Source organism: Sphingomonas sp. RS6 (genome assembly GCF_054489705.1).
This window is the reverse complement of the sequence record NZ_JBTMWM010000001.1, coordinates 727349-781345: the sequence shown is the minus strand read 5'-3', so window position 1 is coordinate 781345 and position 53997 is coordinate 727349. Positions and strand designations below refer to the sequence as shown.

Annotated in this window: 61 protein-coding genes (2 of these 61 only partly in view); 31 read left to right on the top strand and 30 right to left on the bottom strand. The window is 66.9% G+C overall.

All coding sequences use genetic code 11. From position 1 onward, the window contains the following. On the bottom strand, nucleotides 1-1204 hold the 5' portion of the coding sequence (nadB, locus tag ACX40Y_RS03760; protein ID WP_459118188.1) for an L-aspartate oxidase. The gene continues 401 nt to the left of window position 1, outside the view; 1204 of the gene's 1605 nt are visible here — the first part of the coding sequence; it begins with the start codon at nucleotides 1202-1204; its stop codon lies beyond the left edge, outside the window. A 114-nt stretch (nucleotides 1205-1318) separates the two neighbouring features. On the opposite strand from nadB, the gene ACX40Y_RS03755 reads away from it, so the two are divergent. Further along, entirely contained in the window at nucleotides 1319-2212 is an 894-nt protein-coding gene (locus tag ACX40Y_RS03755; RefSeq protein ID WP_459118187.1) for a CE1 family esterase, read from the top strand. Nucleotides 2213-2965: 753 nt separating this feature from the next. Here the strand turns inward: ACX40Y_RS03755 and ACX40Y_RS03750 are convergent. Next, nucleotides 2966-3883 carry an ABC transporter ATP-binding protein gene (locus ACX40Y_RS03750; protein WP_459118186.1) on the bottom strand — a complete coding sequence of 306 codons (918 nt, stop codon included), beginning with the start codon at nucleotides 3881-3883 and terminating at the stop codon, nucleotides 2966-2968. 66 nt (nucleotides 3884-3949) lie between these two features. Here ACX40Y_RS03750 and ACX40Y_RS03745 point away from each other — a divergent pair, with 66 nt between their 5' ends. Then, the gene (locus ACX40Y_RS03745; RefSeq protein WP_459118185.1) at nucleotides 3950-4180 is read left to right on the top strand and encodes a zinc-finger domain-containing protein; all 231 of its coding nucleotides are present in this window, start codon (nucleotides 3950-3952) and stop codon (nucleotides 4178-4180) included. A 32-nt stretch (nucleotides 4181-4212) separates the two neighbouring features. Here the strand turns inward: ACX40Y_RS03745 and ACX40Y_RS03740 are convergent, their stop codons facing one another. Both ACX40Y_RS03740 and ACX40Y_RS03735 read right to left on the bottom strand, forming a co-directional pair. Next, nucleotides 4213-4455 carry a 2TM domain-containing protein gene (locus tag ACX40Y_RS03740; RefSeq protein WP_459118184.1) on the bottom strand — a complete coding sequence of 81 codons (243 nt, stop codon included), beginning with the start codon at nucleotides 4453-4455 and terminating at the stop codon, nucleotides 4213-4215. Next, nucleotides 4404-4691 carry a helix-turn-helix transcriptional regulator gene (locus ACX40Y_RS03735; protein ID WP_459118183.1) on the bottom strand — a complete coding sequence of 96 codons (288 nt, stop codon included), beginning with the start codon at nucleotides 4689-4691 and terminating at the stop codon, nucleotides 4404-4406. Before ACX40Y_RS03735 ends, ACX40Y_RS03740 begins: the two co-directional genes overlap by 52 nt. 145 nt (nucleotides 4692-4836) lie before the next feature. Between ACX40Y_RS03735 and tldD the strand changes: the two genes are divergently transcribed. The 3 genes from tldD (at nucleotide 4837) to ACX40Y_RS03720 (ending at nucleotide 9750) form a co-directional block, all read left to right on the top strand. Beyond that, complete coding sequence (gene tldD / locus ACX40Y_RS03730) at nucleotides 4837-6264, top strand: metalloprotease TldD (RefSeq protein WP_459118182.1); 1428 nt, start codon at nucleotides 4837-4839, stop codon at nucleotides 6262-6264. Then, nucleotides 6261-6977 (top strand): DUF6250 domain-containing protein, encoded by a 717-nt coding sequence (locus ACX40Y_RS03725; protein ID WP_459118181.1) that lies wholly within the window; start codon nucleotides 6261-6263, stop codon nucleotides 6975-6977. Before tldD ends, ACX40Y_RS03725 begins: the two co-directional genes overlap by 4 nt. A gap of 76 nt (nucleotides 6978-7053) precedes the next feature. Next, nucleotides 7054-9750 carry an exo-rhamnogalacturonan lyase family protein gene (locus ACX40Y_RS03720; protein WP_459118180.1) on the top strand — a complete coding sequence of 899 codons (2697 nt, stop codon included), beginning with the start codon at nucleotides 7054-7056 and terminating at the stop codon, nucleotides 9748-9750. Nucleotides 9751-9767: 17 nt separating this feature from the next. Here ACX40Y_RS03720 and ACX40Y_RS03715 read toward each other — a convergent pair whose 3' ends face one another. Beyond that, on the bottom strand, nucleotides 9768-10466 hold the full coding sequence (locus tag ACX40Y_RS03715) for an HAD family hydrolase (RefSeq protein WP_459118179.1): 699 nt from the start codon (nucleotides 10464-10466) through the stop codon (nucleotides 9768-9770). After that, the gene (locus ACX40Y_RS03710; protein ID WP_459118178.1) at nucleotides 10463-11131 is read right to left on the bottom strand and encodes a YggS family pyridoxal phosphate-dependent enzyme; all 669 of its coding nucleotides are present in this window, start codon (nucleotides 11129-11131) and stop codon (nucleotides 10463-10465) included. Before ACX40Y_RS03710 ends, ACX40Y_RS03715 begins: the two co-directional genes overlap by 4 nt. Nucleotides 11132-11153: 22 nt before the next feature. Here ACX40Y_RS03710 and ACX40Y_RS03705 point away from each other — a divergent pair, with 22 nt between their 5' ends. After that, nucleotides 11154-11675, top strand: coding sequence for a thiamine phosphate synthase (locus ACX40Y_RS03705; RefSeq protein WP_459118396.1), 522 nt, complete (start codon nucleotides 11154-11156; stop codon nucleotides 11673-11675). 42 nt (nucleotides 11676-11717) lie between these two features. Here the strand turns inward: ACX40Y_RS03705 and ACX40Y_RS03700 are convergent, their stop codons facing one another. After that, entirely contained in the window at nucleotides 11718-12443 is a 726-nt protein-coding gene (locus ACX40Y_RS03700) for a hypothetical protein (RefSeq protein ID WP_459118177.1), read from the bottom strand. A gap of 206 nt (nucleotides 12444-12649) precedes the next feature. Here ACX40Y_RS03700 and ACX40Y_RS03695 point away from each other — a divergent pair, with 206 nt between their 5' ends. The 6 genes from ACX40Y_RS03695 to nhaA all read left to right on the top strand — a co-directional run bounded on the left by ACX40Y_RS03695 (nucleotide 12650) and on the right by nhaA (nucleotide 20110). Continuing rightward, a complete protein-coding gene (locus ACX40Y_RS03695; protein WP_459118176.1) occupies nucleotides 12650-13081 on the top strand; it encodes a DUF3576 domain-containing protein in 432 nt (143 codons plus the stop codon). Nucleotides 13082-13093: 12 nt separating this feature from the next. Beyond that, entirely contained in the window at nucleotides 13094-15631 is a 2538-nt protein-coding gene (leuS, locus tag ACX40Y_RS03690) for a leucine--tRNA ligase (RefSeq protein WP_459118175.1), read from the top strand. After that, nucleotides 15628-16134, top strand: a complete 507-nt coding sequence (lptE, locus tag ACX40Y_RS03685) for an LPS assembly lipoprotein LptE (protein WP_459118174.1) — start codon at nucleotides 15628-15630, stop codon at nucleotides 16132-16134. Before leuS ends, lptE begins: the two co-directional genes overlap by 4 nt. After that, nucleotides 16131-17153 (top strand): DNA polymerase III subunit delta, encoded by a 1023-nt coding sequence (gene holA / locus ACX40Y_RS03680; protein ID WP_459118173.1) that lies wholly within the window; start codon nucleotides 16131-16133, stop codon nucleotides 17151-17153. The genes lptE and holA overlap by 4 nt, the downstream gene beginning before the upstream one ends. A gap of 69 nt (nucleotides 17154-17222) precedes the next feature. Beyond that, entirely contained in the window at nucleotides 17223-18818 is a 1596-nt protein-coding gene (locus ACX40Y_RS03675) for a lysine--tRNA ligase (RefSeq protein ID WP_459118172.1), read from the top strand. A 26-nt stretch (nucleotides 18819-18844) separates the two neighbouring features. Then, nucleotides 18845-20110 (top strand): Na+/H+ antiporter NhaA, encoded by a 1266-nt coding sequence (nhaA, locus tag ACX40Y_RS03670; protein WP_459118171.1) that lies wholly within the window; start codon nucleotides 18845-18847, stop codon nucleotides 20108-20110. On the opposite strand, the gene ACX40Y_RS03665 is transcribed toward nhaA, so the two are convergent. Continuing rightward, nucleotides 20011-21129: an MFS transporter gene (locus tag ACX40Y_RS03665; RefSeq protein WP_459118395.1), complete on the bottom strand. Its 1119-nt coding sequence runs from the start codon at nucleotides 21127-21129 to the stop codon at nucleotides 20011-20013. The genes nhaA and ACX40Y_RS03665 overlap by 100 nt on opposite strands. 187 nt (nucleotides 21130-21316) lie before the next feature. Here ACX40Y_RS03665 and ACX40Y_RS03660 point away from each other — a divergent pair, with 187 nt between their 5' ends. From ACX40Y_RS03660 to ACX40Y_RS03650, 3 genes are all read left to right on the top strand, one after another. Next, entirely contained in the window at nucleotides 21317-21892 is a 576-nt protein-coding gene (locus tag ACX40Y_RS03660; RefSeq protein ID WP_459118170.1) for a sigma-70 family RNA polymerase sigma factor, read from the top strand. Then, nucleotides 21885-22589 carry an anti-sigma factor gene (locus tag ACX40Y_RS03655; RefSeq protein WP_459118169.1) on the top strand — a complete coding sequence of 235 codons (705 nt, stop codon included), beginning with the start codon at nucleotides 21885-21887 and terminating at the stop codon, nucleotides 22587-22589. The genes ACX40Y_RS03660 and ACX40Y_RS03655 overlap by 8 nt, the downstream gene beginning before the upstream one ends. Before the next feature lie 83 nt (nucleotides 22590-22672). Next, complete coding sequence (locus ACX40Y_RS03650; protein ID WP_459118168.1) at nucleotides 22673-23239, top strand: fasciclin domain-containing protein; 567 nt, start codon at nucleotides 22673-22675, stop codon at nucleotides 23237-23239. A gap of 78 nt (nucleotides 23240-23317) precedes the next feature. On the opposite strand, the gene ACX40Y_RS03645 is transcribed toward ACX40Y_RS03650, so the two are convergent. From ACX40Y_RS03645 to ACX40Y_RS03620, 6 genes are all read right to left on the bottom strand, one after another. Further along, entirely contained in the window at nucleotides 23318-23980 is a 663-nt protein-coding gene (locus ACX40Y_RS03645) for a phytanoyl-CoA dioxygenase family protein (protein ID WP_459118167.1), read from the bottom strand. Nucleotides 23981-23987: 7 nt separating this feature from the next. Beyond that, a complete protein-coding gene (locus tag ACX40Y_RS03640) occupies nucleotides 23988-24917 on the bottom strand; it encodes an electron transfer flavoprotein subunit alpha/FixB family protein (protein ID WP_459118166.1) in 930 nt (309 codons plus the stop codon). Further along, complete coding sequence (locus tag ACX40Y_RS03635; protein ID WP_459118165.1) at nucleotides 24917-25666, bottom strand: electron transfer flavoprotein subunit beta/FixA family protein; 750 nt, start codon at nucleotides 25664-25666, stop codon at nucleotides 24917-24919. Before ACX40Y_RS03635 ends, ACX40Y_RS03640 begins: the two co-directional genes overlap by 1 nt. A 59-nt stretch (nucleotides 25667-25725) precedes the next feature. Next, a complete protein-coding gene (locus tag ACX40Y_RS03630) occupies nucleotides 25726-26199 on the bottom strand; it encodes a GFA family protein (protein WP_459118164.1) in 474 nt (157 codons plus the stop codon). Further along, nucleotides 26196-27395 carry an ADP-forming succinate--CoA ligase subunit beta gene (gene sucC / locus ACX40Y_RS03625; protein WP_459118163.1) on the bottom strand — a complete coding sequence of 400 codons (1200 nt, stop codon included), beginning with the start codon at nucleotides 27393-27395 and terminating at the stop codon, nucleotides 26196-26198. Before sucC ends, ACX40Y_RS03630 begins: the two co-directional genes overlap by 4 nt. A gap of 113 nt (nucleotides 27396-27508) precedes the next feature. Beyond that, a complete protein-coding gene (locus ACX40Y_RS03620; RefSeq protein WP_459118162.1) occupies nucleotides 27509-27790 on the bottom strand; it encodes a hypothetical protein in 282 nt (93 codons plus the stop codon). 137 nt (nucleotides 27791-27927) lie between these two features. On the opposite strand from ACX40Y_RS03620, the gene ACX40Y_RS03615 reads away from it, so the two are divergent. Genes ACX40Y_RS03615 through ACX40Y_RS03605 form a run of 3 tightly spaced genes read left to right on the top strand, consistent with a single transcriptional unit; the run spans nucleotide 27928 to nucleotide 31083 of the window. Next, nucleotides 27928-28428 carry a sterol desaturase family protein gene (locus tag ACX40Y_RS03615; protein ID WP_459118394.1) on the top strand — a complete coding sequence of 167 codons (501 nt, stop codon included), beginning with the start codon at nucleotides 27928-27930 and terminating at the stop codon, nucleotides 28426-28428. A 34-nt stretch (nucleotides 28429-28462) separates the two neighbouring features. Beyond that, nucleotides 28463-28885 carry a peptide-methionine (R)-S-oxide reductase MsrB gene (gene msrB, locus ACX40Y_RS03610; protein ID WP_459118161.1) on the top strand — a complete coding sequence of 141 codons (423 nt, stop codon included), beginning with the start codon at nucleotides 28463-28465 and terminating at the stop codon, nucleotides 28883-28885. 44 nt (nucleotides 28886-28929) lie between these two features. Next, on the top strand, nucleotides 28930-31083 hold the full coding sequence (locus ACX40Y_RS03605; protein ID WP_459118160.1) for a transglycosylase domain-containing protein: 2154 nt from the start codon (nucleotides 28930-28932) through the stop codon (nucleotides 31081-31083). Between the two features lie 10 nt (nucleotides 31084-31093). On the opposite strand, the gene ACX40Y_RS03600 is transcribed toward ACX40Y_RS03605, so the two are convergent. From ACX40Y_RS03600 to ACX40Y_RS03590, 3 genes are read right to left on the bottom strand one after another with little or no spacing between them, the layout of a single operon-like run. After that, on the bottom strand, nucleotides 31094-31768 hold the full coding sequence (locus ACX40Y_RS03600; RefSeq protein ID WP_459118159.1) for a M48 family metallopeptidase: 675 nt from the start codon (nucleotides 31766-31768) through the stop codon (nucleotides 31094-31096). Further along, a complete protein-coding gene (locus tag ACX40Y_RS03595) occupies nucleotides 31765-32199 on the bottom strand; it encodes a YcgN family cysteine cluster protein (RefSeq protein ID WP_459118158.1) in 435 nt (144 codons plus the stop codon). The genes ACX40Y_RS03600 and ACX40Y_RS03595 overlap by 4 nt, the downstream gene beginning before the upstream one ends. Beyond that, nucleotides 32196-32777 carry an SCO family protein gene (locus ACX40Y_RS03590; RefSeq protein WP_459118157.1) on the bottom strand — a complete coding sequence of 194 codons (582 nt, stop codon included), beginning with the start codon at nucleotides 32775-32777 and terminating at the stop codon, nucleotides 32196-32198. The genes ACX40Y_RS03595 and ACX40Y_RS03590 overlap by 4 nt, the downstream gene beginning before the upstream one ends. Before the next feature lie 71 nt (nucleotides 32778-32848). Between ACX40Y_RS03590 and ACX40Y_RS03585 the strand changes: the two genes are divergently transcribed. Continuing rightward, entirely contained in the window at nucleotides 32849-33463 is a 615-nt protein-coding gene (locus ACX40Y_RS03585; RefSeq protein ID WP_459118156.1) for an ankyrin repeat domain-containing protein, read from the top strand. 18 nt (nucleotides 33464-33481) lie between these two features. Here the strand turns inward: ACX40Y_RS03585 and ACX40Y_RS03580 are convergent, their stop codons facing one another. From ACX40Y_RS03580 to ACX40Y_RS03530, 11 genes are all read right to left on the bottom strand, one after another. After that, nucleotides 33482-33973, bottom strand: a complete 492-nt coding sequence (locus ACX40Y_RS03580) for an MmcB family DNA repair protein (RefSeq protein WP_459118155.1) — start codon at nucleotides 33971-33973, stop codon at nucleotides 33482-33484. Between the two features lie 87 nt (nucleotides 33974-34060). Then, nucleotides 34061-34717 (bottom strand): cell wall hydrolase, encoded by a 657-nt coding sequence (locus ACX40Y_RS03575; protein WP_459118154.1) that lies wholly within the window; start codon nucleotides 34715-34717, stop codon nucleotides 34061-34063. A 175-nt stretch (nucleotides 34718-34892) separates the two neighbouring features. Beyond that, a complete protein-coding gene (locus ACX40Y_RS03570; protein WP_459118153.1) occupies nucleotides 34893-35231 on the bottom strand; it encodes a DUF1491 family protein in 339 nt (112 codons plus the stop codon). Beyond that, nucleotides 35231-35704 (bottom strand): PaaI family thioesterase, encoded by a 474-nt coding sequence (locus tag ACX40Y_RS03565; protein WP_459118152.1) that lies wholly within the window; start codon nucleotides 35702-35704, stop codon nucleotides 35231-35233. The genes ACX40Y_RS03570 and ACX40Y_RS03565 overlap by 1 nt, the downstream gene beginning before the upstream one ends. Next, complete coding sequence (locus tag ACX40Y_RS03560; protein ID WP_459118151.1) at nucleotides 35691-36158, bottom strand: PTS sugar transporter subunit IIA; 468 nt, start codon at nucleotides 36156-36158, stop codon at nucleotides 35691-35693. Before ACX40Y_RS03560 ends, ACX40Y_RS03565 begins: the two co-directional genes overlap by 14 nt. Before the next feature lie 34 nt (nucleotides 36159-36192). After that, on the bottom strand, nucleotides 36193-36792 hold the full coding sequence (gene hpf / locus ACX40Y_RS03555; RefSeq protein WP_459118150.1) for a ribosome hibernation-promoting factor, HPF/YfiA family: 600 nt from the start codon (nucleotides 36790-36792) through the stop codon (nucleotides 36193-36195). Between the two features lie 33 nt (nucleotides 36793-36825). Then, nucleotides 36826-37536: a DNA polymerase III subunit epsilon gene (gene dnaQ, locus ACX40Y_RS03550; RefSeq protein WP_459118149.1), complete on the bottom strand. Its 711-nt coding sequence runs from the start codon at nucleotides 37534-37536 to the stop codon at nucleotides 36826-36828. Between the two features lie 7 nt (nucleotides 37537-37543). Then, nucleotides 37544-38149, bottom strand: a complete 606-nt coding sequence (gene coaE, locus ACX40Y_RS03545; RefSeq protein ID WP_459118148.1) for a dephospho-CoA kinase — start codon at nucleotides 38147-38149, stop codon at nucleotides 37544-37546. Next, the gene (gene aroE, locus ACX40Y_RS03540; protein WP_459118147.1) at nucleotides 38146-38955 is read right to left on the bottom strand and encodes a shikimate dehydrogenase; all 810 of its coding nucleotides are present in this window, start codon (nucleotides 38953-38955) and stop codon (nucleotides 38146-38148) included. The genes coaE and aroE overlap by 4 nt, the downstream gene beginning before the upstream one ends. Then, the gene (locus ACX40Y_RS03535) at nucleotides 38952-39551 is read right to left on the bottom strand and encodes a Maf family protein (protein WP_459118146.1); all 600 of its coding nucleotides are present in this window, start codon (nucleotides 39549-39551) and stop codon (nucleotides 38952-38954) included. The genes aroE and ACX40Y_RS03535 overlap by 4 nt, the downstream gene beginning before the upstream one ends. A 2-nt stretch (nucleotides 39552-39553) precedes the next feature. After that, on the bottom strand, nucleotides 39554-40369 hold the full coding sequence (locus ACX40Y_RS03530) for a pyruvate, water dikinase regulatory protein (protein ID WP_459118145.1): 816 nt from the start codon (nucleotides 40367-40369) through the stop codon (nucleotides 39554-39556). 308 nt (nucleotides 40370-40677) lie between these two features. On the opposite strand from ACX40Y_RS03530, the gene hemE reads away from it, so the two are divergent. From hemE to ACX40Y_RS03510, 4 genes are all read left to right on the top strand, one after another. Continuing rightward, nucleotides 40678-41712, top strand: a complete 1035-nt coding sequence (gene hemE / locus ACX40Y_RS03525) for a uroporphyrinogen decarboxylase (protein WP_459118393.1) — start codon at nucleotides 40678-40680, stop codon at nucleotides 41710-41712. Then, complete coding sequence (locus ACX40Y_RS03520) at nucleotides 41709-42161, top strand: CopD family protein (protein ID WP_459118144.1); 453 nt, start codon at nucleotides 41709-41711, stop codon at nucleotides 42159-42161. Before hemE ends, ACX40Y_RS03520 begins: the two co-directional genes overlap by 4 nt. Nucleotides 42162-42390: 229 nt before the next feature. After that, complete coding sequence (gene rho / locus ACX40Y_RS03515) at nucleotides 42391-43647, top strand: transcription termination factor Rho (protein ID WP_010542711.1); 1257 nt, start codon at nucleotides 42391-42393, stop codon at nucleotides 43645-43647. 133 nt (nucleotides 43648-43780) lie between these two features. Next, entirely contained in the window at nucleotides 43781-44503 is a 723-nt protein-coding gene (locus tag ACX40Y_RS03510) for a YjbE family putative metal transport protein (protein ID WP_459118143.1), read from the top strand. Between the two features lie 51 nt (nucleotides 44504-44554). On the opposite strand, the gene ACX40Y_RS03505 is transcribed toward ACX40Y_RS03510, so the two are convergent. Then, the gene (locus tag ACX40Y_RS03505; protein ID WP_459118142.1) at nucleotides 44555-45250 is read right to left on the bottom strand and encodes a dienelactone hydrolase family protein; all 696 of its coding nucleotides are present in this window, start codon (nucleotides 45248-45250) and stop codon (nucleotides 44555-44557) included. 256 nt (nucleotides 45251-45506) lie between these two features. On the opposite strand from ACX40Y_RS03505, the gene ACX40Y_RS03500 reads away from it, so the two are divergent. From ACX40Y_RS03500 to ACX40Y_RS03465, 8 genes are all read left to right on the top strand, one after another. Then, entirely contained in the window at nucleotides 45507-45743 is a 237-nt protein-coding gene (locus tag ACX40Y_RS03500) for a DUF6489 family protein (protein WP_459118141.1), read from the top strand. 6 nt (nucleotides 45744-45749) lie between these two features. Continuing rightward, nucleotides 45750-47039 (top strand): tRNA uridine-5-carboxymethylaminomethyl(34) synthesis GTPase MnmE, encoded by a 1290-nt coding sequence (gene mnmE, locus ACX40Y_RS03495; RefSeq protein ID WP_459118140.1) that lies wholly within the window; start codon nucleotides 45750-45752, stop codon nucleotides 47037-47039. A gap of 78 nt (nucleotides 47040-47117) precedes the next feature. Beyond that, the gene (gene mnmG / locus ACX40Y_RS03490; protein WP_459118139.1) at nucleotides 47118-48950 is read left to right on the top strand and encodes a tRNA uridine-5-carboxymethylaminomethyl(34) synthesis enzyme MnmG; all 1833 of its coding nucleotides are present in this window, start codon (nucleotides 47118-47120) and stop codon (nucleotides 48948-48950) included. Further along, complete coding sequence (gene rsmG, locus ACX40Y_RS03485) at nucleotides 48947-49570, top strand: 16S rRNA (guanine(527)-N(7))-methyltransferase RsmG (protein ID WP_459118138.1); 624 nt, start codon at nucleotides 48947-48949, stop codon at nucleotides 49568-49570. Before mnmG ends, rsmG begins: the two co-directional genes overlap by 4 nt. Further along, complete coding sequence (locus ACX40Y_RS03480; protein WP_459118137.1) at nucleotides 49567-50349, top strand: ParA family protein; 783 nt, start codon at nucleotides 49567-49569, stop codon at nucleotides 50347-50349. Before rsmG ends, ACX40Y_RS03480 begins: the two co-directional genes overlap by 4 nt. Continuing rightward, complete coding sequence (locus ACX40Y_RS03475) at nucleotides 50346-51251, top strand: ParB/RepB/Spo0J family partition protein (protein WP_459118136.1); 906 nt, start codon at nucleotides 50346-50348, stop codon at nucleotides 51249-51251. The genes ACX40Y_RS03480 and ACX40Y_RS03475 overlap by 4 nt, the downstream gene beginning before the upstream one ends. A 136-nt stretch (nucleotides 51252-51387) precedes the next feature. Continuing rightward, nucleotides 51388-52338 carry a DUF808 domain-containing protein gene (locus ACX40Y_RS03470; RefSeq protein WP_459118392.1) on the top strand — a complete coding sequence of 317 codons (951 nt, stop codon included), beginning with the start codon at nucleotides 51388-51390 and terminating at the stop codon, nucleotides 52336-52338. Nucleotides 52339-52523: 185 nt separating this feature from the next. Further along, nucleotides 52524-53225, top strand: coding sequence for a Crp/Fnr family transcriptional regulator (locus tag ACX40Y_RS03465; protein ID WP_459118135.1), 702 nt, complete (start codon nucleotides 52524-52526; stop codon nucleotides 53223-53225). Between the two features lie 10 nt (nucleotides 53226-53235). Here ACX40Y_RS03465 and ACX40Y_RS03460 read toward each other — a convergent pair whose 3' ends face one another. After that, on the bottom strand, nucleotides 53236-53997 hold the end of the coding sequence (locus ACX40Y_RS03460; RefSeq protein ID WP_459118134.1) for an ATP-binding protein. 1173 nt of this gene lie beyond the right edge of the window; only the last 762 of its 1935 coding nucleotides appear in the window; its start codon lies beyond the right edge, outside the window; the stop codon is at nucleotides 53236-53238.

Below are 53997 nucleotides of genomic sequence, written 5' to 3'. Positions count from 1 at the left end.
CCTCGCCGAACACGAAACATTCGAGCAGCGAGTTGGAGGCCAGGCGATTGGCGCCGTGCAGGCCGGACTGGCTCACCTCGCCCGCGGCATAGAGGCCGGGCAGGTCGGTGCGCCCGTCGCGATCGATCACCACCCCGCCACAGGTGTAATGCTGCGCGGGCACGACCGGGATCGGCGCCTTCGTCATGTCGATGTCGAGATCGAGCAGCCGGTGGTAGATGGTCGGGAAATGGTGCCGCACGAAGTCCGGCCCCATATGGCTGATGTCGAGATGGACATAATCGAGCCCGAGCCGCTTGATCTCATGGTCGATCGCCCGCGCCACGATGTCGCGCGGCGCCAGTTCGAGCCGCGAATCGAAATCGGGCATGAAGCGGTGGCCCGCCTCCTCCCCGGCGTCGGGGGGCAGCAGCAGATGCCCGCCCTCGCCGCGCACCGCCTCGGTAATCAGGAAATTCTTGACGTCGAGATTGTAGAGGCAGGTCGGGTGGAACTGCATCATCTCCATGTTCGAGATGCGGCAGCCCGCGCGCCAGGCCATCGCGATGCCGTCCCCGGTCGCGCCGCGCGGCGCGGTGGAGAACAGGTAAGTGCGCCCCGCCCCGCCGGTCGCCAGCACGGTCGCCCGCGCCGTGAACAGCTCGACGCGGTTGGTGCCGCGGTTGAAGGCATAGACGCCCCAGACATTGCCCGCGCCCGAATAGCGGATCTCGTGCCGGCTGGTGGCGAGATCGATCACCACCATGTCGGGCACCAGCGTGATGTTCGGATGCGCCTGTGCCGCGCGGAGCAACGCGGTCTGCACCGCAAGCCCCGTCGCATCGTCGACATGCGCGATACGCCGGTGGCTGTGGCCGCCCTCACGGGTGAGGTGCAGCGCATTGCCCTCGGTGTTGAACGGCACACCGAGCTTCACCAGCCGTTCGATTGCGGCGGGCGCGTTCTCGACCACCATTTCGACGGTCGCGCGGTCGTTGAGCCCGGCGCCGGCGACCATCGTGTCTTCGATATGGCTTTCGAAGGTGTCGCCTGCCTCCAGCACCGCCGCGATGCCGCCCTGCGCCCAGGCGGTCGAGCCCTCGGCAAAGCCGCCCTTGGCCAGCACCGTCACCTTGAAGCGATCGGCAAGGTTCAACGCGGCGGTCAGTCCCGCAGCGCCGGAGCCGATGACGAGGATGTCGCTGCGATGATCGGTGTCGGGCAAGATGCACTCCTTTGCCGCGCTTTAAGCGCGTCCGCGCGGCGTTTCGCAATCCCCGGGCGTTGACGAGCGGGGGCTCAGGCGACGACAACGCCCCGAACGGATGAGGAGAAACGGATGACCTGGCGCTGGCTGATCGCGACGATCGCGCTGATTTGCAGCGGCACCGCCCATGCGGCGCGCTGCACGATCGGCGCGCCGGGCACCACGGTGGCAGTGGCGATCGAGGGGACCGGGCGATCGATGCTGGTGCATGTGCCCCGCGGCGGCGCGGCGGCGCGGCTGCCGCTGGTGTTCGTGTTTCACGGCAGCACCGGCAATGCGCGGGCGATCCTGGCGCAATCGAAGCTCGAGGCGACATCGGACCGCCACGGCTTTCTGCTCGCCGCACCCGATGGCGGGATTGCCGAGGGCGGCGGCTTTGTGTGGAACATCCCCGGCGTGCCGACGGTTTCGGGCAAGATCCCGGGGCCGGACGATGCCGACGACGTCGCCTTCGTGAAGGCGGCGATCGACCAGCTGGCCGCGAAGGGCTGTGTCGACCGGGCGCGGGTCTATGCCACCGGCTATTCGGGCGGCGGGCGGATGACGTCATGGCTCGGCTGCGTCGCGGCGGACCGCTTCGCGGCGATCGCGCCGGTGGTGGGGCTGCGCGCGGGCAACCCGCTGAAGGAAACGCCGCGCATCCCCGATCCGGCGACCTGCGCGCCCTCCCGCCCGATGCCGGTGCTGGCCTTCGCGGGCGATGCCGACACCACCAACCCAGTGCAGGGCGGCGGCGCGGGATACTGGCAGTACACGATGCACACCGCGCTGGCTCGCTGGGCGGACCTGAACGGGTGCCGCGCGGGACCGGTGAAGCGCGAGGTTTCGGTGGAGGTGACGGAGGAGCGCTTCAGCCGCTGCTCGGGCGGCGCGAACGTGGCTGGACGGGTGAAGCGCGGCGCTGGCCATGTCTGGGTGGCGGACAACGAGGCGATGTGGACATTCTTCGCTTCGCATCGCCGGTGAGCAGGCTCGACGTTCAGCGGGACGCCGAGCCGCAACTCGTGGCGGACGTCTGGCTCTATGAAACCGCCGATGGCGGGAGAGCTGGGCCCGCCCTCCCCGGCTTCGGCTGCATCCTGATGACTAGCAGAGACCTACCGTATTCCGGTTGGGATGCCCTTCTCCTCCTTCGGGACCAACCCCTGCACCCCGGCGAGCGACGGCGCCTCGGATTCGTCTTTCTGACGCCGGAAAGCGCGCTACCCGTCTTCAGACAAGCGGAGCGCTTCTATCTTTGGGACGGACGCTTCATTGGCGAGGGCACGATCGCATCTCACATCGATAGCGCCCGATGATGAAGCGTCTCGTTCTTTGCTGCTTCTCGATGCCGCTTCTTAGCGGGTGCGGCACGGATACGCTGTGCTCGTTGGAGAGGTTGCACGTTGCTCGGGATCTTGGAGGCGACAGGGTTGCGGTCACGTCTGTTCGGAATTGTGGCGCAACATCTGATTTCGTGACCGTGATCAGCGTTGGTCGTGCCACGGAACCTCAGGCAGCCGCGACAGAGGTGTTCGTCGCCGACAGCGATCACGGAGCCGCATTGGATGGAGGCGGTGGCGCGATTTGGACTAGCGTCGTTTGGTCAGCGCCCGGCAAACTGTCCGTTGCCTATGCTTCCAAAGCACGTATCTTCAAGCAGTTGCCCTCAGCGAAGGGGGCAGACATCCGCTTCAAAGCAAGCGACCCACCGATATCGCCTCCGGTGGATTGAGGTTCCTACGCCGCCCGCGTCAGGTTCAGGAATACATCCTCAAGGTCCGCCTCGCGCGTCGACACATCGACGATCCCCAGCCCCGCCGCCTGCACCGCGCCCAGCACTTCGCCAGCATTGGCCTGGTCCTTGCGGTAGGTGATCACCAGCACGCGCTCGCCCTTCAGTTCCACCTTCTGGAAGCAGGCATTGTCCGGCGCCGCCGCGATGTCGCGGTCCACGGTCACCTCGACCACCTTTTCCTGCGCCATGCCGACGAGTTCGCGCGTGGGCTTGTTGGCGATCAGCTGGCCGTGGTTGATGATGGCGATGCGGTCGCACAGCTCCTCGGCCTCTTCGAGATAGTGCGTCGTCAGCACCACCGTCACGCCGCGCTGGTTGAGCTGCTTCACATAGGCCCAGAGCTGCTGGCGCAGTTCCACGTCGACACCCGCGGTCGGCTCGTCGAGCACGATGATCGGCGGCGAATGAACCATCGCCTTGGCGACCATCAGCCGCCGCTTCATGCCGCCCGAGAGCGTGCGCGAATAGGCGTTGGCCTTGTCTTCCAGATGCACCGCGCGGAGCAGCGCCATCGCGTCGAACTGCTCCTTGCGCACCCCGAACAGCCCGGCCTGGATCTCCAGCGTCTCCTTCGGCGTGAAAAAGGGGTCGAACACGATCTCCTGATTGACGATGCCGATGCTCGCCTTGGCGTTGCGCGGATTGGCGTCGATGTCGAAGCCCCAGATCGTCGCGCTGCCGCTCGTCTTGTTCACCAGCCCGGCAAGGATATTGATCAGCGTCGACTTGCCCGCCCCATTGGGGCCGAGCAGCCCGAAGATCGCCCCGCGCGGCACATCGAAGGTTACACCGTCGAGTGCGCGCTTGCCGCCCTGATAGGTCTTGCACAGGGTATCGATGCGGATCGCTGCCTGAGTCATGCCGTTCGCATAGAAGCGCGCGCAGCCGATTGCGAGCCCCCGCGCGCTTTGCTAGGGGCTTGTTCCATGATTGCGCCGCCCGAAGTGATCCGCACCACCCAAGCTCGTGTCGCCTGTGACGGCACGGGCCCCGGCCTGCCCGCCGCGCTGGGCCATCCGCGCGTGTTCCTGCAGATCGACGAATCGGGCTATGTCGATTGCGGCTATTGCGATCGCCGCTTCGTGCTGATCGGCGGCCCCGCCGACGGTGCCGACCAGAGCCAGCTGCCCGATCACCCGGCAGGCGCCAGCATCTAACACCAGCATCTAGCTGGCGCGGGCCACCGACGTCAGTTTCGCGTCAGGGGGCGCCCGAGCCTTCGTTCAACCTGACGGCGCTCCCAAGCTCCGTTGAGGAAAGGCACCTTGTCGAACACGGTCATCCCGTGAACGATAAGTCCAAGGCCCCAAAAGCCCAGCGGCCACAGAAACCAGAAATAGACCGGCGTGAACGCGAGGTTGATCGCGGCCAGCACGCCCATCACGACGACATACTGCACGAGATGCAGATAGAATCGCTTGAGATTGCGCACATGCGCCAGTGCGAGCGCCTCATCAGACGCAACGGAATGCAAGGAAGTTGGGGAATGGTCGGCTCCTTCAGGTCGGACCAATCCACCGCGAAAACCGCGGCGATCGCCTTGAGCGATTCGGTGCTTGGCGTGCCGCCCGCCTCCAGCCGTTGAATGGTCCTGGCGCTCACACCGCTTAGCGTGGCGAGTTCTTCCTGCGACCAGCCGTGGCGAAGCCGCAACTTCTGGATCAACATGCCTGCACCTCGAATCACCATTACCTGATTGGCGTGCTGAGGCGATCGTACCACGTCAGCGACCCGACACCGAGACGACGTGTGCCCGACATCTTCCCGGCGCCTGGCGGTTTACCTCGAGTGGTGAGCTTCCTACGTATAAGGAATGACCTATCCCTCCGATCCCCGCGCCTTCCTCTATCGTGAGGGGTTCGATCCCGATGCCGCCGTGCGCGTCACTGCCGATGCGCTGGCGAACGCCGAGGATGGCGAGCTCTATCTGCAATATCGCAAGACCGAGGCATTCGGCTTTGACGACGGGCGGCTGAAGACCGCGTCGTTCGATACCCAGTCGGGCTTCGGCCTGCGCGCGGTTTCGGGCGAGACGACCGCCTTTGCCCATTCCAACGAGATCAGCGCCGCCGCAATCCGCCGCGCCGCCGAGACGATGGCGCTGATCGATCCGGCGAAACAGGGCAAAGCGCCCCCGCCGCAGGGCAACAACCGCCATCTTTACACCGATGCCGATCCGCTCGACCTGGTGCCCTTCGCCGACAAGGTGAACCTGTGCCAGACGATCGACGCCGCCGCCCGCGCGCGCGATCCGCGGGTCAAGCAGGTGTCGGTCAGCCTCACCGGCCAGTGGAGCGTGGTCGAGGTCGTGCGCGCGGACGGCTTCGTCGCCACCGATGTGCGGCCGCTGGTGCGGCTCAACGTCTCGATCGTGGTCGAGCAGAATGGCCGGCGCGAAACGGGCAGCTTCGGCACCGGCGGGCGCACCGTCTATGACCGGCTGTTCCAGCCCGAAACGTGGAACCGCGCGATCGACGAGGCGCTGGCGCAGGCGCTGGTCAATCTCGATGCCGTCGCGGCACCGGCGGGCGACATGACCGTGCTGTGCGGGCCCGGCTGGCCCGGCGTGCTGCTGCACGAGGCGGTGGGCCATGGCCTAGAGGGCGATTTCAACCGCAAGGGTACCAGCGCCTTTTCGGGTCGCATCGGCGAGCGCGTCGCAGCGCCGGGTGTGACCGTGGTCGACGACGGTTCGATCCTCGACCGGCGCGGCTCGCTCTTGATCGACGACGAGGGCACGCCGACGCGTGAGACGGTGCTGATCGAGGACGGCATCCTCAAGGGCTATATGCAGGACCGCTTGAACGCGCGGCTGATGGGCGTCGAGCCGACCGGCAATGGCCGTCGCGAATCGTTCCAGCACGCGCCGATGCCGCGGATGACCAACACCTTCATGCGCGGCGGCAAGGACGATCCCGCCGAACTCCTGTCGCGCGTGAAGAAGGGCATCTATGCCAAGAGCTTCGGCGGCGGCCAGGTCGACATCGTCTCGGGCAAGTTCGTCTTCTCGTGCACCGAGGCGTACCTGATCGAGAATGGCAGGCTGGGCGCACCGATCAAGGGCGCGACGCTGATCGGCGACGGGCCGACCGTGCTCAACAAGGTGACCGGCATCGGCAACGACTTCGCGCTCGACGAGGGCATCGGCATGTGCGGCAAGGGCGGCCAGTCGGTTCCCGCCGGCGTCGGCCAGCCGAGCTTGCTGGTGGAAGGGCTGACGGTGGGCGGCACCGCGGCGTGAGCGCGGCGGTGCCCCGGTTCGACCGGCGGACATTGCTGGCGGGGAGCCTTGCCACGATCGCGCTGCCCGGCGCGACATGGGCGCGAGCGCCGCGCCTGCTCCACGCCGATGATTTCCGCCACGGCCTGTCGCAGTGGCGCGTCGAGATGGAACGGCCGGCGCGAATCGCGGCGGAGGCGGGCACGCTCGACATCGATACGCCGGGCGGGGTGACGCTGTGGTTCCGGCCGGTGCTGAGCGGGCCGGTCGCGATCGACTATCGGGTGACCGCGGTCGCAGCCGGCGGCGCCAATGATGCGGTGAGCGACGTCAATTGTTTCTGGATGGCGCATGAGCCGGTCGCGGCGGAGGGCAGCACGACGGTGCGCGAGCGCAGCGGCGCCTTTGCCGATTATGACACGCTGGCAACCTATTATGCCGGGATCGGCGGCAACCGGAACACGAGCAGCCGCTTTCGCCGCTATGTCGGCAAGCCCGGCGTGCGGCCGCTATTGCCGCAGCACGACCTGTCGGCACCCGGCGACCTGCTCGTCCCCAACCGGCCGATGCGGATTCGGCTGATCGCCGATGGCGGTCGAATCGCTCTGATCCGCGACGGCCGCACGCTGTTCGCGCTCGACGACTCCCGGCCCTATACGCGCGGGCTGTTCGGGCTTCGCACGACGCAGAGCCATTTGCGCGTGAACGATTTAAAGGTGTGGCGCCTTGAATAATCACATTGTGGGAATTCATTCCATATAATACGCTAACTCCTGCAATGGCCGGACAAGGCCGCGGAGGAGGGATGCCATGGGTCGAACGATCGTTTCGCGCCGCGAGCTGCTTGGCGGCGGAGTCGCCGGCGCCGCGCTGGCAACGCCGCTGGTCCCGGCAGCGGCCGCGACGCCGATGCCACATGGTGATTCGGCCTGGATCGACGGCGCCCCGCCGGCAGGCGCGATCGAGGGGCAATGCTGGGGCCAGGCCTGGCCGCGCGGGCGCCTGCCCCGCCGCACGCAATTCGCGCTGACCGCGAGCGACGGCGCGCCCCTGCCCGTCCAGAGCTGGACGACCGCCTATTGGGCCGACGGATCGATCAAATGGACCGCACATGCGATGCCGGCGAGCGCGCGCGCGCAGGACGGCTATCGGATCGCGCCGGGCGTGCCGGCGGTTCCGGCGGCGCCGGTGACGGTCCGCGCGACGCCGAAGACGATCTTCGTCGAGAACGGGGCGCTGCGCTGGGAAATTTTCCGCAGCGGCGGCGTGCTGGCGCGGGCGATCGATGCGCAGGGCACGGTGCTGATCGATGCGGTGCGGCTGGTGGGCGAATTCCGCGCCGACCGGCCGGACGGGCCGCGCGTGGCGCTCGACGGCGCGATCCTACGCGCCGAGGTGGAACAGGCCGGGCCGGTCCGCGCGCTGATCCGCATCGATGGCCACCACCGCGCTGGGGCGCAGACGCTGCTACCCTTCACGGTGCGGCTCGAAGTCTTCGCCGGATCGCCGGCGCTTCGCATCGTGCACAGCGTGACCCATGATGTCGATCCGGCGACGATGTTCGTCTCCGGGCTTGGCGTCGTCGCCGATGTGCCGATGCGCGGCGCGCTGCACGATCGGCACATCCGCCTCGCCACCGGCGACGAGACGATGCTGGTCGAGGCGGTGCGCCCGCTCACCGGGTTGCGGCGCGATCCCGGCCGGGCGTTCCGCGAGGCACAGGTGGCCGGCCGCGCGGTGCCGCCGGTCGAACAGATGCGCCCGCCGGTCGGGGCGCTGCTCGACCGCATCCCCGCCTGGGGGTCGTTCCGCCTCACCCAGTTGTCCGCCAATGGCTTCACGATCGCGAAGCGCACCGGCCAGGGCATGGGCTGGATCGACGCGGGCGAGGGCCGGCGCGCGCCCGGATTCGGCTATGTCGGATCGCCCTGGGGCGGTGCGGCGATCGCGGCGCGCTGGTTCTGGCAGCGGCATCCGACCGAACTGGCGATCGACGGCGCCAGCGGCGAGCGCGCGCGGCTGACCGCCTGGCTATGGTCGCCCCGCGCCGCGCCGATGGACCTGCGCCCCTATCACGGGGTGATGGGCATGGCGGATTATGATGCGCAGAACGAAGGGCTCCAGATCACCTATGAGGATTATGAGCCCGGCTGGGACAGCGCACGCGGCATCGCCCGTACCAGCGAGCTGACGATCTGGGCCTTCGCCGCGACGCCGCCGATCGAGCGACTGCAGGCGCTGGCGCGAACCGCCGCCGAGCCGCCGCGGCTGATGGCCGATCCCGCCCAGCTCCACGCGGCGAGCGTGTTCGGCGACTGGGCACTGCCCGACCGGTCGACCCCGGTCCGCAGGCGGATCGAGGACCAGCTGGCGGGGCTGATCGACTTCTATCGCGGCGAGGTCGATCGCCGCAGCTGGTATGGCTTCTGGAATCACGGCGACGTGATGCACAGCTATGATTCGGATCGGCACCAGTGGCGCTATGACGTCGGCGGATTCGCCTGGGCGAACAGCGAGCTTTCGCCCGATCTGTGGCTGTGGACGGCTGCGCTGCGCAGCCGCGATGCCCAGGCGTTCCGTCTGGCCGAGGCAATGACGCGGCATACGAGCGAGGTCGATGTCTATCATCTCGGCCGCTTCGCCGGGCTGGGGACACGCCACGGCGTGCAGCATTGGAGCGACAGTTCGAAACAGCCGCGCATCAGCAACGCCGCCTATCGCCGCATCTTCTATTACCTGACCGCCGACGCGCGCACGGGCGACCTGATGCGCGCCCTGGTGACGTCGCAAGAGGCGCTGCGGCGCGTCGAGATCGGACGCAAGGTGCCGGGGGCGAAGCACGAGACGCTGCCCGACGGCGTGATCGAAATGTCGTTCGGCACCACCTGGGCGGTGCTGGCGGGCGCGTGGCTGACCGAATGGGAGCGCACCGGCGACGCGAAATGGCGCGACCGGATCGTCGCCGGGATGGACAGTATCGGCCGGCTGCCGCGCGGCTGGCTGACCGGCAGCGCGCCCTATGACCTGGCGAGCGGCCGCTTTCTCGATCGCGGACCGAAGATCCAGCTGTCGCACCTCAATGCGGTGTTCGGCGCGGTGGAGGTGAATGCCGAACTGCTCGACCTGATCGACGTGCCGCGATACCGCGCGGCGTGGCTCGATTATTGCCGCTGGTACAATGCCCCCAAACCCGAATGGCTGGCGAAATGGGGCGAGCCGTTCGGCCCGCGCAACCTGCGCCAGGCGCATTCGCGGCTGACCGCCTATGCCGCGCATGCCACCGGCGACGCGGCGCTGGCGGCGCGGGCGGCCGAGGAATTCCTGTCGGGCGATGCGGGACTGCCACTTCATCGCGACGATCCGCGCCGGGCGCTGCCGGGCGGCGGCCTCGAATGGCCGGGGATTTCGACCAACGCCGCCGCGCAATGGGGGCTGGCCGCGATCCAGAACCTCGCGCTGATCCCGCAGGCGCTCGACGCCGCAGCGCCGGCATCGCCGCCGGGCTGAGCGGCCACGGCGGCGAATCAGGCGATCAGCCGGGCGACCTCGTCGAAATCATGCGCGACATGCTGCACGCCCAACGCGCGCAGCCGTTCGCCATGATCGGCTGCGCAGTGCGCGCCGGCGCACAGGCCGATCACCGTCGCGCCCGAGGCGACTGCGCCGGTCACGCCCACCGGCGAATCCTCGAGGATCACACACGCCTCGATCGGCACGCCGAGTGCTGCGGCGGCGTGGAGATAGAGATCGGGCGCGGGCTTGCCGCGCGCGACATGCTCGCGACCGCTGAACAGCTTGTCGCCGAACAGGTCCCGGACGCCGAGATGGCGGAGATGCGTATCGAGCCAATGCGTCCGGCTCGATGAGGCGATCGCCTTGGGCAGGTCGGCGGGCAGGCTCTCCAGGAAGCGAAGTGCACCTGCGACCGCCGGGAGGCCCTCTGCCAATGCGCGCGCGTCCTCTTCGGCCCGCGCCGCGTGAAAGCCCTCCGGCACCGCCCGGCCGATCCAGCGCTCGATCGCCGCGAGAAACTCGTCGCCGGCGAGGCCCATGAAATTCGCCATCGAATGTTCGGGCGTGGTCGGGTGGCCGATGCTGGTCAGATAATCGGCGATCTGCCGGTTGCCGGCATATTCGCTTTCGAGCAGCACGCCGTCGAAATCGAACAGGATCGCATCGAATCGCACCGACAGCGTTGCGGGCATCCGCCTCATCTCGTTCATTCCCGTACTCCGAACAACGCGGTGCCGACACGGACATGGGTGGCGCCGATCGTCACCGCGGTTTCATAGTCGCTCGACATGCCCATGCTGAGGCCGGTCAGGCCGTGATCGCGCGCCAGCTTTGCGAGCAGCGCGAAATAGGGCGCCGCCTCCAGCCCGGCCGGCGGCACGCACATCAACCCGGCGAGCGGCAGATCAGCCGCCTTCGCCTCGGCGAGCAGCGCGGGCAGTTCGGCCACTGGGCAGCCGCCCTTTTGCGGCTCGTCGCCGATATTGACCTGAAGGAAGCAGGCCGGCCGGCGATCGGCCTTGTCCATCGCGCGGGCGAGCGCGGTTACCAGTGAGGGCCGGTCGACGCCGTGGATCGCATCGAACAGCGCGACGGCATCGTCGGCCTTGTTCGATTGCAGCTGGCCGACAAGGTGGAGCGCGATGCCCGAAGTCGTCTCGCGCAACTGCGGCCATTTGGCCTGCGCCTCCTGCACCCGGTTTTCGCCGAACACGCGCTGACCAGCGTCGATCAGCGGCTGGATCGTCGCCGCATCATGCGTCTTGGAAACTGCGATCAGCGTGACGTCGTCGGGCTTGCGGCCGGCGATCTTGGCGGCGCGGGAAATCGCGGTCTGCACCGCGGCGAGCCGCTGGCTGGCATCGTCTTCAAGCATGGCGCGCGCTATAGGCGTGGCGATGCGGCCCCGCCACCCCCCAATCCCCCGCCTGTGGCTGATGACCGATCCCCGGATGGGCGAGCGGCTGTGGGACGCGCTCGAACACTTGCCGCGCGGCAGCGGCGTGATCTTTCGCCATTATCAATTGTCGCCGGCCGAGCGCCGGGCGCTGTTCGCGCGCATCGCCGCGGTGGCGCGACGGCGCGGGCTGGTGCTGGTGCGCGCAGGCGACACGCGCTTTCGCGGCGAGGCCGGGACGCATGGCGGGCGCGGGGCTGGGCTCACCACCTGGCCGGTGCATTCGCGGGCCGAGGCGATCGCGGCGATTCGCGCGGGCGCCGGTGCGCTGCTGGTCTCACCGGTGTTCGCGACTCGCTCCCATCCCGGCGCGCGCACGCTGGGCGTGGTGCGGTTCGGCATGCTGATTCGCGGCCTGGGCGTGCCGGTGATCGCCTTGGGCGGCATGAACCCGGCATCGGCGCGGCGGCTTAGCCGGCTCGGCATTCACGGATGGGCGGCGATCGACGCCTGGGCGTCCTGATTCGCAAGCGATTCGGCCGCCGCGATCGGCAGCCGACAGCGATCAGAAGCGGAAGGCAGTGCCGATATAGATGGCCTGGCTGTCGCGCGACTGTTCCGAGGTGAGCTGCGTCAGACGGTCCCGCTCGCTTTTGTAGCGGACGCCCGCGGTCACGTTCAGGTTGCGCGACACCGAATAGGAGCCGCCGAGATCGAACGAATAGCTGGGCTTGTCCCCGGTGAGCGAGATCGTACCGGGCAGCGGGCGATCCGACGTCGCCTGGAGCTTGCCGCTCAGCCGCTTGCCCTGATAGCTCACGCCGATATCGGCGCGCTCGACGCTGCCGGGCTGATCGACGATTTCGACCTTGGTGACATCGCCCGACACCGAAAACCGCTTCCAGCCGACCGAAACGCCCAGATTATAGGCGATCGGTGCGAGACTGATCGAGGCGGGCAGCGCGGTCGGCACGTTGCTGGCAACCTGCGCGGTGCGGGTGGAGCGGGCACGCGCCGTCACCGACACCGCATTGCGCGAGGCCGGCCGGGCATCGGCAGGGGTGAAGCGGAAACTGTCATCCGCCATGCCGCTGCGCGCCAGCACGGCCGCGAGCTTGGGATCGGCCGCGGCGGGGGTGAACACCCCGGGCGCACGGACCATCGACGACGTACGAACGGCCGGCTTTAATGCGCGATCACGTTCCTGCGCCTGGAGCGCGGGTGCGACGACGAGCCCGGCGGCGCACAGCGCCCCCAGCCCGATCCCCGACATCCACTGAACCAAACGCATCTGCATTCCTCTCTTATGGGTGCCCCTACCATGATTCAGAAGCAACGTTCCACCGGCGGAAATGATTTTCCCGGAGTGTTGCAAGCGGCCCACAGGTGGCGCCCCGCGCCGAACCGCCATCACATCGTGTCCCGCCTTGCTCCCGCCACATCACGGCCTATAGATGCAGTCGCTCACTCCCCTTGGCCGGTAGGAATTCGTCGTCAATGAACCGCCTGTTGCGCATCGCGATCCTGGGGTCGCTCGCTGTTTCCGTCGCCGCCTGCGGTGGCAAGGCACGCCCCGAAGCCGATCTCGCGGCGTCGAAGGTCACGACCATCGGCGTGAACGCCTATCTGTGGCGCGCCAGCCTTGACACGCTCAGCTTCATGCCGCTGCTCCAGGCTGATTCGAACGGCGGCGTGATCATCACCGACTGGTATGTGAACCCCAACACCCCCGCCGAGCGGATGAAGGTGACGGTGACCGTACTCGACCAGGATCTGCGCGCCGATGCGCTGCGGGTCGCGGCGCTGCGCGAAGTCAATCGCAACGGCGCGTGGGTCGCCGCGCCGGTTCAGGCCGCGACCGTGCAGAAGCTGGAGGACATCATTCTCACGCATGCCCGCGACCTGCGCCGCGCAGCCGTCGCAAACTAATCGGAAGCCCAGATGGCGTCTCGCTTCAATCCCTTGAAGGCGGACGGGGTGTGGCAGAAGGCGTGGGAGGAAAACCGCACCTTCGCCGCCCGCGACGATTCGCCCAAGCCGAAGTCCTATGTGCTCGAGATGTTCCCCTATCCCTCGGGGCGCATCCATATGGGCCATGTGCGCAACTACACGATGGGCGACGTGCTGGCGCGCTTCCGCCGGATGAAGGGCATGGAAGTGCTCCATCCGATGGGCTGGGACGCCTTCGGCATGCCCGCCGAAAATGCCGCGATGGAAAAGAAGGTCCATCCCGGCGCCTGGACCCGCCAGAACATCGCGACGATGAAGGCGCAGCTCAAGCGGCTGGGCTTCGCGCTGGACTGGACGCGCGAGATCGCCACCTGCGAGCCTGACTATTACGGCCAGGAACAGGCGCTGTTCCTCGACCTGTACGAAGCCGGGCTGGTCTACCGCAAGGAAAGCGCGGTCAACTGGGACCCGGTCGACATGACCGTGCTCGCCAACGAGCAGGTGATCGACGGGCGCGGCTGGCGCTCGGGCGCGCTGGTCGAGCGGCGCAAGCTCAACCAGTGGTTCCTCAAGATCACCGATTTCGCCGATGACCTGCTCGAAGGGCTGAAAGGCCTCGAGCATTGGCCGGACAAGGTGAAGCTGATGCAGGAAAACTGGATCGGCAAGTCGCAGGGGCTGACGTTCCGCTTCGCGCCGCTGGTGCCGCTCATGGAGTCGATCGAAGTATATTCGACGCGTCCAGACACCATTTTCGGCGCGAGCTTCCTTGCCATTTCCGCGGATCATCCGATTGCGCGGGAAGTCGCTTCGCGTGATGCCGAAGCCGCCGCATTCATCGAGCGCTGCAAGCAGGGCGGCACGACCGCCGCGGAATTGGATACGCAGGAAAAGCTCGGCTACCACACCGGCTACGAAGTCCTGCACCCCTTCGACAGCGGCTGGACCCTGCCCGTCTTCATCGCGAACTTCGTCCTGATGGATTACGGGACGGGCGCCGTCATGGGCGTGCCAGCGCATGACCAGCGCGACTTCGAGTTTGCGACCAAATACGGTCTCGAAATTCGTCGGGTCGTGTCGGATGGCGACAAGACAGACGCCAAGTTCCAAGAGAGTGAGGCCTATACCGGCCCCGGCACGCTGGTGAACTCGCACTTCCTCGACGGCCTGGATGTCGTCGATGCCAAGCGTGAGGTGATCCGCCGCGCCGAGGAAGGCGGCTGGGGCACCGGCAGCACCGTGTGGCGCCTGCGCGACTGGGGCGTCAGCCGCCAGCGTTATTGGGGCACCCCGATCCCGATCATCCATTGCGAGGATTGCGGCCCCGTCGGCGTGCCGAAGGACCAGCTGCCGGTCTCGCTGCCTGAGGACGTCTCGTTCGACGTGCCCGGCAACCCGCTGGATCGCCACCCGACCTGGAAGCATGTCGATTGCCCCAAATGCGGCAAACCCGCGCGGCGCGAGACCGACACGCTCGACACCTTCGTCGATTCGAGCTGGTATTTCCTGCGCTTCGCCAGCCAGCCTGCGGACAAGCCGTTCGACAAGGCGGTGGCCGAGCAGTGGCTGCCGGTCGGCCAGTATATCGGCGGCGTCGAGCATGCGATCCTGCACCTGCTCTATGCGCGCTTCTTCACCCGCGCGCTGCGCCATATCGGCCGTATCGACGTGGCCGAGCCGTTCGCGGGGTTGTTCACGCAGGGGATGGTCACGCACGCCAGCTATTATCAGCTGGAAGTGCATGAGGGGCTGGAGCGGAAGCTCTATTTCGAGCCGTCCCAGGTCTCGTTCCGCGCGGACGGATCGGCCTATCTGACCGACACCGGCGCCGAGGTTACCGTCGGCCGCGTCGAGAAGATGTCGAAGTCGAAGAAGAACACCGTCGACCCGACCGAGATCGTCGACCAATATGGCGCCGACGCGACCCGCTGGTTCGTGCTCTCCGACAGCCCGCCCGAGCGCGACCTGGAGTGGAGCGAGAGCGGCATCGAAGGCGCGTGGCGCTTCGTCAACCGGCTGTGGCGCCTGTTCGACGGGCTGGAGGCGGCAGAGGGCGAGGACAAGGACCTCGACCGCAAGCTCCACCGCACCATCGCCGGCGTCGCCGAGGATATCGAGGCGCTGACCTTCAACAAGGCCGTCGCCAAGCTCTACGAACTGACCGCGGCGATCGAGAAGGCCAAGCCCTCCGCCTCGCGCACCACGGCGATCCGCACCCTGGTCCGCGTGGTAGCGCCGATGGTGCCGCACATCGCCGAAGAGGCCTGGGCGGCGATGGGCGAGACCGGCATGATCGCCGATGCCGAATGGCCGGCGGTCGACCCGGCGCTGCTGGTCGATGACGAGGTGACGATCGCCGTGCAAGTCAACGGCAAGCTGCGCGACACGCTGGTGATGGCGAAAGGCTCGCCCAAGGATGTCATCGAGGCCGCCGCCCTTGCATCCGACAAGATCGTCCGCACGTTGGAGGGCAAGGCGCCGCGCAAGATCATCGTGGTGCCCGATCGATTGGTGAATATCGTCGCATGACCAAGGCCGCTGCCCTGCTCGTTCCTCTCGCGCTCGCCTTGTCGGGCTGCGGGCTCCATCCGCTCTATAGCGGCGGCGGCAGCGGCGCGGTGGCCTCGACGCTGGCGGGCGTCGAGGTGGCGCCCATCGCCGGCCAGTCGGGCTGGCTGGTGTCGAACGCGCTCAAGGACCGGCTCGGCAGCCGTGGCACCACCGCGCGCTACCGCATGGAGGTCAAGCTCGACGACCAGATCATCGGGCTGGGCGTGCGCGCCGACGATTCGGTGACGCGCGAGCGGCGGACGCTGCGCGCGCGCTACCAGCTGATCGATCTGAGCAACGGCCAGGTCGTGCTCGACGCGACTGCCGGGTCCGATGCCGGTATCGACGTGGTCGGTTCCGAATATGCGACGATCGCGGCGGAGAAGAGCGCGCTCGAACGGCTTTCGGGCATCGTCGCGGACCAAATCGTCGCGCGCGTCGCGCTGTTCGTCCGCTCCGGCGCAGCGCAACCCGCGAAATGAAGGCCAGCGCGGGCCAGATCCGCGCCGCCGTCGACGCGCCGAAGCCGGATATCCGGCTCTATCTGCTGCACGGGCCGGACGAGGCGGGTGCCGCCGATCTTGCGCAGCGGCTCGGCCGGGCGATCGGCGCCGATGCCGAGCGCGTCGATATCGACATGAAGATGCTGCGCGATCAGCCGGGGCTGCTTGCCGACGAGGCGGCATCGCTCTCGCTGTTCGGCGGCGCACGCTACATCCGCGTGACGGGGATCGAGGAGGGCGCGGCCGAGGCGGTGGCGCTGCTGCTCGGCGCCGAGCGCGCGGGCAATCCGGTGGTGGCGATCGGGCCGGGGCTGAAAAGCACGGGCAAGCTCGTCAAGGCGGCGATCGCCGCGCCCAATGCGATGGCCTTTGCCTGCTATCCCCCCGAAGGCGCGAGCGCCGCGCAGCTCGCCGCGACGATCGCGCGCGAGAATGGCCTGCGCCTGACCGGCGACGTGCCGCAGGGGCTGGCGATGGCGAGTGGCGGCGACCGCGCGATCCTGACGCGCGAGATCGAGAAGCTGGCGCTGTTTCTCGACGCCGCGCCCGATCGGCCGCGCGATGCCGATCAGGCGGCGCTCGACGCGATCGGCGCCGATCTGGGCGAAGGCGAATTGTTCGGCGCGATCGACGCGGTGCTCGACGGCCGTGTCGGCGAGGTGGGCGAGGAACTGGCGCGGCTGGCGGAAAGCGGCGGCTCGGCGATCCCGCTGCTGCGCCAGCTGGTCCGCCGCCTCATCACCCTCGCCGAACTGCGCGCGGAGATGGATGGCGGCGCCAGCGCCGAGGATGCGATGGAGCGTCAGCGCGTCTTCTTCAAGGAACGCGCCGCCACCGGCCGTGCGCTGCGCCGCTGGTCCGCCCCGCAGATCGCCCGCGCGATCGAGCGCGTGCGCGCCGCCGAGCGCGCGATGATGCATTCGGGCAGCGCCGGCGAACTGCTTGCCGAGGCCGAATGCGTCGCGATCGCGCGCGCGGCGGCCCGCGCCCGCGGCTGAACCCGACGCGCCGCGCAGTCCCGCGAACAATTGCACTTGGCCGCTCGACGCGGCTAGAGGCAGTGCATCATGACCACGATCCCTCCCGAACTCCGCGCAGCCGCGCTCGTCTCCAAGGCCTGGCCCTATGAAGAGGCGCGCAAGCTGCTCAAGCGCTACCCGCAGATCGCAGAGGGTGGCGCGCCGGAGAAAGGCCATGTGCTGTTCGAGACCGGCTATGGCCCCTCGGGCCTGCCGCATATCGGCACGTTCAACGAAGTGTTGCGCACCACGATGGTTCGCCGCGCCTTTGAGAGCCTGTGCGATGTGCCCACCCGCCTGATCGCGTTCAGCGACGACATGGACGGGCTGCGCAAGGTGCCGGACAATGTGCCGAACCAGGCGATGCTGCGCGAACATCTCGGCAAGCCGCTGACCCAGGTGCCCGATCCGTTCGAGAAATATGAAAGCTTCGCGCACCACAATAATGCGCGGCTGCGCGAATTCCTCGACCAGTTCGGCTTCGAATACGAGTTCGCCTCGTCCACCGACTATTATACCGGCGGCCGCTTCGACGAAGCGTTGCGCGGCGTGCTGCGCCACTATCAGGGCATCATGGACGTGATGTTGCCGACGCTCCGTGCCGAGCGCCAGGCGACCTATTCGCCCGTCCTGCCGATCAGCCCCAGGTCGGGCATCGTGCTGCAGGTGCCGGTCGAGGTGGTCGATGCCGAGGCCGGCCTGATCGCGTTCGAGGATGAGGGCGAGCGGACCGTGCAGAGCGTGCTGGGCGGCAAGGCCAAGCTGCAGTGGAAGGTCGACTGGGCGATGCGTTGGGTGGCGCTCGACGTCGATTACGAGATGGCCGGCAAGGACCTGATCGACTCGGTCACCCAGTCGGGCAAGATCGCCCGCGTGCTCGGCGGTCGCCCGCCCGAGGGCTTCAACTACGAGATGTTCCTCGACGAGAAGGGCGAGAAGATCTCCAAGTCCAAGGGCAACGGCCTCAGCCTCGAACAATGGCTGACCTATGGGCCGGAGGAAAGCATCGCCTTCTACGCCTATCGCGAGCCGAAAAAGGCCAAGCAGCTGCACCTGGGGGTGATCCCGCGCGCGATCGACGAATATTGGCAGTTCCGCGGCAATTATGCCGGCCAGGCCGTAGAGCAGCGGCTCGGCAACCCGGTCCACCACATCCACAATGGCGAGCCGCCGGCGGAGACGCTGCCGGTCACCTTCGGGCTGCTGCTCAACCTGGTCGGCGTGATGGGCGAGGCGAGCAAGGAACAGGTCTGGGGCTATCTTACGAATTATGTCCCGGACGCGAACCCGGAAACCTATCCGGCGCTCGACCGTCTGATCGGCTATGCGCTCGCCTATGCCCGTGATTTCGTCGCCCCGACGCTCAAGAAGCGCGCGCCTGCGGGCGTGGAGATCGAGGCGCTCCGGCGGCTCGACGCCGAACTCGCTGCGCTGCCGGCCGATGCGACGGCCGAAGCAATCCAGGACCAGGTCTATGAAATCGGCAAGACCGGCGGCTTCGAGAATTTGCGCGACTGGTTCAAGGCACTGTACGAAACGCTGCTGGGATCGGAACAGGGGCCGCGCATGGGCAGCTTCATCGCCCTCTACGGCATCGCCAACAGCCGCAAGCTGATCTCGGAGGCGCTGGCGCGCGCAGCCTGAGCCAACGGACGAACAGGGGAGACGATATGACCGCGGCAATCCGCAAACGGCCGGTATCGGCGCTTCGCGCTTTTCTCAGGAGCGAGGCGGCCGGCGGCATCGTGTTGATCGTCGCGGCCGCGCTGGCGATGCTGCTGGCGAACCTGCCGGGGATATCGGAGGACTATTTCCACCTGCTCCACCTGGAAACCGGGCCGGTGATCAGCCCGCTCTATGGGCCGATGACGGTGCATCTTTGGATCAACGACGCGCTGATGGCGGTGTTCTTCCTGATGGTGGGACTGGAGATCAAGCGCGAGTTCGTCGACGGGCGGCTGGCCAGCTGGCAGCATCGCCGGCTGCCGGTTGTGGCCGCGGCAGCGGGCATGGTGGTGCCGGCGGCGATCTATCTGGCGGTCACCAGCGGCGTGCCGGGGCTGACCAATGGCTGGGCGATCCCGGCCGCGACCGACATCGCGTTTGCAATCGGCGTGCTGGCAATCCTCGGCACGCGCGCGCCCGCCTCGCTCAAGCTGTTCCTGACGACGGTGGCGATCGTCGACGACATGGGTGCGGTGGCGGTGATTGCGGTCGCCTATACCGAAAGCATCAATTCGCTGGCGCTGGGCCTGGCCGCGCTCGTGATGGCGGTGATGTACGTGCTCAATCGCAGCGGCGTGCACCGACTTTGGGTGTATCTGCTGCTCGCCGCGCTGCTCTGGTATTTCGTGTTCCTGTCGGGCGTGCACGCCACCGTGGCGGGCGTGCTCGCGGCGATGATGGTGCCGATCCGCAAGACCCCCGGTGCGCCCGATGCGGCGGATTCGCCGCTCCACCGGCTGGAGCATGCGCTGCACCCGATTTCCGCCTTCTTCATCGTGCCGGTATTCGGCTTCGCCAATGCCGGCGTGTCGCTGGGCGGGTTCAGCGCGAGCGTTCTGCTCGAACCGCTGCCGCTGGCGATCGCGATGGGCCTGTTCTTCGGCAAGCAGATCGGCATTTTCGGCAGCATTTGGATCGCCGACCGCACCGGCTTCGCCTGCCGCCCCGCCTATACAAGCTGGCCGCAGGTCTATGGCGCCTCGATGCTCGCCGGCATCGGTTTCACGATGAGCCTGTTCATCGGCGGCCTCGCCTTCCCGGGCAACGAGCTGCTGGTCGACGAGGTGAAGATCGGCGTGCTGGTCGGCTCGATCCTCTCGGCGCTGGCCGGCTACGCGGTCCTGCGGTCGACCAGCACCGCGAGGCCGAGAATCGCCAGGCCGCCCAGCGCCAGCAGCGCGCCGACCCAGCCGGTCGACGTCCAGCCATAACCGGCGGCGATCGCGAGGCCGCCCAGCCAGGGGCCGAGCGCGTTCGCGGTGTTGAAGGCGGAATGGTTGAGCGCGGCGGCCAGCGCCTGCGCGTCACCCGCGACGTCCATCAACCGCGTCTGGAGGACGGGCCCGAGCGCCCCGGCAAAGCCGATCGCGAACACGTCGAGCGCGATCAGCACCGGTGAATGCGCCGCCAGCGGATAGAGCGCGAGCGCGACGGCGCTGGCGATCAGGAGCGCCGCACCGGTGGGCATCAGCGCGCGATCGGCGAAGCGCGGCACGACGATATTGCCGGCGATCATGCCCAGGCCGAAGATCGCCAGCACCAGCGGCACCGCCCAGGGCGGCGTGCCGGTAACCTGCATTAGCGTCGACGCGACATAGGTATAGACGCAGAAAAGCCCGCCAAAGCCGATCGCGCTCACCCCCAGCGTCAGCCACACCTGGCCGTTTGCCAGCGCGCCGAGTTCGCGCAAGGGGCTCGCACCCTGTTCCGGCCGGTCCTTCGGCGCCAGCCACACGACCAGCGTCACCGTGAGCAGCGCCAGCGCCGCAACCACCGCGAAGCCCCAGCGCCAGCCGACCGCCTGGCCCAGCCAGTTCGCCGCCGGCACGCCGAGCACCGTGGATACCGCGAGCCCGAGCATCACCCGGCCCACCGCCTGCGAGCGCTGGTCATATGGCACCAGCGATGCCGCCACGAGCGCGGCGATGCCGAAATAGGCGCCGTGCGGCAGGCCGCTGAGGAAGCGGAACAGCAGCATCCAGTGATAGGTCGGCGCCAGCGCACTCAGCGCGTTGAACAGCGCGAAGCTGGCCATTAGGGCAATGAGCAGCGCCCGGCGCGACCATTTCGCGGCCCCCACGGCGAGCAGCGGCGCGCCGACCACCACGCCCAGCGCATAGGCGCTGATGACATGGCCCGCGGTCGGCTCGTCGATCCCGAGCCCTGCCGAGAAATAGGGGACAAGGCTCATCGTCGCGAATTCGGTGGTGCCGATCGCGAATCCGCCCATGGCGAGCGCGAAATGGACAAGGGCGGCCGAATGGCCGGTCGGGCGAGGCAGGGGGGCGTGCACCGCGCCCAGATGGGTTTGCTGCAGTGCAGCGTCAACGACGCAGGTTGCAACCGCCCATGCGCCGCACGCAACCCTGCGGTTCCGCCGCTTGCCCGGCCCGGCTTTGTCGTTACACTGCCGGTTCGTGGCGTCTTCCACTTCCTCCACGGCCCTCGGTGCCCGAACCCGGCTCGTCGAGGCGCTGGCCGGCGTCGCGCGGGGCGAGCGGACCGCGCTCCGCACCGTCTATGATCTCACCGCGGCGAAGCTGATGGGTGTTTGCCTGCGTATCTGCCAAGACCGGGACGTGGCGGAGGAGGTGATGCAGGAAGTGTACCTCAAGGTCTGGCGCAGCGCGGGGCGATTCGATGCCGCGCGGGCAAGCCCGATCACCTGGCTTTGCACGATCGCGCGCAACACCGCGCTCGATTCGCGCCGTGTGCGCGGGCTGGGCGAGGCAGCGCCGGTCGATGCCGCGCTCGACCTGCCCGATGATCGCCCGTCGGCCGATGCGCTGATCGAGGCGGGGGAAACGCAGGCGCGGATCCTCGACTGCATCGATGCGCTGGACGAACATCAGCGCGGCGCGATCCGATCGGCCTTTTTCCACGGCATGACGTATCCCGAGCTGGCGCAGCGCGCGGCGGTGCCGCTGGGCACGATGAAGAGCTGGATACGGCGCGGCCTGATCCAGCTCAGGGGGTGTCTGGGCGATGGCTGAACCGCCACCCCTTCCCCCCGAGGATGTCGTGCTCGCCGCCGAACTGGCGCTGGGCGTGCTCGACGGCGAAGACCATGCCGCGGCGCGGCGGCGCCAGTTGGCGGACCTCGATTTCGCCGCCGCGGTCGAGCATTGGGCGCTGCGCTTCGCGCCGCTGTCGCACGGCATTGCCGATGCGCCCGTTCCCCCGGCATTGTGGGACCGGATCGCCGAGCGGCTGCCCGATGCGGGCGATCTTCGCGTGGTGCGCGCCCTGCGCCGCTGGCGTGCGGCCGCGATCGCCGCCGGCGCCGCCGCCGCCGTGCTGCTGGCGATCGTGCTGGTCCGCCCGGATCCCGCCGCGATCGCGCCCGTGCCGGCGACCGCCCCGGCGATCGTCGCGCAGATCACCGGCGACGAAGGCGTGGCCCTCGCCGCGCGCTACGACCCGGCACAGGCGGTGCTGCATGTCCGCACCGACAACATGCCCGCCAGCCCGCTCGCGCCCGAATTGTGGGTTATCCCGGCGGGCGGCAAGCCGGTATCGCTCGGGCTGGTCGCCAGCCGCGGCGATCGGGCGCTGGCGGTCGCGCCGGGGCACCGCGCGCTGATCGAGGAGGGCGCGACGCTGGCGATCACGATGGAGCCGGCGGCGGGTGCCCCGCATCCGGGGCCGAGCGGGCCGCCGGTTGCGGCAGGAAAAATAACCATCCTTTGATATTCTCTGCATCCGCCGGGCAAGTCACGCCGTAGCTTCCGTCGCACCCGCAGGATAGGTGCGTTGCAAGAGGAAGCTAGAAGATGACGTATAAGTCCAGTCTCGCCTCGCTCACTGGTGTGGTCGGTGCCGCCCTGATCGCCACGGGTGCCATCGCCGCCGTACAGAATTACCCGATGGTCGGCGGCGCGGCGATGATGCCGAGCAAGAACATCGTCGAGAATGCCGTCAATTCAAAGGATCACACGACGCTGGTCGCCGCTGTAAAGGCCGCCGGGCTGGTCGATACGCTTTCGGGCGCCGGCCCCTTCACCGTCTTCGCGCCGACCAACGCCGCCTTCGCCAAGCTCCCCGCCGGCACCGTCGACACGCTGGTGAAGCCGGAGAACAAGGCGACGCTGACCAAGATCCTCACCTATCATGTCGTTGCGGGCAAGCTGAACGTGGCGGACATCGCCGCCAATGCCGCCGCGCACGGCGGCAAGGCGATGCTCACCACCGTCGAGGGTGAGCCGATCACGATCATGAAAGGCCCGAGCGGCGGCTGGTGGATCGAGGATGCCAAGGGCGGCAAGGCCAAGATCACTATTGCCGATGTGAACCAGTCGAACGGCGTGATTCACGTGATCGACAGCGTCCTCATGCCCTGACGCTGCCGAGGGCCCGCATCCCCCTAGAGGCGCGGCCCGGCCCGCCGGCGACCCTCCTTGCCGGCGGGCCTTCACTTGTCAGATGCCCAGCCAGTCGAGCCCGGCGGGCAGCGCGGATGCCGAATAATCCACCTGCAACACGCGGCGATGCCCGCCACCGGCGCTCGCCGCCGATGCGTGGAGGATCGGGGTGGCATAGAGCCAGATGTCGCCCGGCTGCGCCAGGCAGGTCGCGATCGCTGACCGTTCGACCACCCCCGCGATGTCGCGCTCGGCCACCTTGCCCAGGCGGTGCGAGCCGCACGCGATCAGCAGCGGCGCATTGTACGCCGGCACCGGATCGAGATGGATGCGGAGCGTCACCATCGATTCGATGATGGCGAAGGGCGGCTCGACATGGCACAGCCCCTGTTTGATCGACCAGGGGCCATAACCGTCCACATCAACGCGATGGCGCACGGCGATGGTGCGATCCTGATGCCAGCCGAGCGCCCAGTTGGTCGCTGGGCTCTTGTCGAACAGGATCGCGCGGACGGGCCGGGCCGAAGGGCCAAGGCGAGCCGCGGCGGCGGCGCCGAGCGCGTCGATCGCCAGTCGGTCGGAGAGGCCGGCGACGTCATGAAGGCGAAGCCCGGCCCGATCGCCCGGCAGCGACCTGGCCAGCGCGTCGAGATCGCCAAGAAAAGGGGCGGCCGCACCGGCAAGGTGCGCCGCCCCATCGCGTTCGAAATCAAGCGTCACGCCGCGCTCAGAGCTTTTCGGTCAGCTCCGGCACGACCGTGAACAGGTCGCCGACAAGGCCGATGTCCGCCACCTGGAAGATGGGGGCGTCCTCGTCCTTGTTGATCGCGACGATCGTCTTCGAATCCTTCATGCCGGCCAGATGCTGGATCGCACCCGAGATGCCGACCGCGACATAGACCATGGGGGCCACGATCTTGCCGGTCTGGCCGACCTGATAGTCGTTCGGCGCATAGCCGGCGTCCACCGCCGCGCGGCTCGCGCCAACGGCGGCCCCGAGCTTGTCGGCCAGCGGATCGATCAACGCGTGGAACTGCTCCGCGGAGCCGAGCGCACGGCCGCCCGAGACGATCACCTTGGCGCTGGTCAGCTCGGGCCGCTCCGACGCGGCGATTTCCGAGCCCGCGAAGGCCGAAAGCCCCTGGTCGCCCGCTGCCGCCACGGCTTCCACCGTGCCGCTGCCGCCGGTCGCCGCCGCCTTGTCGAAGGCGGTGCCGCGCACGGTCAGCACCAGCTTCTTGTCGCTGGTCTGCACCGTGGCGATCGCGTTGCCGGCATAGATCGGCCGGGTGAAGGTGTCCGCACCCTCGACCGAGAGGATGTCCGAGATCTGCATCACGTCGAGCGCGGCGGCGACGCGCGGCGCCACGTTCTTGCCCGTGGTGGTCGCCGGGAACAGCACCGCATCATGGGCATCCATCAGCTGGACGACCAGCGGCGCGACATTCTCGGCCAGGAAATGCTCATAGGCCGCATCGTCGGCGACATGGACCTTGCCCACGCCGGCGATCTGCGCGGCGGCCTCGGCCACACCCGATACGCCCTTGCCGGCGACGAGCAGGTGCACTTCCCCCAGCTGGGCAGCCGCGGTGACGGTGGAGAGCGTTGCGTCCTTGACGCTCTGATTGTCGTGTTCGACCCAAACCAGCGTCTTCATCACGCGACTCCCATGCCCTTGAGCTTCTCGACCAATTCGTCGACTGAACCCACCTTGATGCCCGCCTGGCGCTTGGCCGGCTCGACGACCTTCAGCGTAGTCAGGCGCGGGGTAACGTCGACGCCGTAATCCGCGACGGTCTTCTTCGCGACCGGCTTGGTCTTCGCCTTCATGATGTTCGGCAGCGTCGCGTAGCGCGGCTCGTTGAGGCGGAGGTCGGTGGTGACGATCGCCGGCAGCTTGAGATCCACGGTCTCCAGGCCGCCGTCGATCTCGCGGGTGACGTGCACGCGATCACCGGCAATCTCGACCTTCGAGGCGAAGGTACCCTGCGCCCAGCCAAGCAGCGCAGCGAGCATCTGGCCGGTCTGGTTCGAATCGTCGTCGATCGCCTGCTTGCCGAGGATGATGAGGCCCGGCTGCTCCTCTTCCGCGACCTTGGCGAGCAGCTTGGCCACCGCCAGCGGCTCCACCTCGTCATCGGTCTGGATCAGGATGCCGCGATCGGCGCCCATCGCGCGCGCGGTGAGCAGCACATCGGTTTCCGCCTTGGCGACACCGATCGTGACGACGACGATCTCGGTCGCCGCGCCCTTCTCCTTCAGCCGGACCGCTTCCTCGATCGCGATCTCGTCAAAGGGGTTCATGCTCATCTTGACGTTCGCCAGATCGACGCCCGTGCCGTCCGCCTTCACGCGGGGCTTCACATTATAGTCAAGCACGCGCTTGACCGGTACCAAGACCTTCATCGCATCCTTCCTGTCTGCCGGGGCTGTCCCCAGACAATTGGGTTACGTTTACGCGAACGTCAACCGCTTGCGAGCGATTCGGCGTACGCAGGGATCAACGCGCCGAAGGATTCCGGCGGCGGAAATTTTGAATAGCTGACGGAAGCGCCAGTCTTCGCCCAGGGGAAAGCCTCGTCTGTCCACGTCTCGATAAACGGCGGCGCGGCGGGCGGCGCATCCAGCATCGTCGAGCGAATGTTCACAAAGGCGTCGAGCCCCTCGGGGCGGGTGAACAGCCAGCTTTTGCAATGGTCGCAGTGAAAATGCCGGGCGGAGCCGTGCAGGCCCCCGATCACCGGCTCGCCTTGCGTCACTGCAAAGGCCTCCGCCGGGTAGAGCGCGCTCAGCGAATAGGCGCTGGCGGTCATGCGCTGGCAGCCGGTGCAGTGGCAGGCCATGGTGACGAGCGCATCGCCCGCCACCCGGAACCGCACACGGCCGCAGCGGCAGCCGCCCTCGACCGACTTGCCAGTCGGGGCGGCCAGATCGCTCACGCGACCTTCTTCACCTCCGCCACGATCTTCTGGGCGGCATCGCCCAGGTCGTTGGCGGGAACGATGGCGAGGCCCGAATTGGCCAGGATGTCCTTGCCCTGCTGCACGTTGGTGCCTTCGAGGCGGACGACCAGCGGCACCGAGAGGTTCACTTCCTTGGCAGCCGCAACGATGCCCTCCGCGATGATGTCGCAGCGCATGATGCCGCCGAAGATGTTGACCAGGATGCCCTTCACCGCCGGATCGCTCAGGATGATCTTGAACGCCGCGGTCACCTTCTCCTTGTTCGCGCCGCCGCCGACGTCGAGGAAGTTGGCCGGGAACATGCCGTTCAGCTTGATGATGTCCATCGTGGCCATCGCCAGGCCGGCGCCGTTGACCATGCAGCCGATATCGCCGTCGAGCTTGATGTAGGCGAGGTCGTACTTCGACGCCTCGAGCTCCATCGGATCCTCTTCGGTCTCGTCGCGCAGTTCCATCAGGTCCTTGTGACGGAACATCGAGTTCGAATCGAAGCCGACCTTGGCATCGAGCACCATCAGCTTGCCATCGTCGGTGACCGCGAGCGGGTTGATTTCGATCTGCGAGGCGTCGGTGCCGAGGAAGGCGTTGTACACCTTGCCGGCCAGGCTCTGCGCCTGCTTGGCGAGATCGCCCTCGAGGCCGAGCGCCTTGGCGACGGCGCGGCCGTGATGCGGCATGAAGCCGGTCGCGGGATCGACGTCGAAGGTGTGGATCTTCTCCGGCGTGTCATGCGCGACGGTTTCGATGTCCATGCCGCCTTCGGTGGAGACGACGAACGCGACTCGGCCGGTGGCGCGATCGACCAGCAGCGCGAGGTAGAATTCCTTGGCGATGTCGACGCCGTCGGTGACGTACAGGCGGTTGACCTGCTTGCCGGCAGCGCCGGTCTGGATCGTCACCAGCGTATTGCCGAGCATCTCGGTCGCGGCGTGACGGACTTCGTCCTCGGTCTTGGCGAGGCGGACGCCGCCCTTGGCTTCGGCCGGCAGTTCCTTGAACTTGCCCTTGCCGCGGCCGCCGGCATGGATCTGCGCCTTCACGACATAGAGCGGCCCAGGCAGCTTCTTCGAGGCTTCGACGGCCTCCTCGACGCTCATCGCGGCAAAGCCGGCCGGCACGGGCACGCCGAACTTCGCGAGCAGTTCCTTGGCCTGATATTCGTGGATGTTCATGGAGCGATCCGCCTTTTCGAAGAGCGAGAAAGAGAGATGCGGCCGCCTAAAGCACAGCGGGTCCGCGGAATCCAGCCTTTACGACATTATTGCGATTGCGAACAAATCGCAAATCAAGACTTGTTTGTTGCGAGCACGCAATGGGCGGCAGCGCCCGCGGTGACCGAAAGGATCGCCGGATCCTCCAGCGCACGCAGCCGGCGCAGCAATTCCCCGACCGAGCCCGCCCCCGATGCCCGCGGCAGGTCGGCAATGCGCATCAGCTGGGCGAGCGACAGCCGGTCCGCCATCCGTTCGGCCATGCACGCGGCCATCGGCCGGGACAGGCCGGCACGTTCCAGGCCGTCGCGCAGTCGCGACTCGGGGCCGGCGCAACCGCCCAGCACGAGCAGCATGACGAACAGGGGTGGGACCAGCCGGCGACGCGCCATCCCGCCATTATAAGCACCGCCGCGCCTCGATCCAACCGCCCGCCCTGTTCCTTTGGGCAAAGTCAATGGAAAGCGCCGCGCCGATCGCCTACATGACCGGCATGTCGTTCGTTCCTGGAATCGCGCTGTTTGTCGCCACCGTGCTGGGCATGGAGCTGTTCGCCTATGTCGCGCATCGCTGGATCATGCATGGCCCAGGCTGGTTCCTGCATGCCAGCCACCATCGTCCGCGGCATGGCAACTGGGAACTGAACGATCTCTATGCGGCGATCTTTGCGGTGCCCTCCTTCGTGCTGCTGCTCGGCGGCGTGCGGCTCGGCTGGTGGCCCGGCTGCACCTGGATCGGCGCCGGGATCGCCGCCTATGGCATGATCTATTTCGGCTTCCACGACGTCGTCGTCCACAAGCGGCTCCGCCACCGCTATGTCCCGCGTTCGAGCTATATGAAGCGGATCGTGCAGGCACACCGGCTTCACCACGCGGTCCGCACGCGCAAGGGGACGGTGAGTTTCGGCTTCCTCTGGGCGCCGCGGCCCGAGGCGCTGAAAGCAAAGCTGCGCGCCAGTGGCGCCTTGGTCCAGTCGAGCACAATCCCGGATTGACGGGAACTCGCCTGCACCACACATCATGATGATCATGGATCATCTGAATCTCTCCGAGTCCGAATGGCGCAAGCGCCTGACGCCGGAACAATTTCACGTGCTTCGCCAGGCAGGCACCGAACGTGCCTTTTCCGGCCGGTACAACGACAACAAGGCCGACGGCGTCTATCGCTGCGCCGGCTGTCAACTCGAACTGTTCGACAGCGCCGACAAATATGAGTCCGGATCGGGCTGGCCCAGCTTCACCCGGCCGATCGCGCTAGGCCATGTCAGCGAACATGCCGATACCAGCCACGGCATGCGCCGCGTCGAGGTGCGCTGCGCGCGCTGCGACGGCCATCTCGGCCATGTCTTTCCGGACGGCCCGCCGCCGACCGGGCTGCGCTATTGCATGAACTCGGTGAGCCTGGATTTCCGTTCACGTGGTGGCAATACCGGCGAGCCTAGAGCCAGCTGATCCTTGTGACTTTCCAGCGCAGACTGTATCCGACCTCCCCTTAGATGGCCGCAAAATCCAAAACCGCAGTCGCGCCCTGGTGGCGCCGGGGATCCTTCTGGAAGAAATTCTTCCTCTGGTCGTTCGTCGGCGGGTTCGTCGCCGGGCTGCTCGCGGTCGTCGCGCTGACGATCACCGTCTATTCGGCGCGATCGACGCTGCCGAGCTTCGACGAGCTCAAATCCTCGCCCAACGGCCAGATGATCCGCGTCCATGCGGTCGACGGCACCGTGCTCGTCTCGCTCGGGCCGAGCTATGGCGAATGGATCCGCTACGACGACATTCCGAAAGTGATGCGCGATGCGATCATCGCCGTCGAGGATCGCCGCTTCGAACAGCATTGGGGCGTCGATCCGGTGGGCGTGGCGCGCATGCTGTGGGTCGCCAAGCGGCTGCATGACAGCGGACGGCGCCTGCAGGGCGGATCGACGATCACCCAGCAGGTCGCCCGCACGATCTTCCTGTCGAACAAATACAGCCTGACGCGCAAGATTCGCGAGGGCGTCCTGGCGCTCGCGCTCGAGCGCAAGTTCACCAAGCACCAGATTCTCGAACTGTATCTCAACAAGGTCTATTTCGGCGGCGGCGCCTATGGCATCGACGCCGCCAGCCGCAAGTTCTTCGGCCATCCGGCGACGAAGCTCTCGCTCGGCGAAGCCGCGATCATCGCCGGGCTGGTCAAGGCCCCCTCGCATTATTCGCCCACCGCCGATTCCGAGGCCGCGGTAGACCGTGCGACGGTGGTGCTGAAGGTGATGGCCGAAACGGGCAAGATCAGCGAGGCACAGGCCCGCGCCACCGATCCCCGCACCGTCGCGCTCGCGCCCGAGCCCAAGCAGAACAGCGTCCGCTATTTCACCGACTGGGCGCTACCCCAACTCGAAGTGCTGATCGACGAGACCGACGCCCCGCTCGATGTGTGGACGACGCTCGATCTCAACATGCAGCGCGCCGCCGATGCCGCGATCCGCACCAACGCGCCCGCGGGTGCGCAGGGTGCGCTGGTCTCGCTCGATCGCGACGGCGCGGTCCGGGCGATGGTCGGCGGGCGCGACTATGTCGCCTCGATCTACAATCGCGCGACCCAGGCCGAGCGCCAGCCGGGATCGTCGTTCAAGCTGTTCGTCTATCTCGCCGCGCTGGAGGCCGGCCACAAGCCCGACGATATCGTCGTCGACGAGCCGGTCACGATCGACGGCTGGACGCCGCGCAACGACTCGCGTCGCTACAGCGGGCCGATCACGATCCGCACCGCCTTTGCCTATTCGGTCAACACGATCGCGGCGAAGCTGGGCCAGGAGGTCGGCTTTTCGACCGTCGCCGACATGGCCCGGCGGTTCGGCATCACCACGCCGATCAACACCCAGCCGGCGATGGTGCTCGGCACGTCGAACGTGCGGCTGATCGACATGACGCGCGCATTCGCCTCGGTGGGCAATCGCGGCGTCGCGGTGACGCCGTATGGCATCACGCGCGTCACCGCCAACGGCCAAGTGATCTATCAGCACGAGGTCGACACCAGTCACGTCCTCGTCGCCAACTATGTCGCGGCGCAGATGACCGATCTGATGCAGACGGCGGTCGCCACCGGCACCGGCCGCGCGGCACAGCTGGGTCGCCCCGTCGCGGGCAAGACCGGCACCACCACGTCGAATAAGGATGGCTGGTTCATCGGCTTCTCGAGCGGGCTCACCACCGGTGTGTGGATTGGGCGCGACGACGCCAAGCCGATCCGCGGCCTTTCCGGCGGCCATGCCCCCGCCCAGGCGTTTCACGACTTCATGATCAAGGCGGTCGCCAACCGGCCGGTCGAACAGTTCGATACGCAGGTGACACTCCCCGAATATCAGCTCGAACCCGATGCCGACGCCTATGGCGCGCCCGACAATGGCGTGTTCGTCGATGAGGACGGCTATCCGGTGGAAACCGCGCCGGCCCAGCCGGTGCCGGGCGCAGGCGATGGCAGCATGGCCGCGCCGCAAAAGGCTCCCCCGCGCGAGGACGAGCGGCTGAACCAGGACTGGATCAACCGGATGACCGGCCGCGCGCCCGCCCAGCCGCAGCAACCCGGCATCGGCCGCCAGGCGCCGCGCCAGCCGCAACCCGCCAACCCGTCGCAGGATCGCACCACCCCGCGCGATCGCGACGAGGAGTATTGAGGACAAGGCCTCAGGAGTCGCGGCCGATCCAGTGCAACGCCGTGCCGTGGCGGCGCAGCCATGCCCGCATCGGCGCAGGATCGGCGCCATAGAGCCGCTCGACCAGCCGGTGAAAATCGGCGCCGTGATTCATGTGGAGGCGGTGCGCCACTTCGTGCGCGACGGTTGCCCGGCGGACCTCGGCTGGCGCCAGAATCAGCCGCCAGCTATAGCGGATCGCGCCCGAACTGGCGCAGCTGCCCCATCGGCCGCGCGGATCGCCCACCGATACGCGCGAGACCGATACCCCCGCCAGCGCCGCATAGTCCGCCGTTTCGGCGCTCAGCACGCGCAGCGCCTCGGTACGTAGCCATCGTTCAACGCGACGTCCCAAGCCTTCGCGCGGCCCGCCGCACAGCAGCGCATCGCCCTCGCGGCGAACGGTTCGCACGGCCGGCGCCGGCCAGACGATCGTCAGTTCCGCGCCGCTCAGCGGAATCCGCGCGCCGGGTTCGAACGGCCGCGCGACGGGCAGCGCGGCGCGCTGCGCCTCGATCCAGTCGGCCTGTTCGGCCACCCATTGCATCGCCTTGGCCAGCGACGCGCGCGGCGGCAGCGTGAGTCTCACCCGGCCGTCACGCGGATCGATCGCCAGCCGCATCCGCCGGGCGCGGGCGTGGCGGACAACCTCCACCTCCGGCGTCAAAGCCGGCGATCCACCATGTGGTTCTCTAGATCGCCGGCATCATCCTCGGAAACGGTCCAGCCGCGCGTCGATTCGCCGGCGCGGTGAACCGCCTCGGGATCGCCGCTCACCAGATAATGCCATTGGGGCAGCGGCTCGCCCGCCGCGCGCAGCCGATAGGCACAGGTCGTCGGCAGCCAGTCGATCGTCGTCACGTTGCGCATGCTCAGGCGGACGCACTCGCTGACATAGGCGTGGCGATGCTTGTAATCCATGCAGCGGCCCATCGTGCGATCGAGCAGCCGGCAGGCGACGTTGGTGGCATAGAGCTCGCCGGTTTCATCATCCTCCAGCTTGTGCAGGCAGCATTTGCCGCAACCGTCGCACAGCGCCTCCCATTGGGCGCGATCGAGCCGTTCGAGCGGCACGTCTTCCCAGAATCGATCGCTCACCGGACCCAGCGCTTCAGTTCGTCGGCGACCGCCGCCGAATCCTTCTCGAGCGGCAGGCTGGTGATCGGCTTGCCCTCCGGTCCCATCAGATAGGCGACCGCGGTGTGCCCCATCAGATAGCCCGACGGCGTCGGCTGCTTGTTGAACGCGACGGCATAGTTGCGCGCGACGGTCTTGATCGCATCGACGCTGCCGGTCAGGCCCACCAGTCGCGGATAGAAATTGCCGACAAAGCTCTTGAGCTGGGCCGGCTTGTCGCGCTCGGGGTCGATCGAGATGAAGATGGGCACGATCTTGTCGGCGGTTGCCGGCGCCTCGCGGTCGAGCTGGCGCATCGCCTGGCCGATCTTCGCCATGTCGGTGGGGCAGACATCGGGGCAATAGGTGTAGCCGAAATAGACGATCCGGTACTTGCCGGCGAAATCGGTGTCACGAACCGTCTTGCCGTCCTGGTTGGTCAGCGCGAACGGTCCGCCGATCCGTGCCCCCGCCAGCGGCGCTTCGCCGGGCGCCGCCGGGCCGCAGCCGGCCGTCGCCAATGCGACGCACAGAGTCAAAACCGGAAACACGCTCTTCATGGTATCGCCCGCCATGTTCTGTTAGAGGATCGCCAGCAGGCCCAGCCAGTAACCAGGGTATCGATCACGCAATGACCATCCGCTTTGCCAGCGCCGCCGCCGTGGCCCTTTTCCTTCTGCCGCTCCCCGCCATCGCCCAGACCGGCCAGCCGCGCGAGAGCATCCAGTTTCTCGATGCGATCCGTAAGCAAGACGGAAACAAGGTCAACGAGTTCCTGCGCGACAAGAGCTTCACGCTGCTCAACGCCAAGGATCCCTATGGCACTGGCGAGGCAGCGCTCCATATCGTCGTGAAGCGCGGCGATGCAACCTATCTGACGGTGCTGATCAATCAGCCGGGTATCAACGTCAACATCCAGGACCGCGAAGGCAACACGCCGCTGATCTTCGCGGCCGAACGCGGCTGGGGGGCGGGTGTCGACGCGCTGCTCGCCAAGAAGGCGAACGTCAATCTCGCCAACAATGCCGGCATCACGCCGCTGATCCGCGCGATCCAGGCGCACGATGCCGCCATCGTCAAGACGCTGCTCGACAAGGGCGCCGATCCCGATCGCGCCGATTATGGCAGCGGCCTTTCCGCGCGCGAATATGCCGCGCGCGAAACGCGCTATCCGGCGATCGCCAAGATGCTGGCGGAAGCACCCAAGATCGAGGCGCGCGCGGCCGCGGCCGGCCCCAAGCTCTGATCGGGGCGGGCGAGGGCGTCAGAAGCCGTTTTCGACGTCCTCGTCGGTCAGGCTGAGCAACCGGCGCCCGGCGCGGCGGGCAAAGGCGAGCGTCACCTTGCGCCGCGCCGCACTGGCGAGCGGCGCGGTCGTCGCTTCGCGCGCGACGGCAGCGTCATAGCGATCGGCGACGATCAGCCCCGCTCGGCCGGGCAGGAAACCGGGCTGGTCGAACGGGCGAAGATCGAATCCCTGTGGCACCGCCCAGAAGAAGCGATCGCAATGGGCGAGATAGTCCATCCACTTGGCGTCGCCGAGCAAGTCGCTGCGCGAAACCTTGATCTCGACGATCACGATGTTGCCGCGTGCGTCCAGCGCCATCAGGTCGGCCCGGCGCCCGCCCTCCAGCGGGACTTCCGGCAACGCCACGCAATCATGGCGAAGCAGCATGCGGCTGACGCCGCGCACGACATCGGCAGTGACGATCGCGTCGTCGGCATTGCCGACAATCGGTGATACAGACCCGGTCATCGCCTCAGAATAGAACATTGTGAGAACAAAGAAAAGGCCGCCGACGGGGGTCGGCGGTCTTTCATTTCGGCCCCTGAATGGGATCGATCAGCGATAGAAGATGTGGTTGCCGACCGTCGCCACGCGCGCCCGGCCCCAATTCTGGCGGACATAGCGGGCGTGGAAGTACAGCGCGTCGCCGGCGGGGCTTTCCCACAGATTCTTGCGAGCCACCTGGGCAACCGCCATCGCGCGGCGCCAATTGGCGTTGTTCGGCGCCTTGGGCAGCTTGCCCTCCCGCACGAACGAGAACTGGCCACGCTGCGTAATCACCGAGCACACCGACTGCGGAAAGCGGCCCGATGCGGTGCGGTTCAGAATCACCTCGGCAACGGCAAGCTGGCCGGCCAGCGGTTCGCTGCGCGCTTCGAAATAGATGCCGGTCGCGAGGCAGCGGAGCTCTTCATCCTCATGCGCGTCGGTGTCGGTCACCGATTCCTGCGCAGCGACGGCGGCGGAAAGCGTTGCATAGTCGGGCGCTGCCGACGGTTCGGCGGTCGCGACATTCGCCTCGGCTGCCGCGTCACGACGAGCGACGGCGGGCTGAAGATCGGGAACCTGCTGGGATGCTTCAACGTTCAATTGCTGAACAGGCTTGTCCTGAACAGCGGGATCGGCCTTGTTCGCGCCGGGAAGCGGCGTCAGGCTCAGCGTGGCGGCATTCGCAAGTGCGCCAGCGCAGAAGGTCACAGCCGCGAAGGTCACGGCCCGTGGCAAAAACTTCATTTCACATCATAATTATGCGGTTGGCGTGCGACGATCCCTGACAGTTCGATCGGATCGCCGGACTACCCCCCGACTGCGTAACCGACGGCTTCACACCCCGAACGGCACAACGCGAACATTTGATCGTGGCGTTTTGCGGCTGGCGCGCGCGAAGTCAACCAATCGTTATCGTTTCAGCGGCGAACCGTTCCGGCGATGCGATATCCAGTTCGATGACCCACAGATCCGGATCGCGTTCGCGCCGCCGGCGCCAATAGGCGGTGGCTTCCCCCTCGTCGGCGAGCTGCGTAGGGCCGCTGAGCATCAGTGCCGGTACGCCGTCCGGCCCGATCGCCCGCTCCAGAAATCGCGGATTTCCGCCACGTTCGAGCGCGAGGATCAGCACCGCGCCGGCACCGGCATCGCCCCGTGCCAGCACCATCGCCGAGCCGCCGGCCGCATCCGCCCGCCGGATCAGCGCGCTGACGAGCATCGCGCTGGTCAGCCGCGGCATCACGCCGCCCGATAGCCGGGGAGGCTGGCGAGCGCGATTCGCGAGCGCATGAACGTGCCGGTGCCGCGTGCAGCTTCCTCGCCATCGGCGTCGATCAGCCGGGCCTCGGCGATGAACACACGGCGCTGGCCGCTGATCCACCGGCCTTCGGCGACCACCGGCCCCGCCTGAAGCGGCCGGGTGAGCAGCAGGTTGAAGCCGGTAGTGAGCAGGAATCGATCGGTGACGAGGCTGTTCGCCGCATAAAAGGCGGCGTCGTCGAGCATCTTGAAATAGCTGGTGCCATGCGCCGCGCCCGCGGCGTGGAACAGCCGCGGTTCGATGCGGAACTGGATTCGCGCGACGCCGCTTTCGAGAATCGTCAGCGTCGATTCGAAGAACTGGTTGATCGGCGCCGCAGCATAGAGCGATTCGAGCGCGCGGAAATGTGCTTCCGCCCCGCTCGGCTCGGGCGGCCGTTCAGGCGGCGTCACGCGCCTCGACACCCATCAGCAGCGCATAGAGCGCATCGGGCGAACCGGCCCCGCGCAGCTTTTCGGCAAAGGCGCGGTCGCGAAGCAGCCGCGAGATCGACGCCAATGCCTTGAGATGCTCGGCGCTGCCACCGCTGGGCGAGAGCAGCATGAACGCCAGATCGACCGGCGAATCGTCGATCGCGCCGAAATCGATCGGCTGGGCCAGCCGCAGGAACAGGCCCTGCACGCACGGCAGCTGGTCGATCCGGGCGTGCGGGATCGCGATCCCGCCGCCGAACCCGGTCGAGCCGAGCCGCTCGCGCGCCGACAGCCGCTCGGTCACGTCGCGCGCGTCGAGGCCATAGACCTGCGCCGCGGCGAGCCCGAGCTGCTGGAACAGCGCCTTCTTGTTGCCCGCCGCCACGCCGGCGAGCACCGCCTCGGGGACGAGCAGTTCGCTCAAATCAGTCATCGTCAATCCAAAGCTGCGCTCGCTGCGACCGCCGTCAGGACGGGGCCCGGTTTGGCTCGACCCAGCCGATCGTCCCGTCGCCGCGGCGATAAACCATGTTGTACGCACCCGTGCCACTGTTTCGGAACAACAGCGCATTGGTGTGCCGCAGATCGAGCATCATCACCGCGTCGGACACCGTTGCGTCGGGCACATCGACGCGGGTTTCTGCGATGACCAGTGGCGCTTCCGCCGCCTCTTCCTCTTCGGGCGATTCCTGGAACAGCGTGTAGCCGGCATTGGCGAAGCCGTTGTCATAGGCGGCGTTCTCGGCAAAGGCCGCGACCACGCTCGCCTGACGATCCTTCAGCCGCCGCGTATATCGTCGCAGCTGCTTGTCGATCCGGTCGGCCGCGCCATCGAAGGCGCCATGCGCCTCCATGCCCTTGTTCGTCGCCTTGAGCACCAGCCCCTGCATCACGTGCATCACGATGTCGCAGGTGAAGCCATTGTCGTGCGGCCCCTTGCCGAAGGTCGCATGGGCGGAAATCGATCGGGAGAAATATTTGTCGGCGATACCCTGGAGGCGATCGGTCACCTGAGTCTTGAGCGCATCGCCCGTTTCGACCTGATGTCCCGAAATTCGGATATCCATGACAAACCTCCACCTTGCATTGGGGACGAGCAGCTAGGGATGGGCCTGCAACGTTTCAATTGCGGACTCTCCCCATAGCGGCGCGTCCAGGTTCTTCACAAACGCTGCGTGGCGCTGGAGTTCCTCAGCGCTGGCAGCAAATCGACGGGGCGGCCGGACCTGCACGCGGGTGGAAGCCACCACCGGGCTGTCGGCCGGCCGGGGCGTATCCTGCGCGAGGCCGAGCGTGATCTGCCGCCCGCCGGTGAGTTCGACATAGACCTGCGCCAGCAGCTGCGCGTCGAGCAGCGCGCCGTGCAGCGTTCGCGCGCTGAGATCGATGCCATAGCGGCTGCACAGCGCATCGAGCGTATGCTTGGCGCCGGGATGCCGCGTGCGCGCGAGCACCAGCGTGTCGACCATCCGGCTGAGATCGACCAGCGGCCGGCCGCAGCGGCCGAGCTCGCCGTTGAGGAAGCCAAAGTCGAACCCGGCATTGTGCGCCACCATCGGCGAATCACCGATGAATTCGAGCAGATCCTCGACCACATCCTCGAACAACGGCTTGTCCGACAGGAATCGCTCGGACAGGCCGTGGACGTTGAACGCCTCCACCGGCATCGGCCGCTGCGGGTTGATATAGACGTGGAAGTGGTTGCCGGTGGCAACCCGGTTCACCAGTTCAACACAGCCGATTTCGACGAGGCGGTCGCCGCCTGAGAAGCTGAGTCCCGTCGTTTCGGTGTCAAACACGATTTCCCGCATGGAGCGCTTATCCACCCGCAGGCGGCGCGAGGCAAGCGATGACCGTGCGCACGCAATCTTCTGTAACCGCACGGTCGCCGCCGGTGGGAATGACGAAGTCGGCACGGGCGCGCTTTTCGGCATCGGGCAGCTGCCGGGCGACGATCGCCTCGAACCGCTCGGCGGTCATGCCGGGACGCGCGAGCACGCGGGCGCGCTGCACCTCAAGCGGCGCGGAGACGACGGCGATCTTGTCGACATGCCGCCAGCCGCCCGCTTCGAACAACAGCGGCACATCGAGCACCACCAGCGGCGCGTCGCCATGCGCGGCAAGAAACGCCTCACGCGCATCGGCAACCGCAGGGTGGAGGATCGCCTCGAGTCGCGCGAACGCCGTCGGATCGGCCATCACCGCCTCGCGCAGCAAGGTGCGATTCACCCCCAATTCGGTCGTTGTGTAAGGAAATTCCGCCTCGATCGCCGCCACCGCCGCGCCGTTCGGACCTTGCAGCCGGTGAACGGTGGCATCGGCATCGAACACCGGCACGCCGTCCGCCGCGAACATCGCCGCCACGGTCGACTTGCCCATGCCGATCGAGCCGGTGAGCCCCAGCACGATCGGCCGCCTGCTCATGCGGTGAGCAGCGCCCGCAGTTCCTCGTCGCGGTCACGCGGGGGCTCGGCGCCGAAGAACAGTTCGAACGCGAGCGCGGCCTGGCCGACCAGCATCTCGAGCCCGTCCACCGTGTCCAGTTCCCGATCGCGCGCCTGGGCGAGCAAAGGCGTCTCGAGCGGGGCATAGACGATGTCATAGACCACGGCATGTTCGGGCAGCGGATCGAGGTCCAGGTCGAGCGGCGGCTGGCCGGCCATGCCAAGCGGGCTGGCGTTGACCAGCAGGTCGGCGGCGGGCAGCGGCGCGCCGATCGGCAGCGCATCGCCCTTCACCCCGAAACTGGAGAGCAAAGCCGCCGCTTTCAGCACGTTGCGATTGAGGATCGTCACCCGGCCGATGCCCACGCGCGACAGCGCGAACAGCACCGCGCGCGCGCCGCCGCCGGCACCGACCACCACCGCGTGGCGCCCTTCCAGTTCCAGCCCGGCGATCGGCGAGAAGAAACCGCCGGCGTCGGTATTGGTGCCGATCAGGCCGCCATCCTCCCCGCGGATCACGGTGTTCATCGCCCCGATCGTGCTGCGCACCCCGCCTGGATCGCCAACCAGCTCCATCACTGCCAGCTTGTGCGGGATGGTGACGTTGCAGCCCCGCCAGTCGGCATCGTCCTTCGCCCGGGCGAAATAGCTGGGCAGATCGCCGCCCAGCACATGGGTGCGGCGATAATCGCCTTCGATCCCCAGCGCATCGAGCCAGAATTTGTGGATGATCGGCGATTTCGAATGAGCGATCGGATCGCCGATCACCTCGGCATAGCGAGTCACTTGGGCATCACTCCTCGGGTACGCAGATAATCGAGAATCGGCAGCAGCGGCATGCCGAGGATGGTGAAATGGCTGCCGTCGGTGCGGCTGAACAGCTGCACGCCGGGCCCTTCGATGCGGAAACAGCCGACACAGCCGGCGATCGCCGGCCATTCGAGGTCGAGATAGGAGTCGATGAACGCCGCGCTCAGCGGCCGGACGTGCAGCCGCGCACGATCGACATGACGCCACACCGGCCGACCGCCCTCGGCGATCACTGCCGCGCTGTAGATGTCGTGCGTCTTGCCCGACATGCGTTGGAGGTGGTCGCGCGCCTGTTCGCGGCTCTCGGGCTTGTCGAGCAGGCCGCCATCGTCGAGCGCGACGAGCGAATCGCCGCCCAGCACCAGCGCCTGCGGGGCCATGCGCGAGACCTTGAGCGCCTTGAGCTCGGCCAGCGCATCGGCAAGGTCGCGCGGGGTGGTGCCGGCGGCGAGCAGCGATTCCTTGGCGCTCGCTTCGTCGACCAGCGCCGGCAGCGCCTCATGCGCCACGCCCGCTGCGTCGAGCATCGCCCGGCGCGATGCGCTCTGGGAGGCGAGAACAAGGGTCGGCATGGTTATCGGCGCTCCATTGCGCGGTCGTTGCACAGCTGGATGATCGCGGCCGCGGTTTCCTCGATCGAGCGGCGGGTGACGTCGATCACCGGCCAGCCATTGTCGGCGAACATCCGCCGGGCAAAGGCGATCTCGCGCTGCACCGCCTCCTGGTCGACATAGTCGGTCTCGGTCGCCTGGTTGAGCGAGAGCAGCCGGTTGCGGCGGATCTGCACCAGCCGGTCGGCACTGGTCGTCAGCCCCACGATCAGCGGCCGCTTGAGCTGGAACAGTTTGGCCGGCGGCGGGGATTCGACCACGATCGGGATGTTCGACACCTTGTAGCCGCGATTGGCGAGATAGATCGAGGTCGGCGTCTTCGACGAACGCGACACACCGGCAAGCAGGATGTCGCTTTCCTCCCAATCCTCCCAGCCGATGCCGTCGTCATGCGCGATGGTGAACTGGATCGCATCGACGCGCGCGAAATAGGCGGCGTCCAGCGTGTGCTGCCGCCCCGGCCGGGCCTTTGCCTCCTGGCCGAGCAGGTTCGACAGTGCGTGGCTGACCTGATCGAGCGGCGCGATCGCCGGCAGGCCCATCGCGCGGCATCGCGTCTCCAGCGTCCGGCGGATCGCGCTGTTGACCAGCGTGAAGATCACCAGCCCCGGATTTTGCGCGATTTCCTGAAGGATGCGTTCGAGATGCGCCTCGCTGCGCACCATCGGCCAGAAATGGCGCAGCGGTTCGACATCGTCGAACTGCGCCAGCGCCGCCTTGGCGATGTTTTCCAGCGTCTCGCCGGTGGAATCCGACAGCAGATGAAGGTGCAGTCGCATCAGGCTGGGGACAGGGCTGTGCATAACGCCATGAATCATCGCTAGCGCAACCCGAGGGCAGGGCCAAGCATCCGCAACCCAGGACTCATCCGGATGAGTCGTCCACAGCGTCATCCCCGGCCCGTCCAACGCGCTTCAACAGCTGTGGGTAATGTGGATATCGATTCCGAATCGCGTTGAATCGGGGGGCCGCGCAGAGTCAAATTGTTGGCAATCAGCGGAGGACGGCATAAGCCACGCTATCAACGCGCCAACAGACTCCAACAAACCTTAGATTCTCTTTTCTTATTGTGAGTAGGACTCGGCCCCTGTCTGGAACGCCCTCAAAACCGCTGCTCGCGACGCTGACCGGCACGCGCCAACCGAAACCGCCGATCTGGCTGATGCGTCAGGCGGGCCGATACCTGCCCGAATACCGCGCGCTTCGGGCGGAAAAGGGCGGATTCCTGGCACTCGCAATGGATTCCGACGCCGCGGCCGAGATCACGCTGCAACCGATCCGCCGCTTCGGCATGGACGGCGCGATCCTGTTTTCCGACATCCTCGTCGTGCCGATGGCGCTCGGCCAAAAGCTGTGGTTCGAAACCGGCGAAGGCCCGCGCCTGGCCCCGGTGGTCGACGCGCGTGAGGTGCTCGACGGATTTACCGCCGATCCTGGCGTGCTGGAGCCCATCTACGGCACGATTCGGCGCGTGAAGGCGGCACTGGACCCCGCAACCACCTTCCTGGGCTTTGCCGGCAGCCCCTGGACCGTCGCGACCTATATGATCGCCGGCCAGGGCAGCCGCGAACAGGCCGAGGCGCGGCGTCTCGCCTATCGTGATCCGGGGTTGATGCAGGCGCTGATCGATCGCATCGCCGACCAGACGATCGCCTATCTGCGCGCGCAGGCCGAGGCCGGCGTGGAGGCGGTGCAGCTGTTCGACAGCTGGGCCGGCAGTCTGAGCCCCGCGCAGTTCGAACGCTGGGTGATCGCCCCCAATGCCCGGATCGCAGCAGCGGTGCGCGATCTGGTGCCCGTGATCGGCTTTCCGAAGGGGGCAGGGGGCAAGCTTGCCGCCTATGCCCGCGAAACCAGCGTCGATGCGATCGGCCTCGACGAGACGGTCGATCCTGTCTGGGCGGATTCAGTGCTGCCCGAAGGCATGCCGGTGCAGGGCAATCTCGATCCGCTGGCGCTGATCACCGGCGGCGAGGTGCTCGACAGCGCGATCGATCGGATTATCGCAGCCTTCCCGGCGCGGCCGCACGTCTTCAATCTGGGGCATGGCATCCTGCAGGACACGCCGATCGCGCATGTCGAGCAGCTGTTGGCCCGTATCCGAGGGGAGAGCGCGGCATGATCGGCTGGCTCGGCAGTGCCTATCTGTGGGTGAAGGCGTTCCACATCATCTTCATGGTGTTCTGGATGGCCGGCCTGTTCCTGTTCCCCCGCTATCTGATCCATCATCAGGAGGCGCTGGGCACGCCCGAGGCGGCGGCCTGGGCAAAGCGCGAGACGATGCTGCGCCGGATGATCCTTTCGCCCTCGCTGATCGCCGTCTGGCTGCTCGGGCTGGCGCTTTCGGCCAATATCGGGCTGTTCGACGGTCAGGCGGGCCTTGGCTGGCTCCACGCCAAGCTGCTCCTCGTCGTGCTGCTCAGCGGCTATCATGGCTGGGCGGTGGGCTATGGCAAGAAGCTGGCGCGAGGGCAGGCGCCGATCGCCAGCCGCACGCTGCGGCTGCTCAACGAGGTGCCGGCGCTGGCGCTCGTCATCATCGTCATCCTCGCGGTGGTCCGGCCGTTCTGAGCGCGCGGCCGGCCGCTGCCGCCGGCTCGACGATTGAGATTCTGGCCTGTGAACGATTGTCACGGCCGGCGGGCGCGTGGCTGCGCCGAATCGCAGTTGACTTGAAGGATAGGGCTACCTAACTCCGGAGGTGTGCACCGAGCCCCGGTGCATCCTTCCTTCAAGCATCGACTCCCGCGCGCAACATTCCGCCGATCGACGCTCTCCCCCTAAAATTTCCGGACCTTCCATGCATCTCAAGGACCTCAAGAAAACCGCCCCTGCCGAACTGGTCACGATGGCCGAAGCACTGGGCGTCGAGAGCGCGTCGACGCTGCGCAAGCAGGACCTGCTCTTCGCCATCCTCAAGGCCCAGGCCGAACAGGGTGACCAGATCATGGGCGAAGGCACGATCGAAGTGCTGCCCGACGGCTTCGGCTTCCTTCGTTCGCCCGAGGCGAACTATCTCGCCGGCCCCGACGACATCTATGTCAGCCCCAATCAGGTCAGGAAGTTCGGCCTGCGCACCGGCGACACGGTGGAAGGCGAGATCCGTGGGCCGAAGGACGGCGAACGCTATTTCGCACTGACCAAGCTCGTGAAGGTCAATTTCGACGACCCCGATGCAGTGCGTCACCGTGTGAACTTTGACAACTTAACGCCGCTCTATCCCGAACAGAAGCTGCGCCTCGACACGCTCGACCCGACCGTCAAAGACAAGTCGGCGCGCGTGATCGACATCGTCGCACCGCAGGGCAAGGGCCAGCGTGCGCTGATCGTCGCGCCGCCGCGGGTCGGCAAGACGGTGCTCTTGCAGAACATCGCCAAGGCAATCACCGACAACCATCCCGAAGTCTTCCTGATCGTGCTGCTTATCGACGAGCGCCCGGAAGAAGTCACCGACATGCAGCGTTCGGTGAAGGGCGAAGTGATCAGCTCGACCTTCGACGAGCCGGCCACGCGCCACGTGCAGGTCGCCGAAATGGTGATCGAAAAGGCCAAGCGCCTGGTCGAGCACAAGAAGGACGTGGTGATCCTGCTCGACTCGATCACCCGCCTCGGCCGCGCCTACAACACTGTGGTGCCGAGCTCGGGCAAGGTGCTGACCGGCGGTGTCGACGCCAACGCACTGCAGCGTCCGAAGCGCTTCTTCGGCGCCGCGCGCAACATCGAGGAAGGCGGTTCGCTTTCGATCATCGCCACCGCGCTGATCGATACCGGCAGCCGCATGGACGAAGTGATCTTCGAAGAGTTCAAGGGCACCGGCAACTCGGAAATCGTCCTCGACCGCAAGGTGGCGGACAAGCGCATCTTCCCGGCGCTCGACGTCGGCAAGTCGGGCACCCGCAAGGAAGAGCTGCTGGTCGAAAAGGCCAAGCTCACCAAGATGTGGGTGCTGCGCCGCATCCTGATGCAGATGGGCACCGTCGACGCGATGGAATTCCTGCTCGACAAGATGAAGGATTCGAAGACCAACGAGGACTTCTTTGATTCGATGAACCAGTAAGGCGTGTCGTCCGCCTGATCGACATGGGGGCCGGGCGCAAACCCGGTCCCCTTTTTATGGGGGACGCATCGGAACGCGCCGGCGCTGGCCGCGTAGTCTTTGCGATGCCCGATCCGGGCGCTAGGGCTGATACATGATCGACTTCTCGTTACTCTCCGCGGCCGCTGCCGGAATCGGCTCGCCACTCGATATCTGGCAGCACATCGTCGCCGATTTCTCGAATCTGGGCGATCCTGCTGCGCTGGCGGCCTTCGGATCGGTGCTGATGATCGATCTGGTGTTGGCCGGCGACAACGCCATTGTCGTCGGAGCGCTTGCCGCTGGGCTACCCGCGGCGGAGCGGCGCAAGGTCATCCTGATCGGCATCAGCGCGGCGCTGGTGCTGCGAATCGCCTTTGCGCTGATCGTCAGCTGGCTGATGGGGATTGTCGGCCTGATCTTTGCCGGTGGCCTGTTGCTGCTGTGGGTCAGCTGGAAATTCTGGCGCGAGATTCGCCACGGCGGCGAGAGTGCGGGGTCCGACGAGATCCTCGGTGACGAACATTCCGGGCTGCGTCCGGCACGCAGCTTCGCCGCAGCCGCCTGGGCCGTGGCGGTGGCCGATGTTTCGATGAGCCTGGACAATGTGCTCGCGGTCGCCGGTGCCGCGCGCGAGCATCCCGGCATCCTGGTGGTCGGGCTGATCCTGTCGGTCGCGCTGATGGGGCTGGCCGCCAATCTGATCGCCAAGCTGATCGATCGCTATCGCTGGATCGCCTATATCGGGCTGGCCGTGATCGTGTTCGTGGCTTTCAAGATGATCTACGAAGGCTGGGTGGGCACGGCCGAAACCGCCGGCCTCACAAGCCTGTTCTGACAATCTTGGTCGGGGCGGCGGCCGGATGCGGCGCGCTCGCCCCGGCCTGGCTCAGCCGAGATGCTCGGCGAAGAATTCGGCGGTACGCTGATCGGCGCGCTGCGCAGCGGCCTCCGAGCGGCGCTTGCCGCTTTCGGTCGCGAAACCATGATCTTCGCCGGGATAGTCGACCAGCGTCACCTGCGGATGGTCGTCCAGTCCCTCGTGCATCTTGGCTTGGATGTCGGGCGTGACGAAGTGGTCGGCGCCGGCGATGTGCAGCAGGACGGGGCGGGCGATTGCGTGCTTCTCGCCGAGGAGATTGTCGATGCCCACACCATAATAGCCGACGCTGGCGTCGATATCGGTTCGCGCCGCCGCCATGAACGCCAGTCGACCGCCGAGGCAATAACCGACCAGCCCAACCTTGCCGCCGCCCAGCTCGGCGCGGATCGCCTGGATGGTCGATTCGATGTCGGCAACGCCGCTCGTCTGATCGAACTTGCCCATCCAGTCGAGCGCCTGCTGGAACTGCTCAGGCACATCGGGATCGAGTTCGATGCCCGGCTTCAGCCGCCAGAAAAGATCGGGCGCAACGGCGAGATACCCCTGGCTGGCCCAACTATCGCATTTCCCGCGAATGCCGGCGTTCACCCCGAAAATCTCCTGGATGACGATGATCGCTGCGCGGGGCGGGCCTTCGGGACGAGAAACATAGGCGGCGAAGCTGCCGCTTTCGTCGAGGGCGTCGATGGTCATGGTGCTCATGGCGTGCAATGTCTCCAGCGGGTTGAGGCTCGGGATCGAGCGGCGAAGGGCAGGGCAGGGGTTTCAATCAGGCGTGTACGCGCCACCCCATCGACGGGATGCGCGGCAACGCGCTGCGAACGAAAAGAAAAGGGTGGTCGCGCCGGGTTTATGCCGCGGCCGGCCGATGGGCGTTGCGATCGGACGGTGGTCGCGCGCATACATGCAGCGTGCCTAGCAGCTGGCCAACCATGCGCTCAAGCGCGGAAAGGTTTCTATGAAGATCAATGTCGAGGTGGAATGCACGCCCGAAGAGGCGCGCCGGGCGATGGGGTTGCCCGATCTGACCCCGGTGCACGATCGCTATGTCCAGCTGATGGTTCAGGCGATTGAGGCGCAGGGCACCCCCGAAGGGTTCGAGGCAATGATGCGCAGCTGGGCGCCGATGGGCGAGGCGGGCATGAATTTCTGGCGCGGCATGTTCGACGCGGCGACCAAGAAGCCGGGAAGCTGATCGAGCGTGAACACGATCTTTGCGCTGTCGAGCGGCGCGTTGCCCGCGGCGATCGCGGTAATACGGATCAGCGGTGAGCAGGCTTTTGCTGCGCTGCAACAGATGTGCGGCGATCTGCCGGCACCGCGCCGCGCGGCGGTTCGGACGCTCAGGCGACCGCGGGACAGCGAAGTGCTCGATCAGGCGCTGATTCTGTGCTTCCCCGGGCCGGGTAGCGCGACGGGCGAAGACCTGGTCGAGCTGCATCTTCATGGCGGCCGTGCGATCGTTGGCGCGGTCGAGGCGGTACTCGCCGCGATGCCGGGCCTGCGTATGGCTGAACCCGGCGAGTTCACCCGGCGGGCGCTTCTCAACGGGCGGCTCGACCTCAGCGAGGCGGAGGGGCTTGGCGACCTGCTGATGGCGGAGACCGAGAGCCAGCGGCGCGTGGCGATCCGATCGGCAGGTGGCGCGGTCCGCCGGCTCGCCGAATCATGGACCGAGCGACTCGTGTCGATCGCTGCCTGGATCGAAGCCGTGCTCGATCATGGTGATGAAGACGATGTCGGCACGGAGGAGCCGTTGCCGGCGTTGCGAGCGCAAGCGGCGGTGTTGGCGGATGACATTGCCGAACATGCGGCGCGCCCGCCGGTCGAGCGGCTGCGCGATGGCTTGCGGGTTGTGCTCGCTGGTCCGCCGAACGCGGGCAAATCGACGCTGCTCAACGCAATGGCGGAGCGCGATGCGGCGATCGTCTCCGCGATCGCTGGCACGACGCGCGACCGGATCGAGGTGCCGGTCACGCGAGGCGGCATTGCCTGGGTGCTGACCGACACGGCGGGTCTCGTATCGGATACTGACGACGTGATCGAGGCGATCGGCGTCGACCGGGCGCGCGTGGCGATCGACGAAGCGGACATCCTGCTTTGGCTCGGGGAGGACGGGCCGCCGGAGCATCCGGCGGTGATCTGGCTCAAGTCCCGGGTAGACCGTTTGCCGGCGGGCGCGACGGTCGAGTGCGGTCGACTTGCGGTATCGGCGGTGACGGGCGTCGGGCTCGATTCGCTTTGGGAGCGGATGGGGGAGCTCGCGTCGGAAATGCTGCCGCCGGTCGATCTGGTTGGGCTGAACCAGCGGCAGCGTGACCTCGGCAACGCCGCGGCCGCTGCGCTGCGACGTGCAAGCATGTTGGATGATTCGCTGCTGTTCGCCGAGGAGGTTCGCAGCGCGCGGCGCGCGGTGGATGCAATCACCGGGCGCGCCGGCATCGAAGACGTGCTCGATTCGCTGTTCGGCCGTTTCTGCATCGGTAAATAGGCATGTTCCACGTGGAACATTGGCAGCTGCGGCGCCACAGCGCTGGACAAGCGCGCGCTAAAGCCGTTTAGCAGCGCCATGCAGTACGATGTGATCGTGATCGGCGGTGGGCATGCCGGGACGGAGGCCGCCGCAGCCGCCGCCCGTCGCGGCGCGCGCACCGCGTTGGTCAGCTTTGATCTGACCAAGCTCGGCGCGATGTCGTGCAACCCGGCGATCGGCGGTTTGGGCAAGGGCCATCTCGTTCGTGAGATCGACGCGTTCGATGGTCTGATGGCGAAGGCTGCCGACGCAGCGGGCATTCATTACCGGATGCTCAACCGCTCGAAGGGCACGGCGGTGCAGGGGCCTCGCGTCCAGGCCGATCGAGGTCGCTATGCGGCTGCGATCCAGGCAATGCTGCACGGGCAGCCGGGGCTGACGCTGGTCGGTGGCGAAGCCGAATCGCTGATCATCCGGGGCGACGCGATTGCCGGTGTTCGGTTGCGTAACGGAACCGAGCTTGGCGCGCCGGCGGTGGTGCTTGCGACCGGTACCTTCCTCGGCGGCCGCCTCTATCGGGGCGAGGAGCGGCTCGAGGGCGGGCGCATCGACGAAGCGGCGTCGCTTCCGCTCGCTCACCAGCTGAGAGCGTTGGCGCTGCCGATGAGCCGACTGAAGACGGGGACGCCACCCCGGCTGGACGGCCGCACGATCGATTGGTCCCGCACGACCAAGCAGCCGTCCGACGACGAACCCTGGACGATGTCGCCGATGACGGCGGCACGTCCATTGCCGCAGCTCCACTGCGCGGTCACGCGAACGACGCTTGCGACACATGATGCGATCCGCTCGGGGCTCGATCGGTCACCGCTGTTCACAGGTGCGATCGGGGCACAGGGACCGCGCTATTGCCCGTCGATCGAGGACAAGGTTCACCGTTTCGGTGATCGCGACGGTCACCAGGTATTCCTCGAGCCCGAAGCGCTCGACCATCATTGGATCTACCCTAACGGCCTTTCGACCTCGTTGCCCGTCGATGTTCAGCAGGCGATGATCGCATCCATCCCGGGGCTGGAAGCGGCGACGATCACCATGCCCGGCTATGCCGTCGAATATGACTATATCGATGCGCGTGCGCTTGAGCGATCGCTGGGCGTGGGGGCGCTACCTGGGCTGTTCTTCGCCGGACAGATCAACGGTACGACGGGCTATGAGGAAGCAGGGGGGCAGGGGCTCGTCGCCGGTGCCAATGCCGCGGCGCTCGCGCTCGACATCGAACCGCTGATCCTCGATCGTGCGACTTCCTATCTTGGCGTGATGATCGACGACTTGGTGCTTCAAGGGGTGACCGAACCCTATCGCATGCTCACCGCGCGCGCGGAGTTCCGATTGCGACTCCGCGCCGACAATGCCGAGACGCGGCTGGGGCCGATCGGCGAGGCGCTTGGCCTGATCGGCCAGGCCCGGCGCGAGCGGTTTCGCCAGCGCGCGCAGCAGCGCGATGCAATCATTGCCGCGCTCGCGGTCGAACGATCTTCAACCGAACTGGCGCAGCGGGGGGCGCAGGTGGGGCAGGATGGTGCGCGCCGTTCCGCCTATGAATGGCTACGCTTTCCGGTAGTCGAACTGTCGCACGTGATCGATGACGTTCCGGCTGTCAGCGTCGACATGCTGGAAGAGGTTCTCGAGGACGCACGTTACGCGCCCTATCTAGAGCGGCAGGAAGCCGATGTCGCGCAGCTTCGCGCAAGCGAGTCCGCGCGTCTTAGCGCGGAGATCGACTATGCAGCGATCCACGGTTTGTCGAACGAGATGATCGAACGGTTGAGTGCGGCGAGGCCGGAGACGTTGGGTGCCGCGTCGCGTATTCGCGGGATCACGCCAGCGGCGCTGTCCGCAATCCTGCTTCACGCAAGGCGGCGGGCATGACCGAGGATGAAGCCCGAGCTTGGGTACGGGAGCGCTATGGTGTTTCACGTGAAACATCGCTCGACGCGTTTGCGGCGATCCTGAAGACCGAATCGCTCAATCAGAATCTGATCGCACAATCGACGCTCGACACGCTGTGGGCGAGGCATCTCGTCGATTCGGCGCAGCTCGTGCCCCTGGCTTCGGGTGCAGACAATGCGGTCTGGATCGACATTGGCAGTGGGGCGGGGCTGCCGGGCCTGGTCGTCGCGATCCTCACCGACCGGCCGGTCGTGCTCGTCGAACCCCGTGCCAAGCGCGTCGCGTTCCTGCGCGAGACAGCAGAGGCTCTCGACTTGTCCAGCCGCGTGACCGTCGCGCATTGCCGTGTTGAATCCTATCGGCCTGCGGGCGTGGCGGCGGTCATTTCCGCCCGCGCGGTGGCGGCACTGCCTGCACTTTTCGCGGCGGCGGCGCACTGCGCCGATTCATCCACAGTCTGGTTGCTGCCAAAGGGCCAAAGCGTGCAATCGGAGGTGGATGCCGCGCGCGCGAAATGGCAAGGTTCGTTTCACGTGGAACCCAGTATCACGCACCCGGATTCGGGAATCGTGGTCGCAACGCGGATAGGCGCCAGATGATCACCATCACGATCGCCAATCAAAAGGGTGGGGTGGGTAAGACCACGACCGCCATCAACGTGGGAACAGCGCTTGCCGCCACCGGCATGCGGGTGCTGCTGATCGATTTCGACCCGCAGGGCAATGCATCGACCGGGCTGGGCATCTCCCGCGCGGATCGCGAATTTTCCAGCTATGACCTGCTCGTCGGCGAAACCAATCTCGAAGATGTCGCGGTGCCGACGCACGTGCCGGGGCTCGACATCGTGCCCGCGACGCAGGACCTGTCTGGTGCCGAGATCGAGTTGATCGAATTCGATGGCCGGACTCACCGATTGGACAGCGCGATCGAGCGGCACAAGGCCGAACGCTGGGACGTGATCCTGGTCGATTGTCCGCCTTCGCTGGGCTTGCTCACCGTCAACGCGATGGTCGCGGCGCATGCGCTGCTGGTGCCGCTCCAGTGCGAATTTTTTGCGCTGGAAGGGCTCAGCCAGCTGCTCAACACGGTCGAGCGCATCCGCACTCGCTTCAATCCCGGGCTTTCGATTCTGGGCGTGGCGCTGACCATGTATGATCGGCGCAACCGGCTGACCGATCAGGTGGCCGATGACGTGCGCGCCGTGCTCGGTGGGGTGGTGTTCGACACCGTCATCCCGCGCAATGTTCGCCTTTCCGAAGCGCCGAGCCACGGCATGCCCGCGCTGATCTACGATTATCGTTGCGCGGGGTCCGAAGCCTATATCTCGCTTGCCCGTGAAGTCATCGATCGCCTTCCACAGCTCAAGAAAGCCGCATGAACGATCCTGCTCCCGCTGCGCGCAAAGCGCGCCCTGGCCTTGGCCGGGGTCTGTCCGCCTTGCTCGGCGACAATGTCGCCGAAGAGCCGGTCACCGGTGATTCCAAGGGGGGACCGGGCGTTCGCATGCTCCCGGTCAGCTCGCTCATGCCCGACCCGAATCAGCCACGTCGGCATTTCGACGAAGAGGCGCTGAACGATCTCGCCGATTCGATTCGCGCTCGCGGGCTGATCCAGCCGATCTTCGTGCGGCCGCACGGGCATAGCTTCCAGATCGTCGCGGGTGAGCGACGCTGGCGCGCGGCGCAGCGGGCACGCCTGCACGAGGTGCCGGTCATTGTTCGTGAGTTGTCCGACGCCGAGACGCTCGAAGTCGCGCTCATCGAGAATATCCAGCGCCAGGATCTGAACGCCGTCGAAGAGGCGGAAGGCTATGCCCGGCTGATCAAGGATTTCGGCCATACGCAAGAGGCGCTGGGTCGGCTCGTCCACAAATCTAGAAGCCATGTCGCCAATCTGCTTCGCCTTCTCGATCTGCCGGTGGCGGTTCGGGAGATGGTCGTCGAGCGCAAGCTCGAAATGGGCCACGCCCGCGCGCTGATCGGCGCGCCCGACCCGGAGAAGCTGGCGCATGAAGTCGTCGCCAAGGGCCTGTCGGTGCGGGATACCGAGCGTCTTGCGCGCACGGTGAAGCCTGCCGCGGCGAAGCAGCGGTCGACCGATCACGCGCCCGATGCGAGCCGCGACGCCGATCTCGCCGCGCTCGAGCGGCATCTGGGCGACGTGCTGGGCCTTAACGTCCGGATCGCCCATGCGGCAAAGGGCGGCACGATCGCTGTCTCCTATTCGACGCTCGACCAACTCGACATGGTTTGCCAGCGCCTGACGGGCGAACGCATCTGACAAAGAACAACGGCGGCGCCGGTCGCGGGCATGGCGCGATCGATGCTGCGCCGCAGCATTGACCATTCTGGCGAGGCCGATTGCAAAGGCTGTGTGGTCTGGCGAACAGCCGAAACTGGAAGAGGGGCAGGGGGTTATGGCGGGTGGTCTGATTGCGCTGCTGGACGATGTGGCGGCGATCGCTAAGTTGGCCGGCAGCACGCTGGATGACGTGGCGGCCGCGGCAGGCCGCGCGAGCGGCAAGGCGACCGGCGTGCTGATCGACGACGCGGCTGTGACGCCGCGCTATGTCGTCGGGCTTTCACCCGAGCGCGAACTGCCGATCATCTGGAAGATCATGCTGGGCTCGCTTCGGAACAAGCTGCTCATCATTCTTCCCGTCGCCCTGCTGCTCAGCAGCATCGCGCCCTGGGCCATCACGCCGCTGCTGATGATCGGTGGCAGCTATCTCTGCTACGAAGCCGCGGAAAAGATTATCGAGGCGCTTCTCGGGACACACGCCGCAGATGCGGCGGCGACAATCGAAAGCCCTGCCGAACTGGAGGCGAGGCAGGTCAAGGGTGCGATTCGAACCGATCTCATCCTTTCGGCCGAAATCATGGGGATCGCGCTTTCGCAGCTCTCGTCGCTCGGCTTGTGGACTCGGGCCGGCGCGCTGGCGGCGGTTGCCGTTGTCATCACGATCGGTCTCTATGGCGTCGTCGCCGTCATCGTGAAGATGGACGATATCGGGCTTCGTCTCAGCGGGCGCCCGTCGCGCCTTCCCGCCCTGATCGGTCGCGGACTGGTGCGGGGCATGCCGGTGCTGCTCCAGGCGCTCTCGCATATCGGTGTGGCGGCGATGGTGTGGGTCGGCGGCGGCATTCTCCTCCATTCGCTCGAAGTGTTCGGCCTCGATACGCTGCCGCATGCGGTCGAACATGTCAGCAGCGCGGTCGGGCGCGCGGTCGGCTGGGGTGGTGGCGTGCTCGCCTGGCTCGTCAGTGCAGGCGGTGCTGCGGTGGTAGGCCTCGTCGTCGGTGCTGCGATCGTTGCGGTACTGCATGTCGTTCCGCGACGTGCAGCACACGGCCATGAAGCCGCATGACCGGGAAGAAGTCATTACATTAGAATGGCTTGTCTGTCGGAATATCGTCGTTAGATAGTTCGGTGGCAACGCGGGTCGTGCGTTGTCGTCCAACGGCGATGGCAGGCAGATCAGGCCGTGACACATCGCCGATGCGGGGGAAGCACCGGCCAATGCAGGATTATCCAATCACGCGCTTTGCAGAGATGGCGACCTTGACGCCGCGCGAGGCCGAGGTGCTGCGGACGTTCGGCGAAGGCGCCGTCCGGTATCGACGCAACGCGATCATCCGGCGCGATTCAGCGGCCGTCAGCAGCATCTACGTTATCCTGCAGGGCTGGGCGGCCTCGTCGATCCGACTCCAACACGGGCTGCGACAGATCGTCAAAATCCATATTGCCGGTGACATCATGGGCACGCCGAGCATGGCGCTGGAGACGGCAGCCGACACGCTGACGGCGCTCACCGAATGCCTCGTGGCCGAAGTGTCGCTGGACCGGCTGCGGGAACTGTTCGTCGCGCATCCGAGACTGCCGTCGCTGTTCCTGATGGCGGTGCAGGTTGAGCGCATCGCGCTAATGGACGTGGTGGCGTCGGTCGGCAAATCATCGGCACGCGAGCGGCTGGCACGCCTGATCCTCGATCTTCACGATCGCCTCTCCAAAATCGGCGCGGTGACTGACGGGACGTTCGAGATGCCGCTCACCCAGGAGCAGCTAGGCGACGTGCTCGGCCTGACCAGCGTGCACGTCAATCGCACGATGCGGCTGATGGAACGCGAGGGGCTTATCGTGCGCCAAGGCACTCGGCTTTCGCTTCCGCGGCTGGACCAGCTACGCCGCCTTTCGCCGCTGCCGCCGCGTCGGATCCGGTTTGACCCGGCGTGGCTTCCGGCACCGGAATCCTGAGCAGAACCTGTCAGTCGAGCAGCGCGTCGACCGCGACCAGCAGCTCGCGATCGCGAAAGGGTTTGCGCAGCTGCGGCACATCGGCGGGCAGATCATCGGCAGAGTCGACATAGCCGGTGAGCAGGAGGAACCGCAGCGACTCTGATTCCGCCCGGGCCCGCGTGATAAACTCGCCGCCGGTGCCGCCCGGCATCATGTAGTCGGTAATGATCAGGTCCGGGCTAGGCTGTGCCGCGAGCTGGGCCATGCCGTCGTTCAGCGAGGCGGCTTCGCGCACCGAGTGGCCGTGGGCGCGCAGCACTTCGGCAGCGGCTTCGCGGACGGGTGCGTCGTCGTCGACGAGCAGGATGTCGGCCGTCCGGCTGGGCAGCGCCGCCGGGGCGGCTGCCGGCTGCGCCGCTGGCGCTGCCGCACAGGGCAGGACCAGCGTCGCGCTGGTCCCCTCGCCTGGCGCGCTCTGGAGAAGGAAGCGCCCCGACGATTGTTCGGCGAACCCGTGCACCATGGAAAGGCCGAGCCCGGTCCCGCGATCGCCGGCCTTGGTGGTGAAGAAGGGTTCCACGGCGCGCCGGAGCGTGAGCGCGTCCATGCCGCATCCGTCGTCATGCACGCTGATCGCGACACAGGGCGTCGTCGACAGCCCGCGAAGCTCCTCTTCGCGCGCCGGTCGCACCTCGATCGCAATGCGACCGTCGCCATTCTCGTTCGCGCTGATCGCGTCGCGTGCGTTGATCACGAGGTTCAGGATCGCCAGCTCTAGCTGATTCCGGTC

Bases quoted from the DNA above. Each gene is read 5' to 3' on its own strand.
- lptE (WP_459118174.1), top strand. From the start codon at position 15,628: ATGACCAAGGCCGCTGCCCTGCTCGTTCCTCTCGCGCTCGCCTTGTCG.
- ACX40Y_RS03615 (WP_459118394.1), top strand. From the start codon at position 27,928: ATGTCGTTCGTTCCTGGAATCGCGCTGTTTGTCGCCACCGTGCTGGGC.
- ACX40Y_RS03635 (WP_459118165.1), bottom strand. From the start codon at position 25,666: ATGAAGGTCTTGGTACCGGTCAAGCGCGTGCTTGACTATAATGTGAAG.
- rho (WP_010542711.1), top strand. From the start codon at position 42,391: ATGCATCTCAAGGACCTCAAGAAAACCGCCCCTGCCGAACTGGTCACG.
- ACX40Y_RS03650 (WP_459118168.1), top strand. From the start codon at position 22,673: ATGACGTATAAGTCCAGTCTCGCCTCGCTCACTGGTGTGGTCGGTGCC.
- ACX40Y_RS03475 (WP_459118136.1), top strand. From the start codon at position 50,346: ATGAACGATCCTGCTCCCGCTGCGCGCAAAGCGCGCCCTGGCCTTGGC.
- hpf (WP_459118150.1), bottom strand. From the start codon at position 36,792: ATGGATATCCGAATTTCGGGACATCAGGTCGAAACGGGCGATGCGCTC.
- mnmG (WP_459118139.1), top strand. From the start codon at position 47,118: ATGCAGTACGATGTGATCGTGATCGGCGGTGGGCATGCCGGGACGGAG.
- ACX40Y_RS03715 (WP_459118179.1), bottom strand. From the start codon at position 10,466: ATGAACGAGATGAGGCGGATGCCCGCAACGCTGTCGGTGCGATTCGAT.
- ACX40Y_RS03585 (WP_459118156.1), top strand. From the start codon at position 32,849: ATGACCATCCGCTTTGCCAGCGCCGCCGCCGTGGCCCTTTTCCTTCTG.
- ACX40Y_RS03500 (WP_459118141.1), top strand. From the start codon at position 45,507: ATGAAGATCAATGTCGAGGTGGAATGCACGCCCGAAGAGGCGCGCCGG.
- ACX40Y_RS03470 (WP_459118392.1), top strand. From the start codon at position 51,388: ATGGCGGGTGGTCTGATTGCGCTGCTGGACGATGTGGCGGCGATCGCT.
- ACX40Y_RS03675 (WP_459118172.1), top strand. From the start codon at position 17,223: ATGACCACGATCCCTCCCGAACTCCGCGCAGCCGCGCTCGTCTCCAAG.
- leuS (WP_459118175.1), top strand. From the start codon at position 13,094: ATGGCGTCTCGCTTCAATCCCTTGAAGGCGGACGGGGTGTGGCAGAAG.
- ACX40Y_RS03710 (WP_459118178.1), bottom strand. From the start codon at position 11,131: ATGCTTGAAGACGATGCCAGCCAGCGGCTCGCCGCGGTGCAGACCGCG.
- sucC (WP_459118163.1), bottom strand. From the start codon at position 27,395: ATGAACATCCACGAATATCAGGCCAAGGAACTGCTCGCGAAGTTCGGC.
- holA (WP_459118173.1), top strand. From the start codon at position 16,131: ATGAAGGCCAGCGCGGGCCAGATCCGCGCCGCCGTCGACGCGCCGAAG.
- ACX40Y_RS03480 (WP_459118137.1), top strand. From the start codon at position 49,567: ATGATCACCATCACGATCGCCAATCAAAAGGGTGGGGTGGGTAAGACC.
- ACX40Y_RS03535 (WP_459118146.1), bottom strand. From the start codon at position 39,551: ATGCCGACCCTTGTTCTCGCCTCCCAGAGCGCATCGCGCCGGGCGATG.
- ACX40Y_RS03655 (WP_459118169.1), top strand. From the start codon at position 21,885: ATGGCTGAACCGCCACCCCTTCCCCCCGAGGATGTCGTGCTCGCCGCC.
- dnaQ (WP_459118149.1), bottom strand. From the start codon at position 37,536: ATGCGGGAAATCGTGTTTGACACCGAAACGACGGGACTCAGCTTCTCA.
- ACX40Y_RS03590 (WP_459118157.1), bottom strand. From the start codon at position 32,777: ATGAAGAGCGTGTTTCCGGTTTTGACTCTGTGCGTCGCATTGGCGACG.
- ACX40Y_RS03735 (WP_459118183.1), bottom strand. From the start codon at position 4,691: ATGTTGATCCAGAAGTTGCGGCTTCGCCACGGCTGGTCGCAGGAAGAA.
- rsmG (WP_459118138.1), top strand. From the start codon at position 48,947: ATGACCGAGGATGAAGCCCGAGCTTGGGTACGGGAGCGCTATGGTGTT.
- ACX40Y_RS03510 (WP_459118143.1), top strand. From the start codon at position 43,781: ATGATCGACTTCTCGTTACTCTCCGCGGCCGCTGCCGGAATCGGCTCG.
- tldD (WP_459118182.1), top strand. From the start codon at position 4,837: ATGACCTATCCCTCCGATCCCCGCGCCTTCCTCTATCGTGAGGGGTTC.
- ACX40Y_RS03580 (WP_459118155.1), bottom strand. From the start codon at position 33,973: ATGACCGGGTCTGTATCACCGATTGTCGGCAATGCCGACGACGCGATC.
- ACX40Y_RS03755 (WP_459118187.1), top strand. From the start codon at position 1,319: ATGACCTGGCGCTGGCTGATCGCGACGATCGCGCTGATTTGCAGCGGC.
- ACX40Y_RS03700 (WP_459118177.1), bottom strand. From the start codon at position 12,443: ATGCGTTTGGTTCAGTGGATGTCGGGGATCGGGCTGGGGGCGCTGTGC.
- coaE (WP_459118148.1), bottom strand. From the start codon at position 38,149: ATGAGCAGGCGGCCGATCGTGCTGGGGCTCACCGGCTCGATCGGCATG.
- msrB (WP_459118161.1), top strand. From the start codon at position 28,463: ATGGATCATCTGAATCTCTCCGAGTCCGAATGGCGCAAGCGCCTGACG.
- ACX40Y_RS03720 (WP_459118180.1), top strand. From the start codon at position 7,054: ATGGGTCGAACGATCGTTTCGCGCCGCGAGCTGCTTGGCGGCGGAGTC.
- ACX40Y_RS03520 (WP_459118144.1), top strand. From the start codon at position 41,709: ATGATCGGCTGGCTCGGCAGTGCCTATCTGTGGGTGAAGGCGTTCCAC.
- nhaA (WP_459118171.1), top strand. From the start codon at position 18,845: ATGACCGCGGCAATCCGCAAACGGCCGGTATCGGCGCTTCGCGCTTTT.
- ACX40Y_RS03665 (WP_459118395.1), bottom strand. From the start codon at position 21,129: ATGGGCGGATTCGCGATCGGCACCACCGAATTCGCGACGATGAGCCTT.
- ACX40Y_RS03705 (WP_459118396.1), top strand. From the start codon at position 11,154: ATGCGGCCCCGCCACCCCCCAATCCCCCGCCTGTGGCTGATGACCGAT.
- ACX40Y_RS03465 (WP_459118135.1), top strand. From the start codon at position 52,524: ATGGCGACCTTGACGCCGCGCGAGGCCGAGGTGCTGCGGACGTTCGGC.
- ACX40Y_RS03750 (WP_459118186.1), bottom strand. From the start codon at position 3,883: ATGACTCAGGCAGCGATCCGCATCGATACCCTGTGCAAGACCTATCAG.
- ACX40Y_RS03605 (WP_459118160.1), top strand. From the start codon at position 28,930: ATGGCCGCAAAATCCAAAACCGCAGTCGCGCCCTGGTGGCGCCGGGGA.
- ACX40Y_RS03695 (WP_459118176.1), top strand. From the start codon at position 12,650: ATGAACCGCCTGTTGCGCATCGCGATCCTGGGGTCGCTCGCTGTTTCC.
- ACX40Y_RS03530 (WP_459118145.1), bottom strand. From the start codon at position 40,369: ATGCGACTGCACCTTCATCTGCTGTCGGATTCCACCGGCGAGACGCTG.
- ACX40Y_RS03640 (WP_459118166.1), bottom strand. From the start codon at position 24,917: ATGAAGACGCTGGTTTGGGTCGAACACGACAATCAGAGCGTCAAGGAC.
- ACX40Y_RS03560 (WP_459118151.1), bottom strand. From the start codon at position 36,158: ATGACTGATTTGAGCGAACTGCTCGTCCCCGAGGCGGTGCTCGCCGGC.
- ACX40Y_RS03505 (WP_459118142.1), bottom strand. From the start codon at position 45,250: ATGAGCACCATGACCATCGACGCCCTCGACGAAAGCGGCAGCTTCGCC.
- ACX40Y_RS03620 (WP_459118162.1), bottom strand. From the start codon at position 27,790: ATGCTGCTCGTGCTGGGCGGTTGCGCCGGCCCCGAGTCGCGACTGCGC.
- ACX40Y_RS03570 (WP_459118153.1), bottom strand. From the start codon at position 35,231: ATGCCGCGGCTGACCAGCGCGATGCTCGTCAGCGCGCTGATCCGGCGG.
- ACX40Y_RS03745 (WP_459118185.1), top strand. From the start codon at position 3,950: ATGATTGCGCCGCCCGAAGTGATCCGCACCACCCAAGCTCGTGTCGCC.